This window comes from Cellvibrio sp. OA-2007 (genome assembly GCF_000953825.1).
Lineage (GTDB): Bacteria > Pseudomonadota > Gammaproteobacteria > Pseudomonadales > Cellvibrionaceae > Cellvibrio.
This window is the reverse complement of the sequence record NZ_BBUL01000096.1, coordinates 1-57671: the sequence shown is the minus strand read 5'-3', so window position 1 is coordinate 57671 and position 57671 is coordinate 1. Positions and strand designations below refer to the sequence as shown.

Genomic DNA, 57671 nt, shown 5'->3' with positions numbered 1-57671 from the left:
AATGATCGCTACGAAGAATTGCGTATCGAGCTATACGATAAAATCAATCGCTTGGGTATTGGTGCGCAGGGTCTGGGTGGTTTGACCACCGTAGTGGATGTCAAAATCAAAGACTACCCCACCCATGCGGCGAACAAAGCTATTGCCATCATCCCCAACTGCGCGGCAACTCGCCATGCACATTTTGTGCTGGATGGTTCTGGCGCATCATTCCAAACGCCACCTGCCTTGGAAGATTACCCTGAGATTAGTTGGGATGTAGGTGACAGTGTTCGCCGTGTAAACCTCGACACCTTAAAACCAGAAGATGTATTGGATTGGAAAACCGGTGAAACCGTATTGCTGTCAGGCAAAATGCTCACCGGTCGCGATGCCGCGCATAAAAAGATGATTGATATGCTCGCCAAAGGCGAAGAGTTGCCAGTGAGCATGAAAGGCCGCTTCATTTATTACGTTGGCCCGGTTGACCCAATCCGCGATGAAGTGGTTGGCCCGGCTGGCCCAACCACTGCAACACGCATGGATAAATTCACCCGCACCATGCTGGAGCAAACCGGTCTGCTTGGGATGATCGGTAAATCCGAACGCGGCCCGGCTGCAATTGAAGCGATTCGCGATAATAAATCTGTGTATTTGATGGCCGTCGGTGGAGCAGCTTATTTGGTTGCACAGGCAATTAAATCTGCCAAGGTATTGGGCTTCCCGGAATTGGGAATGGAAGCGATTTATGAATTTGACGTCAAAGATATGCCTGTTACCGTCGCGGTAGATTCGCGTGGCGAGTCCGTGCACACCACCGGCCCGCAAATCTGGAAAGCAAAAATAGAAGAGGGTGTCGTGCAGGTGCAATAAATATTTGGCGTTTAATATTGCATTGTTTTATGCGCAATAAAAAACCGGCTGCTAACAACAGTCGGTTTTTTATTGTCAGAAAAATATAAAAATTGGAAATAAGAAAAAAGTTTATAAGTTGTTTTGTTTTAAATTTAATTGTCTTGCATCAATTGTTGCGCCGCTTTTCCATAATAAGTTGAATAAAATCATTGCCTGCGAAGCAAACTAAAATAAACCTGCTACTTTTACAAAAAGCTTGTTTAAATGCTGAGTGCTCTTCTATCTGTGCACATACAAGCTAAATGGGTTCGCTATGGAGTTAATGGAGTTGGATGCTTTATGCAGTTGAAACCACTGTGGCTTCTCGTGCTGGCTTTTTGTGCAGGTTCGATATTAGGAGTGTATGTACATCCAATTGTTGGCGTGATGTTGGTGTCTGCATTACTCGCCTATAGTCTTTATTCCTCTACAAATCCAGTGCGGGAAGCAGGTGCTACCCGGCCTGCGACGTCATTGTCGGTTGCTGTTGTTTCTTCGATAACAAAGAGCTCGCTTAGCCAAACCAGCGCGATCATGACCGAGGTCGTGCATGAGAGCATGGAGAATTTAACTGCGCAAATTGGCATTCAAACTGATGCCGTGGGAACGCTGACATTGGCGTTTGAAAAAATTGAAGCCCTGTTGCAACAGCAGCAACAGGGAATGCAGCAATTACTCTATGAGACTGACGCGAGTGAAACTAATGAGAGTATCTCGCAACGAATGAGCTCATTTGCAGAAAATACTTATAACTTACTAAATAAATTTGTCGACACCACTGTAAACATGAGTGCTTCTTCTGTAGAGCTGGCGGAGAAGGTCGGTGCTATTGCCAGTCAAATGCCAGAAGTGCTCAAAGCCTTGAAAGATATAGATCAAATAGCCGCGCAAACTAATTTACTTGCGCTTAACGCTGCGATAGAAGCTGCGCGTGCCGGTGAGGCTGGGCGAGGCTTTGCCGTAGTGGCTGATGAAGTGCGGGCGCTGTCGAATCGCTCGGCGGGTTTTAGTTTAGAAATTCAGCAGCGTTTAAAAGATATCGCGGCTGCAATTGACGATTTGACCAAATCAGTAGATGAAGTTGCCTCACAGGATATGACATATGTGTTAAAGGCAAAAGCAGAAATGCAGCGTGTCAGTGATAAATTAATAAATAAAGCGGACAGAAATCAGCGCATTAATCAGGAGATGGAAGCCTTGGTTGGAGATTTGGTTGAAGCACTTCACAATGCGATGCGCGCTATGCAATTTGAAGATATGTCCACTCAAAATATGCGTCACATTATTCGGCGCCTGGAAGAGTTAGTGCCTATCGCTTCTTCCCTAGAGGATGCGGTAGAAGATTTTTCCTGCCTCAATAATGAATTGGAAAAGTATAAAGCATCATCTTACCGTCAAAAAAATAATCCTGTGTCGGCGAGCTCAGTCGAGAGTGGATCGGTTGATTTTTTCTAAATGATGGAGAAAAGAATGTCGGGTTCAACTGTAATAAAGATGCCAAAACGATTTGACTATTCTTCCAGTGCTACCTTTAACCGGGATGTGCTGTCAGCTTTGGAGTGTGCGGGTACTGTGACATTGGATTGCGCCGAGATGGAGTATATCGATAGTGCAGGAATAGGCCTGTTAGTAATGTCGCAAAAAAAAGCCCAGTCCAGAGAATCAAAGATTGTAATGACAAATCTTCTATCCGCGCCTAAAGAAATTTTACAGCTAGCAAATTTACAAAAAATAATTGAAATGAGCTAGTGAATGCCGCCATGAACGATTTCTCATTTGGTCCAGCATATTCAATCTTGGTTGTGGATGATGATGAATACCTAAATGAGTTGATGTGTCAATTTTTGCGTAGTAAAGGATTTGTTACTCATTCTATATGCAGTTATTTGAAATCGTTTGAGTTGCTAAAAACAAATTCCACGTTTGATTTAATTGTGTTGGACTATCAGCTGGGAGATGGTACCGGGTTAGAGTTTTTAGCTGATCTGGATTTTAATAATAAAATTAATAAGCCTCCTGTGATAATGATTAGTTCAAATCAGGATTCTGTATTGCTTGAAAATTGTTTTGCGAAAGGTGTTACAGACTATTTGATCAAGCCGGTTAATCTTTCGCTGCTTGCATTGAAAGCGAGTGCATTAATAAATACTGTCGCAATGCAAAAAATAATTGCGCTGCAAACGGCGGAGCTGGAGCGATTTAAGTCTGAGGCGGAGCGTGAAGAATCCATTGCAAAAGCTACTTACGAATATCTATTGCAGCAAAATAGTCAGGTGGTGGATGGCGTCACTGCATGGTTACAGCCGTCCGCTTCATTTAGCGGTGATATTGCCTTAACTAAAATCTCTCCTTCCGGCGATTTCTATTTCTTATTGGCTGATGCAACGGGTCATGGGTTGTCTGCAGCTATTACCTTAATGCCAATGGTATCAATTTTTAGCAGTATGGTAGACAAAAATTTTAACCTTAACTCAATAGTCACTGAGATCAATAAAAAATTAATCCATGACACGCCTGGTGATCGCTTTGTTGCGGCGGTAATAGTTCACTGGCGTCGTGAACAAAATGAAATTGATGTGTGGAATGGCGGTATGCCTCCAGTGTATTGGATGCATAAAGGAAAATTACTGCATCAATTTGATTCGCAACACATGGCGTTGGGTATTTTAGAAGAGGGAATGTTTGATGCCAGTGTTGTTAGTTGTCCTGCGCAAAGTCTTGGGCTAATTGTTGCTTATAGTGATGGTTTAATTGAAGAAACAAATGAAGATGGAGTTTCATTTTCAATTGATCGAGTCGCCAATATCGCGCTGACTAATCCTGCAGAAATATTGGCATCACTCGTTGTGGCGTTGGAGCAATACACTGGGCGTAAAAAATACCGCGATGATATTTCCATTTGCATTCTGGATATGGCTCGTATTTTGGCTGGACATACATCGGGTAATTCTGTTAGCTAAAACGAGCTTGTGAATAGTTATTAATGGTGAAACAAGAGGTTGATGGTATGAGTAAGCAAGTGTTAATTGTGGACGATTCGGTATCTGTCCGGCAGATGGTGGAGGCAACCCTTAAGTCTGCTGGGTATGCGGTTACTGCTGCAAAAGATGGTTTGGAAGCTTTTAATTTTTGCAAAACCAAAAGTTACGATTTTATTTTGACTGATCAAAATATGCCAAACATGGACGGTCTAACCTTTATTAAATCAGCGCGTGCGTTGCCCGCTCATGTGCGTACGCCAATTGTCATGCTGACAACAGAGGCAAGTGATGCGATGAAGGCACAAGGACGAGCAGCAGGTGCAACGGGATGGATGGTTAAACCATTTGATCCGGCGAAGTTATTAGAGATTGCCAAAAAAGTAATGGGCTAGTGCAAGGTGTTATTGGCGCCACTGAGTAACTGTGGCTAGTGCAGAAAGATGGATTTGAAGGGTTTGTGCTATGTCGTCTATTGACATGAAGCAGTTTCACGCTGTTTTTTTTGAGGAGAGCCAAGAGCACCTTGAAGAAATGGAACAGCATTTGTTGGAGGTTGATCTACAGCATCCCGATGCTGAATTACTCAACAGTATCTTCCGCGCCGCGCATTCTATTAAAGGTGGGAGTGGTATTTTTGGCTTCGATGCGCTGGCGAGTGTTACTCATATCATGGAGAGTTTGCTTGATAAAATTCGCCAAGGAAAACTGCCAGTAACAGCAGAATATATTGATTTATTTCTATCCTCTGTCGATCAATTGAAAGCCATACTGCATTGCTACCGAGTGGGTTCCGATCTGGATTGGGCTGGTGTTCATACAATAACTAAAAAATTAGAGCTGGTTACCGCAGGGCAAAATTCGCAGCCTGAAGAAACAGATGGAAGCTATGGTTTTTTCACTGAGGTGGAGGCGGTTACACAAAGTGAAGATTATGGCTTTTTTGATACAGAAGTAGATGATGGTTTTGGTTTTTTTGATGAGGTCGTACCTGCGGAGTCCATTGGTGCCGCCCCAGCGAGTGCTGTCAACTCAGATTTGCATAATTTTATTGATGATCTGTTACCCGGTGATTCAAATGCGCAATCGCCTGTTGAAACACCACTGATCCCTGTTTCTGCCAAGAGTAATGAGGCTGCCAGTGAAAATAAAATAAAATCTAAAGCAAGCGAAGCCATTAGCGTTGAAAGCTCATCCATTCGCGTTGATGTTGCCAAGGTCGATCAGTTGATTAATCTGGTCGGAGAAATTGTTATAACGCAATCCATGATGAATTTACTAGGAAAAAGTTTTGATGGCGCCTTGGGTGAAAAATTTCAAGCAGTAGCGAATGAATTGGAACGTAATACCCGTGAAATACAAGAGGCAGTAATGTCCATCCGCATGCTACCTGTTTCGTTTGTGTTTAATCGTTTTCCTCGGGTTGTGCGTGATTTATCGGCAAAGCTAGGAAAAAAAATAGATCTAATTATAGAGGGCGGTGAAACCGAATTAGACAAAGGGCTTACCGAAAAACTAGTTGATCCTCTAACTCATTTAGTACGCAACTCCATTGATCACGGTATTGAACCTGCAGATGTGCGTCAAGCCTGTGGAAAAAATCCAACAGGAACCGTCACGCTTAAAGCTGCACAACAAGGCGGCAGTATTGTAATTAGTATTAGCGATGACGGCGGAGGTCTTAGTCGCGAACGAATTTTGAGAAAAGCCCGCGAAAAATCTATTCCAATCAGTGATAACCCGTCTGATGCCGAAGTGTGGCAATTAATTTTTGCACCTGGCTTCTCTACGGCAGATCAAGTAACAGATGTGTCTGGGCGTGGTGTAGGCATGGATGTCGTGCGCCGGAATGTGCAGGCATTGGGTGGGCGAATTGACATTGAATCGGAGGCGGGAAAGGGATCGGTAATTACTATTCGTTTGCCGCTGACATTAGCAATCGTTGATGGTATGTGCGTCTCTGTAGGTGATCAAACGTTCATTATTCCTCTGGTAAATATTGTGGAATCAATGCAGCCGAAGGAATGCGAAATAAAAACCTTGGCCGGAGATGATCAACTGTTATTGGTGCGAGATGAATATTGGCCCATTTTACCTTTGTATAAAGCGATGCAGTTGGAACCACAATTTACCGAGGCGCATAAAGGAATTGCGGTATTAATTGAAGCGAACAAACATCATTTTGCGTTGTTTGTTGACGCACTGGTGGGGCAGCAACAAGTTGTTATTAAAAGTTTGGAGCATCACTACAAGCGAGTACAGGGAGTAGCAGGTGCAACCATTATGGGAGATGGCAGCGTGGCATTGATTCTTGATGTTGAATCGCTTGCGGCCAAGACTCCTGAAATTCCATTGTCCCTGGCAAGTTAGTCATTACAGTAGAGGTGCATGATGATTGAGCCCGCAGGCGTGCTGCAAGATAACCAGGAGTTTTTAACATTTACGCTAGGTGAAGAAAATTATGCTTTGGATATTTTGACGGTAAAAGAAATTAGAGGTTATGAGCGGCCGACTAAAATTGCGAATGCACCGCCGTTTATTAAGGGCGTCATTAATTTGCGCGGTGATATTGTGCCGATTGTCGATTTACGAATTAAATTTTCAGTAGGGCAAGCTACCTATGATGAATTTACTATCGTAATAGTTCTGCATATACACAATCGTATCGTCGGCATGGTGGTGGACGGTGTATCAGATGTTGTGAGCTTGGCTAAAGAGCAGTTGCGCCCGCCGCCTGATTTTGGTGTTGCATTTAATAGTCGCTATCTATTAGGACTTGCGACTATAAATGAACAGATGATTATTTTGGTTGATATTAATGAATTGATATCGAGCGATGAGCTTGGTCTATTTGATAAGCCGTCAGAAGCTGATGCTAGCGTATAAGGAGAAGTGTAAATGAATCTAAGTAATTTATTTAATGCAAGTGCCGCTAAAAAAATGATTAAAGTAGATGCGCTTGAGTATGACGGTATGCGCGGACAACTTGCGGCAATCAATCGAGTACAAGCTGTTATTGAATTTAACCTGGATGGCAGAATCCTCGATGCCAATCAAAATTTTCTAGATGTGATGGGGTATAGACTTGATGAAATTAAAGGTAAACACCACAGCATTTTTGTAGACCCTGTCTATCGTGCGAGTTCTGAATATCGTTCATTTTGGGAGAAGTTGGGGCGAGGTGACTTTGAGGCTGGTCAGTATAAACGGATTGGAAATGGCGGCAAGGAAGTCTGGATTCAGGCTAGTTATAACCCTATTTTAGATGGCGAAGGTCGGCCATTTAAGGTGGTAAAATATGCAACTGATATTACTGAAGATGCAATTAAAAAACTTAAATCTGCAAGTGCGCTGCAGCAAATTGTGGGCGCGTTGGATTCAACCTCATCGAACGTGATGGTGGCTGATCCTGAGCGTAATATCGTCTATATGAATAAAGCAGTTGAAAAAATGCTGCGTTTAGTCGAGCCGGACTTACGGAAAGCTTTGCCGCACTTTTCGGTAGATAAAGTAATGGGTAGTAACATAGATATTTTCCATCGAAACCCATCCCATCAAATGCAGCTGTTATCCAATCTGCGCGATACCTATACCAGTCAGATTACGGTGGCAGGTATAGTCTTTCGTTTGATCGTCAATCCAATTTTTTCAGAATCTGGCGAACGTTTGGGGACGGTGGTTGAGTGGGTTGATCGCACCAAAGAAGTGGCTACAGAACATGAAATGAGCCGAATTTTGGGAGCGCTAGAAACGACTACAACAAATGTGATGATTGCTGATCCTGAGCGAAAAATTATCTACATGAACCAGTCGGTTGAAAAAATGTTACGCGTAGCAGAAGCTGATATTCGTACAGTGCTGCCGCATTTTTCGGTAGATAAAATTGTTGGCAGTAATATGGATATATTCCATAAAAACCCCGCGCATCAAATGAAGTTGCTGGAGAATCTCACGACTACTTATACTTCTAATATCGTGGTGGGTAAACGTCATTTTCGCTTGGTCGCAAATCCTATTTTCTCCAAAGATGGAACTCGTTTAGGGTCGGTTGTTGAGTGGCTGGATAGAACTGCGGAAGTTGCTGTGGAGACCGAAGTCAATAATATTGTTAATTCTGCCGCAGCGGGTAATTTTAGCGAGCGTATTCGCACCGAAGGTAAGAGCGGATTTTTCCTGAGTTTGGCTGAAGGTTTGAATACATTGGTGGCGACTGCGGAAAGAGGCTTGAACGATGTTGCTCGCGTATTGGGTGCTGTAGCTAAAGGTGATCTTACTGAACGAATTGATGTTGAGTATACCGGTACGTTTGGCGATCTAAAAAATTATTGCAATGAAACTACAGAAAATCTCACCAAAATGCTTAGCGATATTCGCAGTGCTGCAGATATGATTTTTACAGCATCAAGTGAAATTGCACAAGGCAATGCGGATCTCTCAAGCCGTACCGAACAGCAGGCGGCAAATCTTGAAGAGACCGCATCTTCAATGGAGGAGTTGACCTCTACGGTGAAGCTTAATGCTGATAATGCAAAACAAGCCAATGTGTTGGCTGAACAGGCGTCGACGGTCGCAATTGACGGCGGTGCCTTAATTCAGCAAGTGGTGACGACTATGAATGCCATTAATGAATCGGCCAGAAAAATATCCGACATTATTGGTGTCATTGATGGCATTGCCTTCCAGACGAATATTCTTGCACTTAATGCTGCTGTAGAGGCGGCTCGTGCCGGTGATCAGGGGCGCGGTTTTGCTGTAGTAGCTTCCGAGGTGCGCACCTTGGCACAGCGCTCAGCAAATGCGGCAAAAGATATTAAATCGTTAATTTCTGATTCGGTGCAAAAAATTGATAATGGCAATAGCCTGGTAGGAAAATCTGGCGACACCATGAAAGAAATTGTGAGTGCTATCAAGCGAGTCAACGATATTATGGCGGAAATTGCCGCTGCTTCCGCTGAGCAGTCCACCGGAATTGAGGAGGTGTCCACTGCAGTCTCGCAAATGGATGAGATGACTCAGCAAAATGCCGCGTTGGTTGAAGAGGCAGCAGCAGCAGCGGAAAGTTTACAGTCGCAAGCTGATGAACTAAATCGTAATGTTGAGCAATTTCGATTAGATGAGCGAAGCGATCAATTGGGTGCGGCAAATGGTTTAACTGTATCCAGAAGAAATACTCAAAAAATTGTTAAACCGGCACAGAAACTGGTCACACCTAAAGTAAAAGTCAATAAAAAGTTAACCCCCCCCAGCAGTTCAGCTGAAGATGAATGGGAACAATTTTAAGTAATGTAGATACCTCACAAACCAGTGGCTGCTTATTTGCCACTGGTGTGAACTATTAGGCGAGGAATCTGCATGTGACTGATCATTCGATGCGGGAATTTCATTATGCTGATGCTGATTTTATTCGGGTGAAGGCGGTTATTTATCAAAAAGCTGGAATAAATCTTGGTGCAAGTAAAAAACAGTTAGTGTATAGCCGCTTAGCTCGGCGTTTGCGTTTGTTGAATATTGATAGCTTTAATGAATATTTAAATTATCTGGATCATACACCGGAAGAATTGCAGGAGTTTATCAATGCTTTGACTACTAATCTCACGGCGTTTTTCCGTGAGGAGCATCACTTTGACATACTCAGCAATTTTATAAAAAAGCATAGATATAATAAGCCTTGCCGAATTTGGTGTGCTGCCTCAAGCACGGGTGAAGAGCCTTATTCAATTGCAATGGCTCTAGTGCAGGCTTATGGCACTTATAGACCGCCGGTAGAAATTATTGCCTCTGATATTGATAGCCAGGTTTTGCAATCTGCTGCCTTGGGTATTTATGCTATTGATCGGTTAGATGTTTTTAGTCATGAACAAAAAAAACAATTCTTTCTGCGCGGAAAGGGTGCCAATACCGGGAAAGCCAAGGTAGTAGATGAATTGCGCGAGTTGATCAGTTTTCGCCAGATTAATTTGCTCGATAAGCATTGGCATCTAAGTGGATTTTTTGATGTTATTTTTTGCCGCAATGTAATGATCTATTTTGATAAATCTACCCAATTGGAAATACTGGGGCGTATGGTGCGGTTGCTAGTACCAGATGGGTTGTATATTGCCGGACACTCGGAAAGTTTTTCTCATGCAAATCATTTGGTACGTTTAGTTGGAAAAACAACTTATATTCCGGTCGGCGTGGATAATCTGGGGGGCGTTGATGGTAGATGAGAATAATGTACATCTCGCTCCCACGGTTTATTACGATCGCCACTTTATGCGGCAAGCCGTAAAAATATTACCTGGTGAATATTATGTCACTGCGGGCGATAAATTAATTGTGACTGTGTTGGGTTCGTGCGTGGCAGTTTGTTTGCGCGATAAATTTTCGGGTATTGGGGGAATGAATCATTTTTTGTTGCCTAGTGATAATTCTGAAAATACAGATTTTTTTACTGAATCGGCTCGCTACGGAGTATATGCCATGGAGCTATTGGTGAATCATCTGTTAAAGATGGGAGCGAATCGTGGGCGCTTTGAGGCTAAAGATTTTGGTGGTGGTAATGTGCTGCGCGGATTAACCCATTGTAATGTTGGGCAGCGCAATGTGGAATTTGTACTGGATTATTTACAAATAGAGCAGATTCCTGTGGTCGCACAAGACTTGCTGGGTGACTTTCCGCGGAAAGTATATTTTTTTCCTGACTCGGGTCAGGTATTGGTTAAAAAAATTAAATCCTTACATAACACAACTATTTCAGATCGTGAAAGTGAGTATCGTATGCGAATGAAATACACGCCTAAAAGTGGGGGCGTTGAGTTATTCGATTAAGTAATGATTTAAAGATTTTGTTGGAATTGAATGCTTATGCCGATAAAAGTGTTGGTGGTTGATGATTCTGCCTTGGTTCGCAGTTTGCTGGCGGAGATTGTTCGCAATGCGCCAGATATGGTGTTGGTAGGTGCTGCCCCCGATGCTTATGTGGCCCGTGATATGGTGAATCAATTTACGCCTGATGTAATTACGCTGGATATTGAGATGCCCCGTATGGATGGTTTGGCTTTTTTACAAAAGTTGATGGCGGCACGTCCTACGCCGGTTGTCATGATTTCTACATTAACGGAAGCTGGTGCCGAGGCCACATTGCGCGCCTTAGAGTTTGGGGCGGTAGATTTTATTCCCAAACCTAAGTTGGGAGTCAGCAGTGGGATTAAGGAATACGCAGAAATTATTCTAGAAAAAATTCGTTCTGCAGCAAGTGTTCGTGTGAAACCCTTGCAGAAAAAAGAGCGCGTTGAAGTTCGTATGGATCAAAAGATTCAACCGGCCAATGCGTTGGCGAGTACAGAAAAAATTATTGCTATAGGCGCTTCAACTGGAGGGACTGAAGCAATAAAAGATCTGCTAATACAATTACCTGCCGTAGTGCCGGGGATTGTCATCACCCAGCATATGCCACCCGGGTTTACTCGCACTTATGCTGAGCGACTTAATAAAATTACTCGTCTACATGTAGTAGAGGCAAAAGGCGGTGAGCGTATTTTACCGGGGCATGCTTTTTTGGCGCCAGGAGGGCACCATTTAATAGTGGTTCGTTCCGGTGCCGACTATGTGGTTAAACTTTCTGATGCGGAGCCAGTTCATCGCCATAGACCTGCAGTAGATGTGATGATGGAGTCGGTTGCAAAAGTGGGTGGAAAAAATGTAATTGGTGTTTTGTTGACGGGGATGGGGAAGGATGGCGCAAAAGGAATGCTGAATATCCGCAATGGTGGAGGCTACACTTTTGCACAAGATGAGGCGAGCTGTGTTGTGTATGGGATGCCTAAGGAGGCGGTGCTTTGTGGGGGCATCGATCAGTCCATTGAGTTGGATCGAATGGGGGCTGCCTTATTAGATAGAGTCAAGCAAATGGGGAGCGGCAACCGACTCTAATATCAAAACTCCTTGGCGGCTTGTAGAAACTCGACGATAAAATAATCTTCCTCTGCTTTATTTTCTATGTGTATTTTACCATGCATTTTTTCTATGATTTCTTTGGCTATCGCCAACCCTAGATCTCCCTCTGCATATTGTTCTTGATTGATAGATTTATTGTTCGTGCCAAAATATAACAGTAAATTCTTATGTGCATCATCATTGAGTTTTTTTCCTGCGATAGCAATGGCAATTTTCACCCGGTTGCGATCTTCGCTAATGCGTATGCCTAATTTGGCATTCGGAGATGAGAGCTTTAGTGAGTACTGCAGTAGGTGTGTTAGTGCTTGGTGCAGGCGTGCGCTATCTATGTGTACGGTGAGATTCTTTTCTGTTGCTGAGATTGTCACATGACATTGATATATATCAATGTAGGCTTCATTTCGTCTTAGAGTTTCTTCAATTAAAGGGTGGATCAGTTGTGTTTTTAATTTATAGGGCGCATCACCTTTAGATAAATTGTGCACTTCGATTAAATCACTCATGAGCTTTTGTAATTTGACGCTGTTATTTTGTGCTACGCCGACTGCGTGATGTAAGGGCTCTGGAAGGTGGGTAGATGCATCGTTTTGTATCAGGCTAATGGCTTCAGTTATGACATTAAGCGGCCCCAGAATTTCTTTGCTGGCGGCGGTAATAAATTGACTGTGAAGCCCATCAATGCGTCGCTTTTCAGTTATGTCACGTACTATGCCTATAAATAGTGGTTCACCGTGTTGAAAAACACGGGACACCATAAGATCCATAGGAAACTCATCACCGTTGCGGCGTAAACCAATTACTTCGCGCCCGATTCCGAGGATGTTTTTCTTGCCTGTTTTAAGGTGTGATTTTATGTATTCATCGTGCAATGATTTGTGCGGTTCAGGCATTAGTGTACTGATGTTGCTGCCGATAATGTGTTTGGCTCTATATCCAAAAATGGTTTCCGCTGCGTGGTTAAAACTTTGAATTTTCCCGTCTTTTGAGATTGTGATGATACCGTCGGCAATATCATTAAGAATGGTTTGTGTCTGTTGGCTGCTGGCCTCAAGTTCTGCTTTGTCCTTCTCGTGCTGTTGTTCATGATTCATGGTTTGAATAAATTGAGCAATGCTTTTCAGAATCGGCTCTAGCTCTTCTGCAGTTTGATTGGTGTAGCCAAGGGGAGAGTTGGCTAGCCCGAGGATAGCTATTTTTTCCTGGCCATTGTAAATAGGAATTCCAATAAAGTTGTTTATAGGCGGGTGGCCGGGCGGCAGTGTGCTTGCGCGCATGTCGCGAGCCAGATTGGGGCTGATAATGGGTTTTTCTGAGCGCAGAATCATCCCGAATAGATTATCCAAATTCCGGTATTCACCATTCTCTGGCAGGTTGGTTACACGGAAATTTTCTAGAGTTCGATCTTCTTTTTTATGACTCCCAAATACCAGTGCACACATGAGCGGGTTTTGTTCGGCATCTTTTTTTACCTGCGCAATAAAACCTAGCTCGCTGTTGCAAAGTGGCAAAGTTTCTTTGAGTAGTGCGCTGAGTGCAGACTTTATGTCGCTATCGCCAATGTAAATAGACTGGGCATTGTTAATTATTTTTTCCAGTTTCTGTTTTTGATTTAATTTATTAGTGATTTTCAGCAGATGAAAATTTTTATTGAGTTGGTCTTCCATGTTGTGCCGCGCGCGCGTGGTGCTGGCGATCACAAAAAAAATAAACAGCAGCGTCATGCTGGTCATGGCGATAGCGGTGGGCCCATCCCCAATAAAAATAATAATGCTGAGTGGGGTGATTGCGAGAATTACAAAACCAACGGATGAATATTTGTCTACGGTGAGGGAGGTCATTGAACCACTTGCTACACCCGCAAGTGAAAAAGCGAGTAGCGCTTGGTAAACCGTATCGTCTGGCGCAAATAATAAAAATGCAGTGGCGCCCCAAGCCGATCCGGTTAGCCAAACGCCTATACGAAAGCAGTTCAGCCAAAAACCGGCGGAGTACAGTTGGTGCGCGTTATGCCAAAAGATCCATAAAATCAGGCGTGCAAGCAGGGTGCAACCCAACAGTAAATTCCACAAAATGATTTCTGCTTGGCCTATTATTTGCCAATGGGAGATGCTGAGAATCAATGCAATGATAATTGATGAGAGGAGTGACACCGGAAGGCTGTGGTAGAGCGAGCGCATTTGTTCGGTAGCCAATGTCGATTGGTTGAGTGACTCGTCGTCAATTGGCTGCTGCAATAGCGATTTCTCAGGCATTCAGTGTTCCGTTCGTCAGCAGATGGAGCTAGTAAAGGGATTTTGTTGTGGTGGCAGCAATAAAATTGATTTTAAGCTGATGTGAGTATAGGACAGTCTGCGCGGCTTTCTAGTTTAGTGGAATGATATGGCTCAAGGCTCGCAACCCCACCCGGCGCTATTGGCTGAGTGGGGGCAGGGGGGGCAATTATTGTACTGGCGAAGCTTAATAGAGACGATATTGCTCGGGGATCTGCTCGACTGCATCAATCGGCGGCATGAGTTTGCGCAAAATACCGTCGTGAATATCGTAAATCCAGCCATGAATCGTTAATTCTTGTCCGCGTGCCCACGCGTTTTGCACTATGTTGCTGCGCGCCACATTTTCTACTTGCTGCACTACATTTAATTCGCAGAGGCGGTTAACACGATCGTTGGGGTCGGTGAGCTCATCCATAATGTCTTTGTTTTTGTAGTAGACATCGCGGATATTGCGCAGCCAGTAGTCAATCAAACCTAATTTATGGTTTTCCATTGCCGCTTTTACCCCGCCGCAGCCGTAGTGGCCGGTTACCATCACATGTTTTACTTTGAGGAATTCAACAGCGTAGTTGAGTACGGTCATGCAGTTGAGGTCGGTGTGAATCACCACGTTGGCAACATTGCGGTGTACAAATAATTCGCCTGGCGCCAAGTCGACAATCTGGTTGGCGGGAACGCGGCTATCGGAGCAGCCAATCCATAAGTATTCAGGCGCTTGCTGTTCGGCCAACTTGGAAAAAAAGTTAGGCTCTTTGCGTTTAATGTCTTCGGCCCACTTAACGTTGCTGGCAAATAGGCTTTCTAAATCACTCATTATGTTTCTCCGGGTGGACACCTACACAGGTCAGATTTGTCGTGCGAGATTGAGTCGCAAAATCAGCCCGCAGTATAGGGGAAAGCGAACTGAGAGTGTTACATTGCACTTTTTCTGATGCTTGGCTTGGATCGTTTGAAAGGATAAAAACAATGAAATCCGCTGCTCAAAATACCCTCTATTGGCACGACTATGAGACTTGGGGTGAGGTTCCTGCGTTGGATAGACCCTCCCAGTTTGCCGGTATTCGCACCGATGAAGAGTTAAATATTATCGGCGAGCCGCTGATGATCTACTGCCAGCCTGCGGCAGATTTATTGCCCAAACCGGAAGCGTGTTTGGTCACCGGTTTGTTGCCCCAGCTAGCCGCGGAGCGTGGGTTGCCGGAGTACAAATTCATTGCGGCGATCCACGCGGAATTATCCCGCCCTGGCACCTGCGGTGTCGGCTATAACTCCATCCGTTTTGATGATGAGGTGACGCGTTATGCGCTGTATCGCAACTTTTATGATCCCTACGAGCGCGAGTGGCGCAATGGCAATTCGCGCTGGGATATCATCGATATGGTGCGCATGACCCGTGCGCTGCGCCCCGATGGTATAGAGTGGCCTAACTACGAAGACGGCCGCCCCTGCTTTAAGTTGGAGATGTTGAGCAAGGCCAATAACCTCGAACACGAGGCAGCGCACGATGCGCTCTCGGATGTTTATGCCACTATCGCGGTGGCCAAGCTGATCAAGGCAAAACAGCCCAAGCTTTACGATTATGCCTATCGTTTGCGCGATAAACGCTTTGTCGCTAGTTTGATCGATATCGACAGCCATAAGCCGCTGCTGCATATTTCATCGCGATTTCCCGCTGAAAATGGCAATGCGGCATTAGTGTTGCCGCTGGCGATGCATCCCACCAACAAAAATTCGGTTATCGCCTTTAATCTCGGTACTGATCCGCAGGCATTGCTGAGTTTGCGGGTAGATGAACTGAAGTTGCGCCTGTTTACCCGCACGGAGGATTTGCCCGAAGGGGTGGAGCGTTTGGCGCTTAAGGAAATTCATTTCAATAAAACGCCGATGGTGTTGCCTCCATCAATGTTGGATGACGCTACTGCACGGCGTTTGGCGATCGATAAACAAGCCTGTGAGCGACATTGGCAGACCCTGTGTAACCTCAGCAGATCTGAACAGCAGCAGTTGCAGCAGAAACTTTACCAGCTATACAGCAGTCAGGAATTTGCTGAAAAAACCGATCCTGAGCAAATGCTCTATAGCGGCTTTTTTGAGGCACACGACAAACGCTTAATGGATCGTGTACGTCAGGCAACGCCTGAAGCGCTGGCCAGTGAGGTGTTTGATTTCCACGATTCGCGCTTGGCGGAAATGCTATTTCGCTATCGCGCGCGCAATTTCCCGGCCAGCCTTAGTTCTGATGAGTTGCAGCGCTGGCAGCAGTTTTGTCGTTGGCGATTGACTGACAAAGCGGCGCAGGCCAGCCTGACCCTGGCGGAGTTTGAACAGCGGCTGCAGTTGCTGATAGCGGATGTGAATACCACTGAGGTGCAGCAAAATCTGTTGCAGCAATTGGCTGTCTATGCCGATCAACTTAAACAAAGTCTGTAATAATCTCTTGTTTTACTCGTCCAATTAAACCGGTCATTAGTACTGCTGTTATTTTGGCTTTAACGGGGTGACTAGTGGCTGAGATCCATTTTCATTTAGCGTTAAAAGCCACACTTTAACCCTTGTAAGTGTGGGAATTTGCGCGGCTTGCGAGTACAATCCCGCGCCCAAGTAGGTACTGGTCTGTGGCTTGTGCCCGGTGAATTGTCAACGAGTTATAGCGGGAGCTTCCCATGTCATCTATCAAAAAAGTCGTGTTGGCCTATTCCGGCGGCCTCGATACTTCAGTAATCGTCAAATGGCTGCAAGAAAACTACAACTGTGAAGTTATCACCTTCACCGCTGACATTGGTCAGGGCGAAGAAGTAGAGCCAGCGCGCGCCAAAGCCCAAGCGCTCGGCGTTAAACAAATTTATATCGATGATCTGCGCGAAGAGTTCGTGCGTGATTTCGTCTTCCCGATGTTCCGCGCCAACACCATCTATGAAGGTGAATACCTGCTCGGCACGTCTATTGCGCGTCCATTGATCGCCAAGCGTTTGATTGAGATCGCCAACGAAGTGGGTGCCGATGCAATTTCCCATGGCGCTACCGGTAAAGGTAATGACCAAGTGCGCTTTGAGCTGGGTGCCTATGCACTTAAGCCGGGCATCAAGGTAATCGCGCCCTGGCGTGAGTGGGATCTGACTTCCCGCGAAACCCTCATGGCCTATTGTGAGCAGCACAATATTCCTGTTGATTTCAACAAAAAGAAAAAATCGCCTTACTCTATGGATGCCAACCTGCTGCATATCTCTTATGAAGGTGGTGTGTTGGAGAATCCGTGGACTGAAGCAGAAGACGATATGTGGCGCTGGAGTGTTTCGCCTGAAGCCGCCCCTGATCAACCAACCTATCTCGACCTGACCTATGAGAAGGGTGATGTGGTCGCGATTAACGGTGAGCGCATGTCGCCGGCTACCGTATTGACCTACTTGAACAAAGTAGGTGGCGAGAACGGTGTCGGTCGTTTGGACATAGTTGAAAACCGCTTTGTAGGCATGAAGTCTCGCGGCTGTTACGAAACTCCTGGTGGCACCATTATGCTGCGCGCACACCGTGCAATTGAATCCATCACCTTGGATCGTGAAGTCGCGCACTTGAAAGATAGCCTGATGCCCAAGTATGCCGAGATGATTTACAACGGCTTCTGGTGGAGTCCTGAACGCAAGATGATGCAAACCATGATCGATGAATCGCAAGAGTACGTGAACGGTGAAGTTCGCGTGAAACTCTACAAAGGTGCGGTGCATGTGGTTGGTCGTCGCTCAGCTGACAGTCTGTTCGATGAGAAAGTTGCAACCTTTGAGGATGATGCTGGCGCATACAACCAAAAAGATGCAGAAGGCTTTATTAAACTAAATGCCCTGCGTATGCGTATTGCTGCCAATAAAGGTCGCGTGCTGAAGTAATTGGTAAAAGTCCGTCTCTGTTCGGGGGGCGGATTGTCGATTAATAGCCTATTGTTGCTCTATTGATCAAAAGCGCTGCGTTCGCGGTTAAAAGCGCATAAATAATTTGATAAATATCAATCCTATACCGACGAGGGTGAGACAAATTGCCGCTCATAAGGCAAAATGCCGCACCTAAAGTAGGGTTATAGGCTTGGGTTAAATTTACGAGTGCCGTGTAGCTCAGGCGATAAGTAGCGCTGACAGAGACAAAAAGTTTTCATTTTCTTTTAAGTAATAGGAAAGTCCTATGGGTAGTCATGCGACAGTAGCTGGAGATCCTCCAGTATACGACTTCGATATAGTGCGCAAATTCTCCATTATGACCATTGTTTGGGGCATATTTGGAATGGGGGTTGGCGTTCTTATCGCTTCTCAATTGGTTTGGCCTGGTCTCAATGATCTGCTTCAACCATACACCAGCTTCGGTCGCTTGCGCCCGTTGCACACTAACGCAGTTATTTTTGCATTCGGTGGCTGCGCACTGTTTGCTACTTCTTATTATGTGGTGCAACGCACCTGTCAGACCACATTGTTTGGTGGCTGGTTAGTTCCCTTCACCTTCTGGGGCTGGCAGGCTGTTATCGTTTTGGCAGCAATCACCTTGCCTCAGGGCATGACCTCGGCGAAAGAGTACGCCGAGTTGGAGTGGCCAATTGATATTCTGTTGGCGCTCGTATGGATCTCTTACGCGATTGTTTTCTTCGGTACTATCGTTAAGCGCCGCACCTCACATATTTATGTGGCTAACTGGTTCTACGGTGGCTTCATTGTGACCGTGGCAGTACTGCACATTGTTAACAGTGCCGCAATCCCAGTGACCTTGACCAAATCCTATTCTGCGTATGCGGGTGCTGCCGATGCCATGGTGCAGTGGTGGTATGGTCACAATGCGGTAGGTTTCTTCTTAACCGCAGGCTTCCTCGGCATGATGTACTACTTTGTACCCAAGCAAGCTGGCCGCCCGGTTTACTCTTATCAATTATCTATCGTCCACTTCTGGGCGTTGATCTCCCTGTATATCTGGGCAGGCTCGCACCACTTGCACTATTCTGCATTGCCGGATTGGACCCAGTCGCTGGGTATGGTGATGTCTCTGATTCTGCTGGCGCCAAGCTGGGGCGGTATGATCAACGGGATTATGACTTTGTCAGGTGCATGGCATAAATTGCGCACCGATCCTACCTTGCGCTTCCTGGTTGTTGCTCTTTCTTTCTACGGTATGTCTACTTTTGAAGGCCCGATGATGGCCATCAAAAACGTAAACGCTTTATCGCACAACACCGACTGGACTGTAGGCCATGTGCACTCGGGTGCTCTGGGTTGGGTGGCGATGATTTCTATCGGCGCGCTCTACCATATGCTGCCAAAACTGTTTAACCGCGAAGAAATGTACAGTGTGAAATTGATCAATTTGCACTTCTGGTTAGCAACTGTGGGTACCGTATTATACGTAGTCGCTATGTGGATCAATGGTATTGGTCAGGGCTTGATGTGGCGTGCATTTAATCCAGACGGCTCGCTGACCTACAGCTTTATCGAGACAGTTGTATTCAGTAAGGGTGGTTATGTAATGCGTGCGATTGGCGGTGCCTTCTTCCTGACCGGCATGCTGATCATGGCGTACAACACATACCGCACCGTAAACGCAGCTAAAAAAGCGGCCGAAAGTGTTAATCAGCCTGTTCAGGCGCCAGCTGTTTAAGGGGAATGCCATGAAAGGTCATGAAATAGTAGAAAAGAATATCGGCTTGATGACTGTGTTTATGGTCATTGCTATCAGTTTCGGTGGTTTGGTGGAAATTGTTCCGCAATTCTTTCTTAAGCAAACCACGACACCTATTGAGGGTTTGAAGCCGCTGAATGCAGTGCAACTGGAAGGGCGTGACGTTTATATTCGCGAAGGCTGCCATGTGTGCCACACCCAAATGGTGCGTCCACTACGTGCTGAAGTTGAGCGCTATGGTCACTACTCAGTAGCGGGTGAATCAGTGTATGAACATCCTTTTCTGTGGGGTTCAAAGCGTACCGGCCCTGATTTGGCCCGTGTTGGTGGCCGTTACTCGGATGACTGGCACAAAGTGCATTTGTTTAATCCACGTATCGTAGTGCCTGAGTCCATCATGCCTGCGTATCCGCATTTGTATGACAACAAGTTGGATGGCAAACACACTGGCGACAAAATGCGCGCACTGGCTAAGGTCGGTGTTCCATACACCGAAGAAGATGCAGCAGGTGCTGAGCGGGCAGTTAAAGGTGTGACTGAAATGGATGCACTAGTGGCTTACCTGCAAAATCTGGGCGTGTTGCTCAAAGAGAAGCGCTAATGGACGTAGGTACAATCGGCGCAATCTCTACGGTACTGGTGACTATTGCGTTCTTCGGCGTTTGTTTTTGGGCATTTTCCCCTAAACTCAAAAAACGTTTTGAAGAAGATGCCAAGTTGCCATTTGCCGATGAACCTCAAGACAAGCACACAGATGATCATAAGTAATCATCGATTAGGGCGGATTTAACTATGAGTACTTTTTGGAGCCTTTGGATCATTATCCTGACAACCACTAATTTGGTGCTGTTGTTATGGATTCTCTTAGCTACCCGTAAAAAAGTGGTAGTGGGCGAAGCAAGCACGGAAGCGCAAACGACTGGCCACGAATACGATGGTATTGAGGAGTATGACAATCCTCTGCCGCGCTGGTGGTTTTATATGTTTTTACTGACTTTTGTTTTTGCTGTCGGCTATTTGATTATTTATCCCGGTTACGGTTCTTATGAAGGTATCAAGGGTAAAGATGGCAAGGCATGGACATCGGTTAACGAACTGCGCGGTCATCAAGCCGAGGCAGAAAAAATCTACGCTGAAACCTATGGTGTCTATTCCAAGATGCCAATCGAAGAAGTTGCCAAAAATCCGGATGCTTTGAAAATGGGTTTCCGCTTGTTCTCCAACAACTGCGCCGTATGCCATGGTGCGGATGGCGGTGGTAACCCCGGCTTTCCGAATTTGACTGACAAAGATTGGCTTTATGGCGGTACACCAGAAAAAATTCATGAAACTATAGTGAATGGTCGCAAAGCTGCTATGCCTGCCTGGGGTTCAATCTTGGGTGAAGAGGGTGTAGCTAATGTCGCTGAATATGTATTGCAGATTTCAGGTGGCGAGCACGATAAAGCTAAAGCTGAAGCCGGCGCTAAACTCTTTGCCGCTAACTGCGTTGCTTGTCATGGCGTTGATGGCAAGGGTAACCAAATGGTTGGTGCACCTAACTTGACTGACAAAATTTGGCTTTATGGTGGCGAACCCGCCACCATCCGTCAAACGTTGCGTGATGGCCGCAATGGTGTAATGCCAGCGCAGCAAGAGCTACTGAAGGAAGATCGTATACATTTGCTGGCTGCTTACGTTTACAGCCTGTCTTTGGAAGAATCTAACTAATTCTTCCTGCAAAGGAGGCAGGCTCAGGCCTGCCGTAAGTAACGTTGTTGATTTGTCATAACAACGGCAGTAATGAGGTAGTTCCCTTGAGTGAAAAGCCTTCGTCAAAACAAGCTCCATCGTCTACAGATACTGGCATCCGCTATGTGAACCTCTACGAGGCGGATGACAAGATCTACACTCGTCGTATTACCGGCTTTTATCAGCGCTTGCGCCGTTACACTGGCTTACCCTTAATGTTGGGTTTTCTGTTAATGCCTTGGCTGATGATTGACGGTCGCCCAGCGATTCTGTTTGATCTTCCCGAGCGTAAATTCCATATCCTTTGGCTCACCTTCTGGCCGCAAGATGCAATGTATCTCGCTTGGTTATTGGTGATAGCTGCTTTTCTTTTATTTACCGTAACCGTGTTGGTGGGGCGTGTCTGGTGCGGTTTCACTTGCCCGCAAACGGTCTGGACGCAAATGTTTATTTGGGCTGAACACCTGTGCGAAGGGGATCGCAACAAGCGTATGAAGTTGGATGCTCAGCCTTGGGGATTTGAAAAGCTGTGGCGTAAAGGTGCTACACAATCAATCTGGATCGGCATCTCACTGGTGACCTCGCTTACCTTTGTTGGCTATTTCACGCCTATTCGCGAATTGATCACCGGTTTTTTCACCTTTCATCTGGATCTGGTCACTGCTTTTTGGGTGCTGTTCTATGTGGCGGCGACTTATATGAATGCCGGGTTTATGCGTGAGCAATTCTGTAAATACATTTGCCCCTACGCACGTTTTCAGGCGGTCATGTATGACCATGATACATTGACAGTTTCTTACAACAATATCCGCGGCGAAAAACGTGGTCCGCGTAAATCGGGTGACGACTACAAAGCACAGGGCTTGGGCGATTGCATTGATTGTTCCTGGTGTGTGCAGGTGTGTCCGGTGGATATAGATATTCGCGATGGTTTGCAGGCTGAGTGTATCGACTGCGGGCTCTGTGTTGATGCTTGTAATAGCGTGATGGATAAAATGGATTATCCGCGCGGATTGATCAGTTTTACTACTGAGGATGCCATCCAAACTGGCACTACTAAAGTATTTCGTCCGCGCTTACTGGGCTATGGCTTGATGCTGACGATTATGATTTCCCTGTTCGTTTACTCCATCGCCACCCGTGTACCCGTGGGGCTTGAAGCCCAGCGTGATCGCGGGGTGCGAATGTATCGCGTGGTGGAAGACAATATACAAAATGTATATACCTTGAAGATCAGCAATATGGATCGCAACACCCATATCTACGATATAGAAGTAGACGGCGACTATGACTTTGATATTCAGGGGTATAAAGCCATTCCCGCGGTTGAGGGTGAGGTGTTGACGATTCCAGTGCGGGTATCAGTCAAGCAGGCAGAGTTAAAGAGTAAAAAGTCGGAGATTCATTTCCTCGTTCGCGCCCGTGAAAACCCTGCAATTACCGCGACTAACACCACCACTTTTATTGGCCCTTAATTTTGCCCTTCAATTATTTTCCCAAGGTGTTTGCATGAGTATTGCGCAGAAAGTTGCCTCCGAGAGAGATGTGATGAGCGAGACAGATGACGAAAGTGTTAAGCCCTGGTACCGCCAGTTTTGGTTCTGGTTTGTATTCAGTCCATTGATTTACATCATCATCATGTGCTCTGTTACGGTGACCATTGCGCTCAAGGGTGCCGATGATGTGATTATCGATAACTATTACAAAGAAGGGCGCATGATTAATCAAGCGCTGGAACAGGATAAGCGTGCCCAGGCGCTGGGCTTAAGTGGCAACCTAAGCTTTGATCGCACTAGCGGCGAGGTCTCCCTGACAATCGCCAATCCGCCAGCGGAGACGGCCTTGATGCCTGAAAAACTGTTGTTGCTGATGGGGCACCCAGTCAAAGCGGCAAAAGATCAGTTGATCACACTGATTGCTATTGCACCGGGCAAGTACCGTGGCGAATTATTGGTTGAGCCGGATTACTCCTGGTACCTAACCCTATATCCCATTGACGACTTAGCCCTGCGCAAAGATGCCCCCTGGACTTTGAGCGGTGAAATAGATTTCCGTGCGGCCGAAAATACGCTACTAGCGCCGCGCGTCCACTAGTCGAGCATTAAATGGCGACCCCAACGCCCTCCGCGAGCATTTCCGGGCAGGCCTGTTATCACTGCGGCCTGCCAGTACCTCCCGCTTGCGATTACTCTGTCAATATTCAAGGGCAAACACGGCTAATGTGCTGCCCCGGCTGCCAAGCGGTGGCTATGGCGATTGTCGATGGTGGTTTGGAAAGCTTTTACCAATTTCGTACTGCCAGCAATGAGCGCCCCGAGGCGGCAGGGCAGGCATCCCAGCGCTGGGATATTTACGATTTGGAAGAAGTGCAATCCGAGTTTGTCGTTCCCTTTGACGATAGGTTTAAACAAGCCAATTTACTGCTGGAGGGCATTAGCTGTGCCGCCTGCAGTTGGCTGATCGAAACTCACCTCAAAAAAAATCTTGCGATCCAATCGGTTACTGTCAGTCTCAGCACCCATCGCTGCGCGATTGTGTGGGATTCGAAATTCCCGCTCAGTGAGATATTTCAATCCCTTGCGGCAATTGGCTACCTGCCACGCCCGGCAACGGATGACCAGCAGCAACAATTAATCAAAAAAGAAAACCGTATCGCCTTGTTTCGCATCGGTGTCGCCGGTTTCGGCACTATGCAGGCGATGATGGTGGCGGTGGGTATGTATACCGGCGCGACCGACTTCTGGTTGGATTTTTTGCGCTGGCTGTCGATGCTGGTGGCTACGCCTGTCGTCTTTTTTTCCGCCTGGCCATTTTTTCAAGCCGCTTGGCGCAGTATTCAAATGCGCCATTTGGTGATGGATGTACCGGTCGCGTTGGCGATAGGTTTGGCCTATTGCGCCAGTGTTTGGGCGACAGTTTCGGGCGCCGGTGACGTCTATTTTGAATCTGTCTCCATGTTCACTCTGTTCCTGTTGGTGGGGCGCTACGTGGAGCTGCGTGCGCGCCATCGCAACCGGTTGGCGTTTGGCAATCTCGCGCAACTAATGCCGCTCACTGCCTGCTGCTTGCGTGAAGAAAATGGCTGCGAAATTGAGCAGCCCATGCCCATTAAAACCCTACAGTTAGGTGATGTGATTTTAGTCAAAGCAGGCGAAACTTTTCCTTGCGATGGACGTGTTTTGGCGGGAGAGAGCGCGGTAGTAGAGGCGCTGCTGACCGGTGAGTCCCGCCCCATCAGCAAGCAACCGGGCGATATGGTGATTGCCGGTACGCTGAATAATCACAGCCCACTTAAAGTGGAAGTCACCGCTTTGGGCGCGGCAACCCAACTCTCGGCCATTGAACGGTTGGCAACCCAGGCGGCAGAGGAAAAGCCGCAGCAAGTCTTGGCTGCTGATCGCATGGCGCGCTTTTTTATCGCTCGCTTGTTAATTGTATGCAGTGCCGTGTTTGCTTTCTGGCTCTGGTATCGCCCTGAGCAGGCGCTCTGGGTAACCTTGTCGGTATTAGTCGTGACTTGCCCCTGTGCTTTGGCTTTGGCTATGCCAGCGGCGCTATCGGCGGCAACGGCCAACTTGCGTAAACGCGGTTTTTTGGTGGCGCGCGGCCATGTCATCGAGGCGCTCAATGGTGTTAACCGGGTGATTTTTGATAAAACCGGTACTCTCACCAAAGGCAAGTTTGTTGTGCAGCAGGTGCAAGCGTTTGCAGGCGTTGATCTATCGCGCGATCAATTATTAGGCTTGGCTGCGGCACTTGAGGCTGGCTCGAACCACCCGCTAGCCGTTGCTTTTCAACAGTGGCAAGGTCTGTATCAAGCACAGGATATTAAACAAATCACTGCCGCCGGAGTGGCAGGGCGGATTGCCAATCAGGTCTACCGCTTAGGTACCGCCGAGTTTGCGGCTGAGCTTTTGCCTGATCCGAACGTGCCACTTGTATTACCTGATTCTGTTCACACCTGGTTGTTGCTGGCCAATGAGGCGGAACCCTTGGCCTGGATTGCCCTGGTGGATGAAGTGCGCCCCGATGCGGCGGCTTTAATTCAGCGGCTTAAAGGGCAGGGGATCGCCGTTGAGTTGTTAAGTGGCGATCAATCCGGCGCCGTTGCACAACTCGCACAGCAACTGGGTATTGATGACTATGTTGCCGGCGCCAAACCGGGCGACAAATTGTCGCATCTGAGCCAGCGCCAAGCAGCGGGTGATAAAGTGCTGATGATTGGCGACGGCATTAACGATGTGCCCGTATTGGCCGGTGCCGATGTGTCGGTCGCTATGGCTTCAGCATCGGACTTGGCGCAAACTCGCGCTGACTCAGTGCTGCTGAATGATCGCCTCGACGTGATTGCCGATGCATTGGCAATCGCCCAGCGCACCAAAGGCATCATCAGCCAAAATCTGCGTTTTTCGCTGGCCTACAATCTGCTCGCTTTACCACTTGCTGCGGCTGGTATGATTCCACCTTGGCTGGCGGCAATCGGTATGACTGCCAGCTCCTTGATCGTCATTTTTAACGCGCTGCGTTTAACCAAATAAGTTCATCACCGTGAGTAGTTAATGGAAAGTTTGTATTTTCTTGTCCCTTGCGCACTGATTTTTATCGGTCTGGCGATCAAAGTGATGTTTTGGGCGATCAACAATGGCCAGTACGATAACCTCGATACCGAGGCGCATCGCATCTTGTTTGATGCGGACAAAAAACAACAAGATCCTGCCTCTGCAGCCACCGATATACCTGAAAACACCTCTGACGATAAGAACGCCCGCCCATGATAATTGACTGGTCTGCTCTCACTGCCGCGTTTTTGCTCGGCCTTTTTAGCAGTGCCCACTGTGTGGGCATGTGCGGCGGGATTATGGGCGCACTGAGCATGGCAGTACCGGCTCATGCCAAGGCGCGGCGCTGGTTTATCCTGCTCAGTTACAACCTCGGGCGCATTGCTAGCTATGCCTTGATGGGGGCGATAGTCGGCCTCTTCGCCTCGCAGATTACCGAAGCGGGCGGAGCAGTCTGGTTGCGTTGGCTGGCAGGTGTGCTGCTGATTGCGATGGGCTTGTATCTTGCCAACTGGTGGCGGGGGCTGACCTATCTGGAAAGTGGTGGGCGCTATTTGTGGGCCTACTTGCAGCCGCTGGGTAAAGCCTTAATGCCGGTCGATACTGTGCCGAAGGCGGTTGCGCTCGGCGCTATCTGGGGTTGGTTGCCCTGTGGTTTGGTCTATTCAGCGCTGGCTTATGCCATGGCACAAGGTCATGCTGTTGGCGGCGGTTTGGTGATGCTCGCCTTTGGTTTGGGCACCTTGCCCGCCGTGCTCGCAACCGGTTTTATTGCACAGCAATTGGGGCGTTTGTTACAGCGCCCGCGCATCCGGTGGAGTTTTGCGCTAGCGGTGATGCTGTTTGGTCTGTGGACTATTTGGGGTGGCGGTTACGGCAGCCATCAGCACCATCACGATAGTAGTCATTCAGCTATGCACGAAGGTATGGATCACTCAGGCATGGATCACTCGCAAATGAATCATGCAGATATGAAGCACATCATGATGAATCATGCCGCAATGGATCATTCGGAAAGCCATGATGCCGCCGTGCAACAAGCGCCCGCAGAGCAAGGTTCTGTGCTCGAGCAGACAGACGTCCATCAGCACCATTCATTAAAATCCTCAGCTGCAGCACATGAGTAACCTGATTAAACAGTCTTAACAGTGGGCGCTAGGCGAACGAAATTCACCATGCTAAGGTGCGTGGCTGCTAAGCTTGCAACTGAACAAAGACTTTCTTGTCTAATTATTCGCCATTAGCTTGTTCATCTGTTTTTAAGTGAGCGTTTGAGATATCACTATGACTAAAACCCCGTGTCTTGGGTTCTTCTGCGCTTTGGTTTTGTTATCAGCGATTTTGGCTGCACTGCCAGTGAAGGCAGAAAACCAAACTGAGCCAGTCATTGAGACTGATGCTACTTGTGAGAGCTTTGAAGGGCGGCGCATTAAAATTGCTGACGCCAATAAAACCCGTATCGACATGCATCTGTTTGATGACTTGCAAGGCAAACAAATTCGCAATATTCAATTTAATAGTTTATCGGTATTTGATAAAAACGATCCAGGCGAAAACAATAGTCTTTATTTGTTTCTAAATAAGCTTCATATCAACACTCGCTCCAGCGTTGTACGCGCGCAATTATTATTTAAAGAAGGCGAGTCACTGAGTATCGATAAAATTCAAGAGAGCGAGCGTATTCTGCGCAAACGCCCCTATCTTACCAACGCGTATATTGTTCCTGTCACCGTCTGTGCCGAGCAACTCGACATAATGGTAGTCACTCAGGATGCATGGGCACTTGAGCCGCAACTTTCTCTGAGTAAAGAATCGGAAGGAACAAAATCCGGCTTTGCCATTTCCGATGGAAATATATTGGGTACGGGCAATAGTTTAACCATTGGTTATGAGCAAAATACCCAGCGCAATTTGATCAGTTATGATTTCAGCAATCCGCATATTTTCAATTCACAAATCGCCACCAAAATTTACTACGCCGATACCAGTGATGGTCGCGATACAATTGTGGATATTTCTCACCCTTTCTATTCGTTACAAACTCCTTGGGCCGCCGGTTTTTATACGCAAGACGTAACTTTGGAAGAACCCATCCGCCATATGGACGAACAAATAAATGAATTTCGCCATCAAACTATGCACAATCGAATTTATTTTGGCGTGGCGACTGATGTTACTTCAACACATACCCAGCGCTGGTTGGTGGGCCTCTCTAACGAAGAAGACAATTTTTTTGTATCGAAAGATACATTGCAAGCTATTCCTGAACAGCGCAAAGCGGTTTATCCCTGGATTGAATATCAATACCTTGAAAATCGTTACGGCGTATTTAAAAACATCAACCAAATTCAGCGCCCGGAAGATATAGCACTGGGGCAGAATTTAAGTTTTCGTTTGGGATATGCCGGAACCCAATTTGATAATCCCGATGATGTGATCCGCTACATAGGGAATTACTCGAATATCGTTGATTTTGATAAGCAGCATATTTTTGAAACCACGCTGGAGTTAGATGGGCGTCATCATTCCAGCGTCAATGGTATTGATAGCGCTGTTGCGGGAATTAATCTTACCTACAACTATTTTCAAGATGCAAAACGCCGCTGGTATCTGGGGTTTCGTTATGACATAGGGCAGGATTTGGCGCAGTATGAAGAGCTAACCGTGGGCGATATTACCGGCTTGCGCGGCTACCCTACAGATTATCAGCGTGGTGATGAGCGCTATGTGTTAACTATAGAGCGTCGCTATTTTACAGACATGCATATTTTTAATTTAATGCGCGTTGGCGCAGTGATGTTTTTTGACATGGGCAAAGCCTGGGGCATAGATCAATATGGTTACAGTCCATTATTGAGTAATGTGGGCGTTGGCTTGCGTTTTAGCTCCAGTAAAGTGCGCATCGGCAACGTAGTGCATATCGATGTTGCAATGCCAACATCTGCGCGTAATGCTGAAGGTGTCAGTGGGTATCAACTGACGGTCGGCGCTGAATCAAAATTTTAACTTGAGTTGCACATCACCAAGCACTCGCGCAGGTTAATCTATTTTTATTGATCGTAGCTACGGCGACATTTCCCGTGATAGTTACGGCAATGGTTACAACGATTAATGTTCGGAAAAATATCTATGCGAATTCTTCATACCATGTTGCGTGTTGGCAATTTACCCAAGTCAATAGAGTTTTACACTCAGACGCTGGGAATGAAACTTTTGCGGCAGCAGGATTATCCCGAGGGAAGGTTTACTCTCGCATTCGTGGGTTATGGGGATGAAGACAGCAACAGCGTTATTGAGTTAACGTACAATTACGGTGTTGAGTCATACGATTTGGGCAAGGGCTACGGGCATATTGCTTTGGGGTGTGACGATGTTTATGCCACCTGCGAAAAAATTCGTGCAGCCGGTGGAAAGATTGTGCGTGAGCCTGGTCCCATGCTGCATGGCACCACCATATTGGCGTTTGTTGAAGATCCAGACGGCTACAAAATTGAATTGCTGGGTGTTAAATAATTCACGCAGCAATATCATCATCAGCTTTACAATCAGTTTGTTTTTTTTCGCCCTACCGAGATGAGCGTTTTGTCGCTCCTTATTTATGATCACACACCTGTCTCAACTGCAATTTGATAATCGCTTGGTGCGTGAATTGCCAGCTGATCCTGAAACGGAAAATTATCGTCGTCAGGTGACCGGCGCAATTTATTCGCGCGTAAATCCCACCCCAGTTAAAAACCCTCAGTTAGTTGCTGGCGTCAAAGAAGTGGCTGCACTATTGGATTTACCTGAGGCCATTTTTCAGCAAGCTGAATTTGTGCAGGTATTTGGCGGCAATCAATTACTTGTTGGTATGGAGCCTCATGCCTGCTGTTATGGTGGTCATCAATTTGGTAATTGGGCGGGGCAGTTGGGCGATGGCCGCGCTATTAACCTGGGCGAAGTACGCAATCAACAGGGCGAGCACTGGACTCTGCAATTAAAAGGCGCCGGTCCCACACCCTATTCACGCACGGCCGATGGTCTGGCGGTGTTGCGTTCTTCGGTGCGCGAATTTTTGTGCAGTGAAGCCATGTTTCATTTGGGCGTTCCCACTACCCGCGCGTTGAGTTTGATTAGCACCGGTGAGTGGGTGCGGCGCGATATGTTTTACGATGGCAATCCGCAACTGGAAGCCGGTGCGGTAGTTTGCCGCGTCGCCCCTAGTTTTACCCGCTTCGGCAATTTTGAAATATTGTCCGCGCGCGGTGATATCGATTTGCTGAAACAATTGGCTGATTTCACTATCCGCAGCGATTTTTCACATCTGTTAGAAGGTGAAACTGATGAAATTACTACCGCTACCTATGTGCAATGGTTTACTGAAATTTGTATTAGCACCGCGCAGTTAATGGCGCATTGGATGCGTGTTGGTTTTGTGCACGGAGTGATGAATACCGACAATATGTCGATCCTGGGTTTAACGATTGACTATGGCCCCTATGGTTGGTTGGAAGGCTACGAGCCGGATTGGACGCCGAATACAACAGACGCTCAAGGGCGCCGCTATCGCTACATCAATCAGCCGCGTATTGCATTGTGGAATCTGGCACAGCTCGCCAATGCGCTCTACCCATTAATCAATAGCGTTGAGCCATTGCAGCAGGCGTTAGAAAAATATCGCGCGGAATATGAACGCTGTGCACAGCACGATATGGCCAATAAATTAGGCTTAAGTCAATTTGATCCAGTGCAAGATCAAGCGCTTACGGACAACTTATTGCAAACGTTGCAAACAGCAGAAATCGATATGACGATTTTTTATCGTCTACTTGCGCGCTTATCACTCGATGACATTGATCAATATACGGAGCAGCAGTGGGTTGATATTGTGCGTACTGCTTATTATTCCGCACCAGATGCCAACGCGGAAACGGCGATGGCAACTTGGCTGCGCAGTTACGCGCAGCGGTTGCAACAAGATTATATTTTGACGGGCAACAACGATGCACAGCGACGGGCGCGCATGAATGCGGTTAATCCAAAACATGTATTGCGTAACTATCTTGCGCAGCAAGCGATTGATAAAGCCACCGAAGGTGATAACTCTGAAGTAGAAAAGTTGTTGCAAATATTGCGCAACCCTTACGACGAACAGCCTGAGTATGAAGCCTATTTTGCCAAACGCCCTGAATGGGCGCGGCATAAGGCAGGTTGTTCGATGTTGTCGTGTAGTTCGTAATAAGCAGTATCAAACCGCTGGTGGTGTGGTTGTAATCCTTAATTTTTAGCCAGAGACAAATATGATCGGAAAAATTTTAGGTTTTATCGCAGGTATTTTTGCTGGCGGTCCTTTTGGTGCAATTGTGGGGGCACTGCTGGGGCATTTTCTAATTGATCGCAAAAAAAATGCGACACCTAAAATGTCGCATGAACAATTGCATGCGGTGCAGGTAAACTTTTTCACCACCGTGTTTTTATTGTTAGGGCATTTGGCAAAAGCCGATGGCCGTGTCAGTGAAACAGAAATTCAACTGACCGAGTCGCTGATGAGCAAAATGGGGCTAACCCCGGAGCATCGCCGCGAAGCCATACGCTTATTTAAACTGGGCAGCACGGATGAGTTTGAACTTGATGCAGTGATGAACGAATTTAAACAACACTGTGGTGCCAGCCCTAATTTGATTAATATGTTATTGGTCAATCTGGTTAACTTGGCGATGGCCGATGGTGTATTGGATAATCAAGAGGCACAGGTGTTGCGCGTGGTTGCGGAGCGTTTGGGCTTTTCCCGTTTTGCCTTTGAACAGTTGTTGCGTATGCTCAATGCACAAAATAGTTTCAAGCATGAGCAGGGATACCATCAGGCTGGGCAACAACAGGTGCCGCGTGCTGATGAGTTGGCTTTGGCTTATGAGGCTTTGGGTGTAGAAAAAACCGTCAGTGATGCTGAACTAAAAAAAGCTTATCGCAGATTAATGAGTGAATATCACCCGGATAAACTCATCGGCCAGGGCATGCCGGAAGACATGATTAAAGCTGCTACCGAGCGCGCTCAGGAAATTCAAGCCGCTTATGATTTGATAAAAAAATCTCGTTAATACTTTCCCTCAGCGAGGCGTTTTATTCGCTGAGGAATTCTTTTTCTAGTGTTGTTCTTATAGCTGTTTCTATTTCGTATTGCTTCAAAATCCCCTCTATTACGACAAATAAGAATAAAGCGCGTTTGCGCTATTAGCATTTGTCGGCTGCAGTATTTCTCGGACATGTGTGAATTATTGTGACGCCTAAAACATTTTTAGGTAAATTATTGACAACGTTGTCCAGTTGGGTGTAATTTCATCATGTCTGTTGCGTTTACACATTTTCACAATAATAAAAACAGTGTGATAAGCCAAGGAGCGATAGTGAAGACTAATTTCCCTCGCTGGAAATAATCATGGTTTTCATGGATTTTTCTTTATCAGGACATTGATTCCACCTTGTTTTTTCGCAAGGTGCGTGTGGTTGTTTTCTCAATTTCAAATTATGAATTTTTATTGGGTGATCACTCAGGGCTAACTCTTGCCTGAAGGTTGCTATTACCCGAAAAAATGCGGAGATATGTTTGGCAGGAGGCTTGTTTGACGGACGAAAAATAACAAATGGAATAGGGGTGTTGAACGGGTTGCAAGACCTGAATGTGCAAGTCCGGGAGATTCTGTGTTGCCCAAATGCGCAACAAGAATGTGATGAAAACAAAAAGTATACCGAGGAAAACCAATGAGATCCTTCAAACCATTTACTCTGTTATCAAGTCTGGGGCTGCTATCAGTCGCAGCATTCGCCAGTGTTCAAGCGCAGGCCTACAATTGCAGTAATGTAGCTGCATACAAACAAGGTACCTATGCCAACGGCGCCGTAGTACAAAATGCAGGTAGCGCTTATTCATGTACCGTCGGTGGCTGGTGTACGGTGGGCGGCCCTTATGAGCCTGGCGTAGGTTGGGCTTGGGCAAACGCGTGGAGCAGCTTGGGCGCATGTGATGGTGTTACTACCAGCAGCGCAGCATCGAGTGTTGCTTCGGTGGCATCCTCCAGTAAAAGTTCTGTGCAAAGTTCGGTAGTTGTTTCCTCTATCGCTGCTTCTTCAGTCGCTTCTGTTGCCGGATGTGGTGGAGTTGCTGCATGGGATAGTGCGGCAGTTTATAACGGCGGTAATCAGGCGAGCCGCAATGGCGCTCTCTATCAAGCAAAATGGTGGACTCAGGGTAATGACCCGGTTACCAATTCAGGTACTGATGGTGTTTGGGTCAACAAAGGTGCTTGTGGAACTGCGTCATCCTCTGTTGTTTCTTCCGTTGTTGCCAGCTCTACTCCAAGTTCTGTAGCGCCAAGTTCCAGCTCTGCACCGAGCTCAGTCGTGCCTAGCTCTAGTTCCAAGTCATCTGTAGCTAGTTCGGTTAGCTCAAGCGCGAGTTCAGTACCACCTGTTGGTGGCAAAAAAGTGGTTGGTTATTTTGCCGAGTGGGGTATTTATGGCCGCAATTATCATGTGAAAAATATTGCGACCAGTGGTTCAGCAGCGCAATTGACTCACATTCTTTATTCGTTTGGTAACGTGCAAAATGGTAAGTGCACCATTGGGGATTCTTACGCAGCTTACGATAAAGCCTATGATGCAGCCGGCAGTGTCGATGGTGTGGCGGATACCTGGGATCAACCATTGCGCGGTAACTTCAACCAATTGCGCAAACTAAAAGCGATGAATCCTAACCTTAAAGTGATTTGGTCGTTTGGTGGTTGGACCTGGTCAGACGGCTTCCCGCAAGCTGCACAAAATCCAACTGCGTTTGCCGACTCTTGTTATGCATTAGTAGAAGATCCACGTTGGGCTGATGTGTTTGATGGTATCGATATCGATTGGGAATATCCGAACGAATGTGGTTTGAAATGCGATACCACCAGCGGTTTCTCAGGTTATAAAAATCTGATGCAAGCACTGCGTGCCCGTTTTGGTAGTAATGCGTTGATTACGTCTGCCATTGGTGCAGGCACTGCAAAAATTAATGCAGCAGATTACGCCGGCGCAGCTCAGTATGTGGATTTTTACATGCCGATGACCTATGACTTCTTCGGTGCTTGGGATAAAACTGGCCCAACATCTCCGCACTCTGCTTTGTACGATTACGCCGGTATTCCAAAAGCGGGCTACAACTCGGACAACGCGATTCAATTGATGAAGTCTAAAGGTATTCCTGCGAGCAAAATTCTCTTGGGAGTTGGCTTCTACGGTCGCGGTTGGACTGGCGTTACTCAAGCGGCACCTGGCGGATCGGCAACCGGTGCAGCAGCAGGTACTTATGAAGCGGGTATTGATGATTACAAAGTATTGAAATCAAAATGTCCGGCGACTGGAACTGTAGGCGGCACAGCTTATGCGTTCTGCGGCGGCAATTGGTGGAGCTACGACACACCACAAACCCTGGTGGGTAAAATGGATTATGTTCATCAACAAGGTTTGGCTGGCACTTTCTTCTGGGAGTTAAGCGGCGACACCAACGACGGTGAATTGATTCGTGTAATCGGCAACGCTATGCGTTAATTACCTCGAGGATGACTAACAAAATCCGGCAGTCTCAGATTGCCGGATTTTTTGCGTTTAGGGGGCTCCAAAATAGTATGGATAAAATAAAATAGGCATAAAAAAACCGGCGGTGAAATCACAGCCGGTTTTTTTAATAAAGCGCGGTAAAAATTATTCGTGATTCAATATCATCACATCGGTATCAACTGCGGCAATCAAACGCTCGGCAGTGTTGCCGCGACGAGTCTTAGTCATACCGTTCTGACCCAAGGTTCCCATTACAATCAAATCTGCACCGATCTTTTCTGCCAGCGCAGACACTACGTCAGAGGTGTAGCCATTTTCGACGTGAATTTTGTCATTTGGTAAGCCGGTTGCATTGACCAATTTGCCGCGATCGGGATAGTTCATTGAATCCAGATAGCCATTGATTACATGCAGGTCTGCACCATAGGTTTCTGCATAAAATTTGGCGGCGTCGATAATCTTTTTATTCAGCTCTACTTGCACATCGCGTTGTGCTTGCACATTCACTGCAGCAAGAATCACTTTGCGCTGCGCTTTGGCGCCCGGGCGAATCAAAACCACTGGGCAGTAAGCGCCTTTCAGCAATTCCCATTTTGATTCAGTGAAGAAGAAACGGCTGTTGTTATTGCTGGCATGTACTGGCAAGTAAATCAGATCTGCATCAAAACGCTTGGCCGATTCCATAATGGATTTTTGCCACTCGGAAGACCAGGAGATCTCCATAGTGTATTCAATACCAGCGTTAGCTAATGGGGATTTGATGTTTTGTTCAAACCAGGTCAGGTCGCGAAATAAATGATCGTTGACTGAGCGGGTGTCCACTGCATCGCCATCCACCGCCACAAATGCATGAACTTTTGGTTTGTCTTGCATCAGCGAGGAAACAATAATCGCGCGTTCAAGCGCTATGTGGTGGGTATCATTGGGGTCAACAACAACGAATAGCTTTTGTGACTTGGACATACTGGCTCCTACTGGTTCCCTAAATAAAGAGAGTGGGTTGTTATTTTCTGGTTGGGGCTAGCATAGCAACCCCTTTGTGGTTTTTACAGCGACAAAGCCGCTTGTGGTGCTCTATAGCGCTTAAATAAGGTTGATATAGATTAAACTGTACGCCTTTTTTACAGACCCTCAGGGATAACACTATGAATTTGCTTGAAAATTATCCAATCGCCGAGCTTGTGGTCGGGCAGCGGGCCAACTACAGCAAAACGCTGACAGAGCGGGATGTCATCCTGTTTGCCGCCTGTTCCGGCGATGTCAATCCGGTGCATCTCGATAAAACCTACGCAGCGACTACACCTTTTGGTGAACCTATCGGCCACGGTATGTGGACTGGCGCTTTGGTGTCGGCAGCGATTGCGACCTGCCTGCCTGGCCCCGGGTCTGTCTACCGCAGCCAAAGCCTCAGTTTTAAGCATCCAGTAAAAATAGGCGATACAGTGACTATCACGCTGATTATCAGCGAGATTAAAGAGCGGGTGAAATTGGTGACAATTGAGTGCGAAGCGCACAATCAGGACGGCAAATTAATTGCCAAGGGTGTGGCAGAAGTGATTGCACCGGCGGAGAAATTAAATATTAACGCTGGTGAAATACCAGAAATAACAATCGGTTGATTTTGGTATTCACAAATCCATAAAAACTCGGGACGAAAGTGAGTTTTTATGGATTGTATTGTCGCTCTTGGTGGCGATTAGTTATTCCGTTTCTTCATCGCTATATTCATCGCCAACCCAGCCGCCTAGTTCTTTCCAGCGATTTACAATCACACAAAATAATTCGGCGGTTTTTTCTGCATCGTAAGCGGCGGAGTGGGCGGCGCTATTGCTAAATTCAATACCGGCAACCTGGCAGGTTTTGGCGAGTACGGTTTGGCCGTAAGCCAGACCGGCGAGTGTGGCTGTATCAAATACCGAAAACGGATGAAATGGGCTGCGTTTAATATTGCAGCGAGCGATGGCCGCGTTAACGAAATTCAAATCAAAATGGGCGTTATGGCCGACGATCACCGCGCGAGTGCAGCCATTTTCTTTTACGGCGCGGCGCACGGCGCTGAGCAAATCGGTCATGACCATTAATTCCGGTTCGGCCATGCGCTCAGGGCAATCGAGATCAATGCCGGTGAAATCCAGCGCGGCCTGTTCAATGTTGGCGCCTTCAAATGGATCGACATGAAACGAAAAAGTCTCGTGGCGATGCAAATAGCCCTCTTGATCCATACGGATGGTGACTGCAGCAATCTCTAGCAGTGCATCAGTCTGCGCGTTAAAACCGCCGGTTTCCACATCGACAATCACGGGTAAAAAGCCGCGAAAGCGCTGCGCCATAGGTGAATCGGGATCGCGGGAATTTTCAGGAGGATTCACAGGGTCGCCTTAAGCAGTTTGTAACTGCCAACGAAGGGTTTCACCAGCGCGCAACGGCACCAGCGGTTGGTCGCCCATGCTCAGGGTGTCTGGCACTTGCCAGTCTTGTTTGAGCAGGGTGATGGTATCGGTATTGCGTGGCAGGCCATAAAAATCAGCACCGAAATGGCTGGCGAAAGCTTCGAGTTTATCGAGCGCGCCGGCATCTTCAAAGGCTTCGGCATAAAGCTCGATCGCGGCATAGGCGGTATAGCTACCGGCGCAACCGCAGGCGGCTTCTTTTTTATCTTTGGTGTGGGGCGCGGAATCGGTGCCTAAAAAGAATTTCGGGCTGCCGCTGGTTGCCGCGTTGATCAAAGCGTGCTGATGTGTACTGCGCTTTAAAATCGGCAGGCAGTAGTAGTGGGGGCGAATCCCGCCAGCGAGCATATGGTTGCGGTTGTACAACAAATGGTGGGCAGTAATGGTTGCCGCGATATTGGCGGGCGCATCGGCGACAAACTGGGTGGCATCGGCAGTGGTAATGTGCTCCAACACCATTTTTAGCGCTGGAAAATCTTTTACTACCTTGCTGAAGGTGCGCTCCAGAAAGACTTTTTCGCGATCAAAAATATCGATGGCGCTGTCAGTCACTTCCCCGTGCAACAAAAACGGCATACCTGTATTTTGCATCGCCTCTAGCACTGGGTAGATTTTGTTCAGATCAGTTACACCCGAAGCTGAGTTAGTGGTCGCGCCCGCTGGGTAGAGTTTGCAGGCGGTAACACCCGCCGCTTTGGCGATGGCGATGTCGGCGGGATTGGTATTGTCGGTGAGGTACAACACCATTAACGGCTCAAACTGGCTACCTGCCGGGCGCGCCGTGAGGATGCGCTCTTTATAGGCCAGCGCTTGCTCGGCATTCATCACGGGTGGCACCAGATTGGGCATGACTATCGCACGGGCAAATTGTTGTGCTGCATCGCCCACGGTGCGGGTGAGTGCTGCGCCGTCGCGCAGGTGGATATGCCAATCGTCGGGGCGGGTAAGAGTTAGCTGTTGAGTCATGGGGTAAGCATGTCCAAAAAAATAGAGGGGAGTAACAGTCAAAAGTGGCCGCATCCTACCAAAATTGGCTCTTCTTCGCAGCCTTAATTCCTCGGCAGCGGCTGGGCGCATTCGCCAGCATTCTGCGCTGAGCTGGCTATACTCGAAAGTATCCTTGTTTTTATGCCGTTGGAATTGTTCATGTATTTGGCTGCTGCTTATCGTTTGTGCCCTGCAATCTTATTGGTATTTGGCCTTGCGCACAGCGTATCGCTTTGCGCCCAGACTTACACTGCCGGTTTTAATGATGCCCAATGGACCGCCAAAAGCGGGTCATTTGCCTGCAGTCTGCACCATGAAATTCCCGGTTTTGGCAGTGCGCAGTTGGTGCGCAAAACCGGCGGCAGTGAGTTTCTTGAGTTGAAACCCAGTGGTCATCTTGCCTTTAGCGATTTGGTCAGAATTGAGGCGGTGCCACCCATGTGGCGCAGCGATGCAGCAGCCAGCCCTCTGGGGCAGTTGCAAGCCAATGGCAAACAGCCGCTACGGGCAACGGCCGCGCAGATCAAAGCGATCAGCGCCACCTTGCTACAGGGCACCAATGTGGTATTCAGCAGCGCACAAATGGATCTCAACGGCCTTAATCTGCGTGTGGTTCTGGAGGCGCGCAACTTTAATCCCGCCTATGGGCGCTATCAGACCTGTATCGGCGCATTAATTCCCTACACCTTCAATCAGATCGCACGCATGCTGGTGAATTATGCCCCCGATGCCAGTGAGTTGAGTGCTTCCACCAAAACCCAGCTCGATAAAATCGTGCGCTACAGCAAAGCCGATCCCAATGTATTGGGGATTTTGGTTGATGCCCACAGCGACAAATTGCCCACACCGGAAGAGGGCGATGCGGCATCACAGCGGCAGGCGGAATTGGTGACGGCTTATCTGGTCGCTAAAGGCCTGCGTGCCGATATGATTACTACCCGTTGGCATGGCGATAAGTTTCCTATCGCCAACAATTACACCAAGGCGGGGCAGGCTAAAAATCGGCGTGTTACGGTGCGTATGGAAAGTGAAACCACACGCAAACAAATGGAAAAGAAAATCGCGGCCATTATCGCGGCCGAAGAAAAAGCGGCTGAGCAAAAAGCCGCAGAAGAAAAAGCGGCGCAGGAAAAAGCATCACAGTTGCCCGCTGCATTACCAGCTAGCCTGCAGCAACTTGAACAGATGGTTGAACAGCAAGATCTCACCAGTGGCAGACAGCCCACACCGCAAGCCAGGTAAGGTCAATCGCAAAACTCGATTGATTGCACTTGCATTTTTTTAACACAATTCCCAAATCATTCTTAACCCGGATTTTACGCCCGGGTTGGAATTATTTTTAAACTCATCAGTCTGAACTTGCGCACCAGAGGCAATTGCATCCTGAGATGCGAATTGTCTGTTGTTATTCATTGAGGAGCCTTGTATGTACAAAATGACTGCCAAATGGGCGAGTCTTATCGCAGTAGTGACCTTAATTTTATTGCCTGTCACCAGCTTTGCAGCACAGTTGCCGGATTTCACCGAGCTTATCGAGCAGCATTCGCCTGCTGTAGTAAAAATCACCGCTGTGTCCAAAGGCGCAATGGCGCAAGCACCACAACAACTGCCGCCGAATATGGAAGGTCTGCCGGATATTTTCCGCGAATTGTTAGAGCGCCGCCAAATGCCGCGCGATAGAGGTTCGCTGGGTTCAGGTTTTATTATTTCCAGCGATGGATATGTGTTAACCAATAATCATGTGATCGATCAGATGGATACCATCACCGTTATCCTCAATGATCAGCGTGAGTACACAGCAAAATTAATTGGCAGCGATGAGCGCTCGGATTTGGCCTTGCTAAAAGTCGATGCCAAAAATTTACCCACGCTGACGCTCGCAAAAGATGAAAAATTAAAAGTTGGCCAATGGGTTATCGCAATCGGTTCGCCGTTTGGCTTGGATTACTCAGCGAGTGCCGGCATTGTCAGTGCTATAGGGCGCAGCATTCCTTCAGCGCGCAATGAAAGCACTTACGTTCCCTTCATCCAAACTGATGTGGCAATTAACCCGGGTAATTCAGGTGGGCCGCTCTTTAATATGGATGGCGAAGTAGTCGGCATTAACTCACAAATTTATTCGCCCAGTGGTGGCTCGGTTGGCTTGTCATTTGCGATTCCCTCATCGCTGGCGCTGGATGTGGTTGCGCAATTAAAAGATAAAGGCCGTGTTGATCGCGGTTGGTTGGGCGTGATGATTCAGGACGTAGATAAAAATCTCGCCAGTTCATTGGGTATGGATAAACCCATGGGCGCGTTGATTAGTGAAGTTGATGGTGAAGGTCCTGCAGCAAAATCCGGTTTAAAAGCAGGCGATTTGATTATTAAATTTAACGGCAGCGATGTGCATAGCTCAAGCGATTTGCCTTATTTGGTTGGTCGCACGCCACCAAAATCCAAAGTGCCGGTGGTGATTATGCGCAAAGGCAAAGAACAAAATTTAAATGTCACGGTTGGTATTTTGCCGGTATCACCCGCAGAAGCGGCTGCACGCCCGGCGTCGGGGCCGATTGATAATTCCGTTGATGTGCTGGGCTTGGTGGTAAGCCCGTTAGAGCAAACCCAGCGCGGTGGCGCAGACTCTGGTGTTGTGGTGCGCGAGGTAAAACCGGGCAGCCCGGCAGCGGAAACAGGAATACAAGTGGGTGATGTAATTACCCAGCTCGCGTTTAGCGATATTAAATCGCCTGGGGATTACGCCAAAATTGTCAAAAAATTACCCAAAAATGAGCCGCAAGCGATTCGCTTTTACAGTCAGGGTCGTCCGGTATTTCGCTCGATTGTTATCAAGTAGTCGTTAAAAACGTTTATCTTTTCTGTCCATTAAAAACGCCAGCATCGCTGGCGTTTTTAATGACTCTACGTTGGCGAGATATTTATCTTTATTTGCGCAAGAAAAAACAATCTGTTGACAATGAAAAAACACCTGCGGTATCTGGCATCGATATCCTTTTAAGATTCTGGTTTAAAAGGCCGCAGGTGAAAGCTGAAAGTAATGTGTACGGAAGAGCCAAAAGCAGGCCGTCATGATGTGCCAGCACCTGATGCGAGTCTGTAAAAAATTGTGCAACAGCTCACCTTTGTCGGCCTGTTTTAACCTGTTTCTGACCCATGCGCTGCTCATAGCACGCACTTATCAAATAGGCTAGAATGCCGCCCACTATTTCCGCCCCCCATTCCGGGGACATATTCCAACATCTAAAGTAGTTAAGCGCCTGTGACTGACCTGAGCCATATCCGTAACTTTTCCATCATCGCCCACATTGACCACGGTAAATCCACCATCGCCGACCGCTTTATCCAGATGTGCGGTGGCCTGAGCGACCGTGAAATGGAAGCGCAAGTGCTTGATTCCATGGATTTGGAGCGCGAGCGTGGCATTACCATCAAGGCGCACAGCGTGACCCTGTACTACAAGGCGCGCGATGGCAAAACCTACCAGCTCAACTTTATTGATACCCCCGGCCACGTGGATTTCACCTATGAAGTATCCCGCTCCTTGGCGGCCTGCGAAGGTGCGCTGTTGGTGGTGGATGCCGGTCAGGGCGTAGAAGCCCAGTCAGTCGCCAACTGCTATACCGCAATCGAACAGGGGCTGGAAGTGATTCCAGTACTGAATAAGATGGACTTGCCGCAGGCAGAACCAGATCGTGTCGCGCAGGAAATTGAAGAAATCATCGGCATCGATGCTACCGAAGCCGTGCGCTGTTCGGCCAAGTCTGGTATGGGCATGGAAGAGGTGCTGGAAGAGTTAGTACGCCTTGTCCCCGCACCGGTTGGTGATGTAGATGCTCCCTTGCAGGCGCTGATTATTGACTCCTGGTTCGACAACTATCTGGGCGTAGTCTCGCTGGTGCGGGTAAAACAAGGCACTCTGCGTTTAAAAGACAAAATCATCACCAAAACCATCGGTAAAGCACAAATCGTCGATGGCGTGGGTGTATTTAGCCCTAAACCCACGCAATTAAAAGAACTCAAAGCCGGTGAAGTAGGCTTTGTTGTTGCCGGTATTAAAGATATTCACGGCGCACCCGTAGGCGATACCATCACCCATGCACAAACGCCGGATGTGGAAGCCTTGGCCGGTTTCCAGAAGATCAAGCCGCAAGTTTATGCCGGTATGTTTCCCATCAGCTCCGATGACTTTGAAGATTTCCGTGAAGCATTGGCCAAACTGACCCTGAATGATGCCTCCCTGTTCTATGAGCCAGAAAGTTCCGATGCACTGGGTTTTGGTTTTCGTGTGGGTTTCCTTGGCATGTTGCACATGGAGATCATTCAGGAGCGTCTTGAGCGCGAATACGATCTCGACCTGATCACTACCGCTCCTACCGTAGTGTTTGAAGTGGTTAAACGCGGCGGTGAAGTTATCTTTGTTGATAACCCATCCAAATTGCCGGACCCGGGCGCAATCGAAGAGATGCGTGAGCCAATCGTAGAAGCCAACATCCTTGTGCCACAAGAGCACTTGGGTAATGTGATTACCCTGTGTATCGAAAAGCGCGGCGTGCAGAAAGATTTGCAATTTACCGGTTCGCAAGTGTCGGTTAAGTACGAGTTGCCGATGAACGAAGTGGTGACCGACTTCTTTGACCGCCTCAAGTCTGTGAGCCGCGGGTTTGCATCGCTTGATTACAGCTTTGTGCGCTTTCAGGCAGCGAATCTTGTCCGTTTGGATGTGTTGATTAACAGTGAGAAAGTCGATGCATTGGCCATTATTGTGCATCGCGATAAAGCGCACGGCATGGGGCGCTCGCTTACTGAAAAGATGAAAGAATTAATTCCTCGCCAGATGTATGACGTTGCAATTCAGGCTGCAATTGGTGGTCAAATTGTGGCGCGTTCTACGGTTAAAGCACTGCGTAAAGATGTAACCGCAAAATGTTACGGTGGTGATGCAACCCGTAAGAAAAAGCTATTGGAAAAACAAAAAGCTGGTAAAAAGCGCATGAAACAAGTGGGTAGTGTTGAGATCCCGCAGGCTGCGTTCTTTGCTGTATTGAAAATTGACAGCTAATAAATAGCTAACAATAACCATTAAGGAAACTCGATGAGCAGTATTAACCTTCCTCTGATCCTCACACTCGCGGTAATGATTACTGGCTTGGTGTGGTTGTTTGATGCTTTAGTATTGTCTCGTCCTCGCAAAGCTAAAGTAGCTGCGGTGGAAAAACAGTTTTCGGGCATGGCTCTGGACACTGAACAGCAGAAAAACGCGTTTGATGAAGCCAAATCTGTTGCGGCAAAAGAGCCACTTTTGGTTGAGTATTCCAAATCGTTTTTTCCGGTTTTGTTTATTGTCTTCTTTTTGCGGTCATTTCTAGTCGAACCCTTTCAGATACCATCGGGTTCAATGATCCCAACCTTGGAAGTAGGCGATTTTATTTTGGTTAACAAGTTTGCTTATGGGGTGCGTGCGCCGGTACTGAATAATGAAATTATTCCGATTGGCCAACCTGAGCGCGGTGATGTGATGGTATTTTTTCCGCCGCACCAACCTGAGACTTATTACATCAAGCGCGTTATTGGTTTGCCGGGCGATCATATTTCTTACAATAATCACGTATTGACCATTAATGGCAAAGTGATTGAAGAAAAACTGGTTGCCGAACTACCAGCCGGTGCGCCGATGCTACGCATGGTGAAAGAGACTATTGACGGTAAAGAATTCACCGCCTATAAACACATACAACCCAGTCGTTTAAGTGTACATGGTTCATGGGTGGTGCCTGCGGGTCATTACTTTATGATGGGCGATAACCGCGACAACAGTCTCGACAGTCGCGAGTGGGGGTTTGCCTCCGAAGATATGATTGTAGGCAAAGCCTTTGCAGTGTGGATGCACTGGGAGAAGTTCCTGAGCATTCCATCTTTTGATCATGTTGGCGTTATTAAATAAGTGCTTGTGTTAGGTTAAACCTCAATCATTCTTACCGAGCGGAGCTAGTTACGATGAAAGCGAATAACCTTAAGTTGATTAAACATCAGCGCGGTTTGGGTATGTTGCAGTGGCTGCTAGTTATTATTGTTGTTGCTATTATCGGTAAGTTCGCCTTTACGGTTGTACCTATGTATTCAGAAAATATGTATGTTCAAACTGCACTTAAGTCTTTAGACAACGATGTAGATAAACTTGAAAACATGACGGATGCAGAAATAAAAAAGAAACTCACTAATTTTTACATGATTAATAACGTACGCAGTGATGGGCCAACTAAAAATATTAAAATTGAGCGTGAAGCTGATAAGGTGCTTGTTAAAATCGATTACGAGATTCGTGATGTATACATGTTTAATATAGATGTTGTAATGAGCTTTCAGAACCACCTCGATAGCACCCGCCCTGGGCAATGCTGTAAACCACCTGCCACGTTAAAGACCAAATAATTTGTGCTAACCCTTAAATATCAACGCCTTGAGCAACGTCTTGGCTATCACTTTGAAGATCAGCGCCAGTTGCAACTGGCGCTAACTCACCGTAGTCATGGTGCGACCAATAATGAGCGGCTTGAATTTCTCGGCGATTCGATTTTAAATTTTATTGTCGGTGAAGAGCTGTTCAAGCGTTTCCCCGAAGTCCGTGAAGGCCAGTTGAGTCGTTTGCGTTCGCAAATGGTGAAGGGCGATACGCTAGCTGAAATTGCGCGCGAATTTGAGTTGGGTGAATGCTTGGTGTTAGGCGAAGGGGAAATGAAATCCGGTGGTAACAAACGCGATTCCATTTTAGCGGACAGTGTTGAAGCGATTATCGGTGCTATGTATTTGTCCAGCGGTTTAGATGTTTGCCGCGAGCGGGTGCTCACTTGGTTTGCGCCGCGCTTGAATACGTTAGGGCTCAATACCAGCGCCAAAGACTCCAAATCACGTTTGCAAGAATACATGCAAGCCCAGCGTCAACCCTTGCCTGACTATGTGGTAGTTGATGTGGGTGGCGAAGGCCATGCGCAAATGTTTACCATCGAATGCCGTGTTGCTGTAACCAAGCAGCCGACTCGTGCGATTGCATCCAGTCGCCGCGAGGCCGAAAAACAAGCGGCAACCTTAATGCTGGCGCAGTTAAATATCGACTAATTTCTATAAGCCAACGCTGTTCAGTGCTAGCGCCTAATTCCCACACTTTCTCTCAGTATTATTTATGACTTTTGCATCCGATACAGATCAGCCTGACTCTACCGCTAGCCGCTGTGGTTATGTCGCCATCGTTGGTCGCCCCAATGTGGGTAAGTCCACCTTACTTAATCATATTCTTGGGCAAAAAATCAGCATTACTTCGCGCAAGCCGCAAACCACACGTAATGCGGTGGTGGGTATTAAAACTGAAGGCGATGTACAGATCATTTTTGTTGATACTCCCGGTATGCATCTGGGCCAACAAAAGGCGATTAATCGCTATATGAATAAAGCGGCCACCAGCGCAATGAAAGATGTTGATGTGGTGGTGTTTGTGATCGATCGTTTTATTTGGACTGAAGAAGACGAAGCGGTTGCTGAAAAATTGCAGTATGTAGGTTGCCCAATTATTTTGGCAGTTAACAAAGTAGATCAAATCGACGATAAAGAATCCCTATTGCCTCATTTACAGGCTTTGTCAGAAAAATTAAATGTCGCTGAAATTGTACCTATGTCAGCGCTGCGTAATACCAATCTGGATCGCTTGGAACAGTTGATTACAGAGCGATTGCCGCAGGGTATTCATATGTATCCGGAAGATCAGATTACCGATCGCAGTTCGCGGTTTATGGCGGCCGAAATTGTGCGCGAAAAAATCACTCGTCAATTGGGTGATGAGTTGCCCTACGAGATGGCGGTGGAAATTGAAGAGTTCAAACAGGAGGGCAATTTACTCAATATTTCTGCGTTGATTCTGGTAGAGCGCGATGGCCAGAAAAAAATCCTGATTGGCGATAAAGGCAGCCGGATTAAATTGATTGGTACTGAAGCCCGCACCGATATGGAAAAATTGTTTGAGATGAAAATCATGCTCAAGCTTTGGGTGAAAGTAAAGTCCGGTTGGTCTGATGATGAGCGTGCCCTACGCAGTCTCGGCTACAACGAGTTTTAATTCACCGTTATGCGTGTTGATCTCCAGCCCGCGTATATTCTGCACACCCGCCCGTATCGCGACACCAGTTTGTTGATCGATTTTCTCACGCCCGACTATGGGCGTGTCACTGCGGTGGCGCGTGGCGTCCGCAAAAACAAAACCCCCAAACGCCAATTATTAAATCCGTTTAGCCGCTTACTGCTTTGTTGGCAGGGTAAAACGGATATGAAACTACTGACCAGTTTTGAATCAGATAATCATTTCCTCACCCTGACCGCTAACCATCTGTATTCCGGTTTTTACCTCAATGAATTGTTGGTGCGGCTTTTGCCGGAAATGGATAGGCACAACGGTTTATATTATGCCTATGAGCAGACGCTAGATGCCCTGCAAAACAAGAGTGATATTGAGCCACTGCTGCGCGAATTTGAATTTCGTTTATTGGATGAGCTCGGCTACGGTTTGGATTTTAGTGCGGATGCGCGCAGCGGTTGCGCGATAGATACAGAAACAATGTATGAGTGTCACGTACAAGAAGGTTTTTTTAGTGCTGGCATCGATGTGCCTGCGCAATTTCTATTAAAAGGTGAATGGCTATTGGCGATTGCAGCGGGGGATTACTCTGACCCGGCCACTCGCCTTGCGGCTAAGCACTTGTCTCGCCGCATGTTAAAACCCCTATTGGGCAGTCGTCCACTTAACAGTCGGCAGTTATTTGTATCTGCAAAATAAGGCTGATCTTATGCTGAAATATTTGGTGTTAAGTTGTCATTGTTTCCAAGCCAAATAATGGGTCTAGCTCTTTATCGCGCCCCCAGTTAATTAAATCATCGAGTGCGTGATTAAGGGCGGGAATGGCATCGCGCGCTTGTTCATATTGTTTACTTTGAAACAGTTTGTCGAGTAAGCCACTGATGTGTTTTAAGCGTGGCACACCGCAATAACAACTGCTGCCGTACAGCCGGTGTATTAACTCTTCCAATTCGTCAAAATTGTTAGTCGCTAATGCGTTATTAATTTGTTGCTTTTCTGCGGCCAAACCGTTCAATAACATTCTCAACATGTCGCGGGCGAGGGCGGGTTTATTGTTGGCTAGTTTTAAACACAAATTGATATCCACCGAGCCGGTGAGGTCTTGAGTGGGTAGTGGTTCCCGCACTGGAAGATTCTGTGGCCTTTCCTCTGTTTGAATAACAACTTCTTTTTTGCCAGACAAACTGGCCCAGCGATTAATGATGTGTGCGAGCTGTGTCTCGTTAACCGGTTTGCTAATGCAATCGTCCATGCCCGCGAGTAATAGCTCTGCCTTTTGTTCCGTAATTGTATGTGCAGTGAGCGCAATAATAGGTGTGCGGCGTTTACCTTGTTCCAGTGCGCGAATATGGCGCGTGGTTTCCATGCCGTCCATGCCCGGCATTTGAATATCCATAAAAATCACATCAAATTCATTTTCGTTACAGATATCAATAGCCTGTTTGCCATTGTTGGCTTGTGTGACCTGAGTGTTCAAACCACGCAATAATTCCGAGGCGAGTTGCAAGTTGGCAAGATTGTCATCCACCAACAGGACTGACACGCTGGGGCGCGATGCTTCTTCCTCATCTTGTTCGCGCATATCTTTAATGTGTAGATCTAGCTGACGCCCCAACACTTGCAGTAGAGAATCGTAGGCAATTGGTTTGTTGATAAACAAGATTGGCGATTTATCTAGATGTGCGCGAAATAAACGTTGGTGTGCAGGTGTGCAGCAGGCGATAAGCGTGCAGTTAAATTCAATATTTAATTGCTCGGCGAGATTGTTGAGTAGCACGGGCGGAATTTTACGTTCGCTGGGCGCAATATCCAGAATCAATAAATCAAAACTGTTGTTGTTATTGCGTGCATCGCGCAAAATTGGGAAACAATCGTGGATGGCAGGAATGCTTTGTGTGTTGCTGTTCCATTCGTGTAATAAATTATCAATCTGGCGCAATGATGCTGGATTTTCCCCGCACAACAAAATCCGGTATTCACTTAGGTTAACTAATTGACTCGCCGGTGGCTGACGTTTATCGATCCCCAAGCGTGCGGTAAACCAAAAGGTAGAGCCTTTCTCTGGTTCGCTGACAACGCCGATTTCACCGTGCATGCGCTCGACCAATCCTTTGCAGATTGCCAGGCCGAGGCCAGTGCCCTCATGTTCACGGGTGTTGGATGAATCGGCTTGGTTAAACGGGCTAAATAATTCATCTTGCTCTTCGCGTGTGAGGCCTATGCCCTCATCGCTCACACACTTTGAGTGTGATTTGCGTTTCCTGCTGCTGCAATATACTCACGTCAACCAGAATGTTGCCGGTATTACTGTATTTGATTGCATTGCTGATCAAATTGGACAGTACTTGTTTAAAGCGCAGCGCATCCCCTAATAAATTTTTAGGTATTTTTGTTTCAATATAGTTAATTAATTCTACATTTTTTTCATGGGCATCCGGTGCAAAAATATGTAGCACTTCATCAATGCAATTGCGAATTGGTAATGGCGCGTAATCGAGGGTGAGTTTGCCTGATTCAATTTTGGAAAAATCCAGAATACCGTTAATGACGGTGAGCAGATTTTGTGCGGAGTCGCGAATGGTTTCCATATATTCGCGTTGTTGTTCATTAAGTTCAGTTTTGAGTGCAAGGTTAATAAACCCGAGAATACCATTTAACGGTGTGCGAATTTCATGGCTGGTATTGGCGAGAAATTCAGATTTAATGCGGCTGGCTTCCAGTGCTTCTTTGCGCGCTAAATCTAATTCCACGTTTTGAATTTCAATGGTTTCCAGTGTCTCGCGCAAATCTTCAATAGCATGGTCGATGTGTGATTGCATATCGGCTTGAGCGGCTTCCATGTAATCCGCCATAGTGTTAATGGATTCTGCTAAATCTAAAAATTCACTGGAGCGTTGTGGCTCGACCCGTTCATTTAAACGGCCGCGTGCTAATGCATGCACAATGTTTTTAATGTGATCAAGCGGATCGGTAATTCGGTAATAAAGAGAAATTGCAAAATAGGCCCCAATAATTAAACACAGCACGGTGAGTGCGATAGTGAGAACAATCGCCTCATAGCGCACCACGGCATAGGGTGCCGCCATTAATTCAAGCTCTACCCATCCGATGGGATTTTTATTGTCGAGATTAACCAGTGGATGCGCGAAACGCAGAGTGCGATAAGTGCTGCGTTCCAACGGCTGTTGCAGATTAGGCTCGCCCGCATCATTGGTGCGCATAAATTGTGGGCCGCTGTGAAAGCTTTGATCTGTATCGCTGTAATAGGCGTGTGCGGCGCGAATATAGGGTTCTTCGAGTGACGCATCGAGGATGTATTGCACCAATTCGCGATTATTTTCCAGTAGGGGCTTGTGCAGTAAGTGTGCAGTTTTTTGAGCAAGTACTCCGCCGCGCAAATCGATAAATTTATTGATTTGTGAGATACACAAATAGGTGAGGCTGACGGCAATCAGAATAATAATGGTGATGGAGGGAATAAAAATCAGGCGCCAAACATCGGATTTAATACTGCTGCGTTTATTCTTCATGGAGTTCTGCCTTGATTTTTTATACCTGCTTGCGCTGTACCTGAGACAGTTTTGCCGCAGGGTGTTCGCAGGGTGGGTGATCGCAGGTAGAATAGCCGCCCCACGCGCGCTAGCGCAACCGGCGATTTACCGGAATTATCAGCTTTGAGGTCAGTATGGATTTTCCCACCATCGATGCATTTGTCGGCAATACACCATTGGTACGTTTGCAGCGCTTGCCCGGTGTATCGAGCAATACAATACTGGTGAAGCTGGAGGGTAATAATCCTGCCGGTTCAGTTAAAGATCGCCCGGCTTTATCCATGATCAGTCGCGCCGAATTGCGCGGGGATATTCAACCAGGCGATACATTGATCGAGGCTACTAGCGGTAATACCGGCATCGCCTTGGCGATGGTGGCGGCAATTAAAGGCTACCGCATGATATTGATCATGCCCGATAACGCCACTGCTGAGCGCAAAGCGTCGATGTTGGCTTATGGCGCTGAGTTGATTTTGGTGAGCAAAGAGGCGGGCATGGAAGGTGCGCGCGACCTTGCACTGAAGATGCAAGCTGACGGCAAAGGTAAGGTGTTGGATCAATTTGCCAATTCCGATAATCCGCTTGCGCATTACACCACCACCGGCCCTGAGTTGTGGCAGCAAACGGGTGGAGCTATCACCCATTTTGTCAGTTCCATGGGTACCACTGGGACTATCATGGGCACTTCGCGCTATCTAAAAGAAAAAAATCCTGCTATTCAAATTATTGGTTTGCAGCCATCCGAAGGTGCACAAATCCCCGGTATTCGCCGTTGGCCAGAAGCTTATCTTCCTAAAATATATGAGCGCGATCGCGTTGATGGCATTGTCAATATGCCGCAGGCGCTTGCCGAGCAGACCATGCGTGAGCTCGCGCGCAAAGAGGGAATTTTTTGTGGTGTGTCATCGGGCGGTGCAGTAGCTGCAGCGCTGGAGTTGAGTCAACAGGTCGAAAATGCGGTGATAGTGGCGATTATTTGCGATCGCGGCGATCGCTACTTATCGTCTGGTTTGTTTAATGAGTAACAGCTTGCAGCGCGTCAATTTATTTGCGTGATGCGCTTTTGGATCTAACAAACAATAACTAATCAGGATGTTTTTATGTTGGGAACTACAAAAGGTGCAATGGTTCGAGTCGCTATTATTCTGCTGGCGGTGTTGCTACAGGCGTGTGGCGGCGGCAGTTCAGGTTTAAAAGATCCTGTCGCGAAAAGTTCGATTCCGGCAAGTTCAGTTGCTGCTGTTTCATCAACAGCAGTAAGTGTCTCATCGCACAGTAGTTCAAGTTCGGCTGCGAGTATGCCGGCAGATTTTCCCGTGGGCACGATTGATGCCTTGCCGCTATTGGCTATTACCACAGACAGCGGCGCGCCGATTGTGTCAAAAGAAACCTATGTAAATGGCAGTTATTCGCTGGCGGTTGATGGTGGCGTGGTTGCTCAAGGTACATTGGAAATTCGCGGGCGCGGCAACTCAACCTGGAGTTGGGATAAAAAGCCCTATAGGTTAAAGCTGACGAAAGCGGCTGAAATATTAGATATGCCTTCCAGTAGGCATTGGGTGCTTTTGGCGAATTATGCAGATAAAACACTGATGCGCAATGATATCGCGTTTATGTTTAGCCGCAGTTTGGGTATGGAATACACCACCCGAAGCCAGCATGTTGAGGTGAGTTTTAATGGTGCTTATCAAGGAGTTTACCAGCTGGTTGAGCATCTGCGCGTAGCAAAAGACCGGGTGAATATCCCTGAAATGAAAGTTGGTGATACTGACCCCGAGAAAATCACCGGCGGTTATCTGATGGAAGTGGATTTCCGCATGCACAAGGATTATTGCAAAACAGCTTTTTGGGAAAGCTTTTGTGTGAATGGTGTCAATCTGGATCGCGAAGCGACTTTTTGTGTGGACTCAAGCCACGGCATGAATCCTTTTTGCATCGATACACCCGAGACGTTGTTAGAGGCAAGTTGGTCGGCACAGCGTGAGTACATCACCAAATACATTGCCGATACGGAAGCGGCATTGTTTGGCGATAAGTTTGCTGACCCGCAGCTGGGTTATGCGGCATATATCGATGTGGACTCGGCCATCAATTATTTTTTGATTAACGAATTATTTAAAAACCCCGATGGTGCAGTGGCGAGCTTTTATCTGTATAAAAAACGCAATGGCAAATTATTTTTTGGTCCGATTTGGGATTTCGATTTGGCGCTTGGGAATGCGGGTTACGATGATGTTGATAAAAGCTATGGTTGGCATGTACGTAAAGCGTCGTGGTTCGACCGGTTATTTCAGGATGCCGCATTTAAAGCCAAGGTAAAAACCCGTTGGAATAGCCTCAAAGCAGAGGGCAAGCTTGAGTATATTTTCCAATACGCAGAAGCCCGTGCGACTTGGTTGGATAAGCAACAAAAGAAAAACTACATGCTTTGGTCAGTCACCGATTTTGCTCCCTGGATTTTACACGGTAGCCATGGCGGCACTGGCAGTTATGAGGCAGAAGTAAAAGAGTTGGTTCGCTGGCAGCGCGAGCGTTATAACTGGTTGGATACTGAGCTAAACAAGTAAATATCATGGCGGCACAGGGTGAATTCACTTTTGTGCCGTCACTTTTTGTAATTCCGGGAATTTTGAATGTCCAATCGCAGCGGTAAAAATGGCAACTCGTCGAAAGGCGGTTCAGCAAAAATTAATGGACCCAAAAAAGGCGGTAGCTTATTAGGCCAAAAGCCGCGCGGTAAAAAAGCCGATGGCAAAGTCTATGTGCGCGATGATGCACCGCGCCGCAATCACGCGCGCGTTGAAGAAAAACAGTTACCGCAAACCAATAAGCGCCTCGGCGAATTTATTATTGATCGCCTAAGTCACGATGGCCGTGGTGTTGCCAGCCTCGAAGGCAAAACAGTGTTTATCGATGGTGCTTTGGTGGGCGAAAAAGTCACTGCGCGGTTGGTGGAAGATCACGCGCGTTTTATTGATGCGCGTATCGATCAATTGATCGATAGTTCCCCCGCGCGTGTTGCGCCACCTTGCGAACACTTTGCTCAATGCGGCGGATGTCAGTTGCAATATATGCAACCTTCGGCGCAAGTGGCGATGAAACAAAACGCAGTGCTGGAGCAGCTGCGGCGCTGGGGTGGAGTTGTACCTAAATATGTATTGCCCGCGATCAGTGCGGATGATCGCGCCTATCGCAGCCGTGCGCGTTTGGGCGTTTGGTATGAAGCCGATGGTAGTGTGACATTGGGTTTTCGTCAGCGTTACAGCAATGAAATTACTCCTATCAGTCAATGCATCGTATTAGTGCCTGAATTAAATGCGCTGCTTGCACCTTTGCATCTTTGGTTAACGGAGTTGCGTGCGAGTAAAGCGGTAACTCATATTGAATTAGTAAAAGGGCAAAGTGAGATTGCGATCATTTTGCGTCACACCAAAAAATTGGCCGATGCCGACCTTGCGGCACTGGCGCAATTAGTGGAACAGGCTGGCTGTAAGGTCTGGCTGGAGCCCAATGGCAATATAGGTTTAACCGATCTTGCCGGGCAGCCCTGCGATCCGCGTTTGGCATATCAGGTCAAAGGGGTGGAGCTTTTGTTTCATCCGCAGGATTTTACTCAGGTAAACCCGCAGGTGAATCAGCAAATGGTCGCGCAGGCATTAGCCTTGCTTGCGTTGAAGCCAACTGATCGAGTGCTGGATTTGTTTTGTGGTATCGGCAACTTTACGCTGCCCATCGCCCAACAGTGTGCGGAAGTAGTGGGTATAGAGGCGATTGAGTCGATGGTGTTGCGCGGGCGTGAAAATGCCGAGCGGTTACAGATCGGCAATGCAAAATTTATTGCCGCCAATCTGGCGGATATGACCCATACTCAATTACAGCGTTTGGGTGGAGCCAATAAAGAACAGGGGATCGATGCGATTTTGCTCGACCCGCCCCGCGATGGTGCAAAAGATATCATCGCCAGTATTTTGCGGTTGGGTGCGGGGATAGGTAAGCAACTTTCCCCCAAGCGGATTGTCTACGTCAGTTGCAATCCTGCGACCTTGGCGCGTGACTCAGCCTTACTGGCTGAGGCGGGTTATCAATTGGATAAGCTTGGTGTACTGGATATGTTTCCGCACACCAGCCATGTTGAATCTATGGCGCTTTTTTTGCGTTAGCAAAAGCTTTCATAACGAGTAGCGTTAGCAAATGCTTTCATAAAAAACTGCGTAAGCAGGGCGCCTATTTAGTTGAAGTAACGCGTATGGTTAAAGTTAGAGCAGATCATCCCATTGCGGCGGATGGTCAGGTTGATATAGATGCTTGGATTGATCGCCTTAATCAGGGTTATACCCAGTCCGAAGCGAGCCGTGCCGAGTTGCGTCGCGCTGCTGAATTAAGTTTGTCACTGGTTGATATTCACGCTGAAGACGATCACAACTGGGGTGAGGATTTCTCCTGCTTTCGTATCGGTTTGGAGATGGCTGAAATTCTTGCCGATTTGCAGCTCGATCAGGATGCACTGGTCGCTGCGATCCTCTACCGCGCTGTGCGCGAACATAAAATTACGCTGATCGATATTCAATCCCGTTTTGGCGATACGGTCAGTAAGCTGGTCAAAGGTGTGTTGCGCATGGCGGCGATCAGCTACCAGCGCAACGAAGAGGAGCGAGTGCTCGGCTCCCAAGCGACGGAGCAGGCGGAAAAGATCCGCAAAATGCTCGTATCAATGGTCGATGATGTGCGTGTCGCCTTGATTAAATTGGCCGAGCGCACCTGCGCTATCCGCTCGGTAAAAAATGCCGAGCCTGATCGTCGCCGGCAGGTATCCCGCGAAGTTGCCGATATCTATGCGCCGCTGGCGCATCGCCTCGGTATTGGCCACATTAAATGGGAACTGGAAGATCTCTCATTCCGCTATCTGCAACCTGATGATTACAAACGTATCGCCAAATTGCTGGATGAGCGCCGTCTGGCGCGGCAGGAATATATTGATAGTTTGCTCAACCTGATTCGCGACGAATTAAAAAAAGCGGGCATTGAAGGTTCCGTGGGTGGGCGTGCTAAACACATCTACAGTATCTGGCGCAAAATGCAGCGCAAAGGTATTCCATTTTCACAGGTATATGACATTCGTGCGGTACGCATTCTGGTGCCCAGCGTGCGGGATTGTTATGCCGTGCTCGGTATAGTTCACAGCCTGTGGCGCAATATTCCCCACGAGTTTGATGATTACATCGCTTCGCCCAAAGAGAATGGCTATCGCTCGCTGCACACCGCCGTTTGGGGGCCAGAAAATAAAGTGCTGGAAATTCAGATCCGCACTAATGCCATGCATGAAGAATCCGAGCTGGGCGTATGCGCCCATTGGCGCTACAAAGGCACCGATACCAAAGCAGTGCAAGATGGCTATGAGCAAAAAATTGCCTGGTTACGCCAAGTCCTCGAGTGGCATGAAGAACTGGGGGGCGACTCCGAACATCTGCAAGATGACCTGCGCTCGGTCAATCAAGATCGCATCTATGTGTTTACGCCGGAAGGCCATGTGGTGGATTTGCCGCGTACCGCCACGCCGCTGGATTTCGCTTATAAAATTCATACCGATGTCGGCCATCGCTGTCGCGGTGCCAAGGTTAACAACCGCATAGTGCCGCTCAATTACCAATTGACCAATGCGGATCAGGTAGAAATTCTCACTGGCAAAATGGAATCGCCTAGCCGCGATTGGCTCAATGCCGCGCTCGGTTATGTCAATACACCGCGCGCGCGCGCAAAAATTCAGCACTGGTACAAGCAGCAGGCGCGCGACAAAAATATCGCTGAAGGTCAGGCCCTATTGGATCGCGAATTCAAACGTCTTGCGCTGCTCGATTTAGACTTTGAAGAGCTAGCAAAAAAATTACACTTTAATAATCTCGATGATCTTTACGCGGCGGTGGGTGCGAGTGATGTAGGTGTTGGGCATGTATTAAATGCGGCGCAAAAACAATTGGATGATGCCAATCCGCAGCAGCCGTTGATTCCATTCAAAGTGAAATCGCCGCGGCAGAAAAAAGATTCGGATCTGTATATCGAAGGTGTGGGCAATTTGCTCACTCAAATCGCCAATTGCTGTAATCCTGTACCTGGCGATGCGATTACTGGCTACATCACGCTCGGCAAGGGCGTCTCTATTCACCGTCAGGATTGTACGAATATTTTGCAATTGCAAACCGACGAGCCGCAACGGGTTATCAAAGTAGAGTGGGGCGATACCCCGCAGAGTTTCTACTCGGTGGATGTAGTGATTGAGGCCTACGACCGCTACGGTTTGCTCAAAGATATTACCGCGCTGCTGGATACCGAGCGCATCAATATTGTTGCTATGCAAACCTTGTCGGACAAACGCAAAAACACCGTGGACATGCAGGTAACGTTGGAGATTCGCAGTTTTGATGAATTGAGCCGCATACTCACTAAGCTCAATCAGTTGCCGAATATTGCATCTGCGCGGCGTAAACATTAACCGAACTGTCACGAACATTATTGGAAGCACTTGTGAGCCATCAATACACTATCGACGATTTACTTTATTTGATGGCGCGCCTGCGCGATCCGCTAACCGGTTGCCCTTGGGATATCACCCAGGATTACGCCAGTATTGCGCCTTCAACCTTGGAGGAGGCCTACGAGGTTGTCGATGCGATTGAAAAGCAGGATTTTGCGCATCTCAAAGAAGAGCTGGGCGATTTATTATTTCAGGTGATTTTTTACAGCCAGCTCGGTAAAGAAGAACATCGCTTTGAATTTGCCGGTGTGGTCTCTGACTTGGTCGCGAAATTAGTACGCCGCCATCCCCATGTATTTCCCGATGGGACTTTGCATAGCCAAATCGAAAATCGTCACACCTTACCGGGTGATGTCAAAGCCCGCTGGGAGGCCATCAAACAACAAGAGCGAGCAGAAAAAGGCGCGCAAGGTTTATTGGCCGATGTTCCTTTAAATTTGCCATCGCTCAGCCGTGCAGCAAAATTGCAAAAACGTGCTGCCAGCGTCGGTTTTGATTGGGATGATGTCTACGGCCCTATCGCCAAAGTGCGCGAAGAGCTCATGGAAGTAGAGGCTGAGCTGGCGTCCGGTGACAGAGTTGCGCTGGAAGAGGAGCTGGGCGATCTGTTATTCGCCGTGGTGAATATAGCGCGCTACCAAAAGATCGACCCGGAACAAGCTTTACGTCGCGCCAATCACAAATTTGAACAGCGCTTTCATTTTATCGAGACTAATAGCCCTACGCCTTTAGTTGAAACCTCAATAGATGAGATGAATCGTCTTTGGGATGAAGCTAAAAAACAGTAAGTTAATGCCATCTATGAGCAGCTCTTCAGTGTAGTTTGCGCGCCCCGCGACTAATGGGCATTGGCACGCAAATTATCGTTATCTATCTAAGAAGAGTGCTTTCTCATAGCTTTTTGTTACATGTGACCGGTTTCAAAAGCAGCTATGATTTACCAGTAGCAAGCAAACGAAGCCCCCCAGTTGTAACAATAAAAACATCAAAAGTGAGGTTCCTTTGGATCGGCGAGAAGTAAAGCCGGGCTATGTGGATAAGACGCTCAGCACCATTAAAATCCACATCTCAGAGCTGAAAATAGGCATGTTCGTGTCCAAGCTTGACCGCGATTGGCAGGAAACCCCGTTTTTAATGCAGGGTTTTATGATCGAGAGTCTCGATGACATAGATACAGTGGCTGAGTACTCCCAACACGTCTGGATCGATGCGGTTCGTGAACAGTGGATTCCCCCGGAAGAGCGCGGCGTAGCTGGCCCTGCTATCGCAAAATCACAAACTTACATTAATAAAATTGAAGCCCAAAAAGAGCACCAAGCGGCTATCGGTATTTTTCGCGAAGCAAAAAAACTCACTAAAACCCTACTTGATGATGTGCGTCTGGGGGGGGGGGGGAACACTGAGCAGGCAAAGGCGACAGTTAAAGATTGCGTCGGTAGTATTTTGCGCAATGCCGATGCACTTATCTGGAT

Annotated in this window: 49 protein-coding genes (1 of these 49 running past the window's edge); 42 read left to right on the top strand and 7 right to left on the bottom strand. The window is 47.4% G+C overall.

What is annotated here, in order from left to right:
• The 11 genes from AWU77_RS17060 to AWU77_RS17010 form a co-directional block, all read left to right on the top strand.
• A protein-coding gene (locus AWU77_RS17060) for a fumarate hydratase (RefSeq protein WP_062066200.1) crosses the window boundary here: on the top strand, positions 1–852 show its 3' portion. Its footprint begins 669 nt before the window's first position; 852 of the gene's 1521 nt are visible here — the last part of the coding sequence; its start codon lies off the left edge, out of view; the stop codon is at positions 850–852.
• Positions 853–1098: 246 nt separating this feature from the next.
• Positions 1099–2328: a methyl-accepting chemotaxis protein gene (locus AWU77_RS17055; RefSeq protein ID WP_084618525.1), complete on the top strand. Its 1230-nt coding sequence runs from the start codon at positions 1099–1101 to the stop codon at positions 2326–2328.
• Positions 2329–2343: 15 nt separating this feature from the next.
• Positions 2344–2622 (top strand): STAS domain-containing protein, encoded by a 279-nt coding sequence (locus AWU77_RS17050; RefSeq protein WP_062066193.1) that lies wholly within the window; start codon positions 2344–2346, stop codon positions 2620–2622.
• A gap of 11 nt (positions 2623–2633) precedes the next feature.
• On the top strand, positions 2634–3833 hold the full coding sequence (locus AWU77_RS17045; RefSeq protein WP_152625392.1) for a fused response regulator/phosphatase: 1200 nt from the start codon (positions 2634–2636) through the stop codon (positions 3831–3833).
• A gap of 47 nt (positions 3834–3880) precedes the next feature.
• On the top strand, positions 3881–4246 hold the full coding sequence (locus AWU77_RS17040; RefSeq protein ID WP_062066854.1) for a response regulator: 366 nt from the start codon (positions 3881–3883) through the stop codon (positions 4244–4246).
• Between the two features lie 70 nt (positions 4247–4316).
• Positions 4317–6221, top strand: coding sequence for a chemotaxis protein CheA (locus AWU77_RS17035; RefSeq protein WP_062066185.1), 1905 nt, complete (start codon positions 4317–4319; stop codon positions 6219–6221).
• A gap of 18 nt (positions 6222–6239) precedes the next feature.
• Complete coding sequence (locus AWU77_RS17030) at positions 6240–6737, top strand: chemotaxis protein CheW (protein WP_062066182.1); 498 nt, start codon at positions 6240–6242, stop codon at positions 6735–6737.
• Between the two features lie 12 nt (positions 6738–6749).
• Positions 6750–9131, top strand: a complete 2382-nt coding sequence (locus AWU77_RS17025) for a methyl-accepting chemotaxis protein (RefSeq protein ID WP_062066179.1) — start codon at positions 6750–6752, stop codon at positions 9129–9131.
• A 74-nt stretch (positions 9132–9205) separates the two neighbouring features.
• A complete protein-coding gene (locus tag AWU77_RS17020) occupies positions 9206–10060 on the top strand; it encodes a CheR family methyltransferase (protein WP_238582507.1) in 855 nt (284 codons plus the stop codon).
• Positions 10050–10661, top strand: coding sequence for a chemoreceptor glutamine deamidase CheD (gene cheD, locus AWU77_RS17015; RefSeq protein WP_062066176.1), 612 nt, complete (start codon positions 10050–10052; stop codon positions 10659–10661). The genes AWU77_RS17020 and cheD overlap by 11 nt, the downstream gene beginning before the upstream one ends.
• A gap of 30 nt (positions 10662–10691) precedes the next feature.
• Positions 10692–11765 carry a chemotaxis response regulator protein-glutamate methylesterase gene (locus AWU77_RS17010; protein WP_202966670.1) on the top strand — a complete coding sequence of 358 codons (1074 nt, stop codon included), beginning with the start codon at positions 10692–10694 and terminating at the stop codon, positions 11763–11765.
• 2 nt (positions 11766–11767) lie between these two features.
• Here the strand turns inward: AWU77_RS17010 and AWU77_RS17005 are convergent, their stop codons facing one another.
• Both AWU77_RS17005 and can read right to left on the bottom strand, forming a co-directional pair.
• A complete protein-coding gene (locus tag AWU77_RS17005; RefSeq protein ID WP_062066173.1) occupies positions 11768–14041 on the bottom strand; it encodes a PAS domain S-box protein in 2274 nt (757 codons plus the stop codon).
• 205 nt (positions 14042–14246) lie between these two features.
• Entirely contained in the window at positions 14247–14876 is a 630-nt protein-coding gene (gene can, locus AWU77_RS17000) for a carbonate dehydratase (RefSeq protein ID WP_062066169.1), read from the bottom strand.
• A gap of 152 nt (positions 14877–15028) precedes the next feature.
• On the opposite strand from can, the gene sbcB reads away from it, so the two are divergent.
• The 16 genes from sbcB to AWU77_RS16920 all read left to right on the top strand — a co-directional run bounded on the left by sbcB (position 15029) and on the right by AWU77_RS16920 (position 34557).
• Entirely contained in the window at positions 15029–16492 is a 1464-nt protein-coding gene (gene sbcB / locus AWU77_RS16995) for an exodeoxyribonuclease I (protein WP_062066166.1), read from the top strand.
• 233 nt (positions 16493–16725) lie between these two features.
• Positions 16726–17943 (top strand): argininosuccinate synthase, encoded by a 1218-nt coding sequence (locus tag AWU77_RS16990; protein WP_062066162.1) that lies wholly within the window; start codon positions 16726–16728, stop codon positions 17941–17943.
• Between the two features lie 289 nt (positions 17944–18232).
• Positions 18233–19687: a cytochrome-c oxidase, cbb3-type subunit I gene (gene ccoN, locus AWU77_RS16985; RefSeq protein WP_062066159.1), complete on the top strand. Its 1455-nt coding sequence runs from the start codon at positions 18233–18235 to the stop codon at positions 19685–19687.
• A gap of 10 nt (positions 19688–19697) precedes the next feature.
• On the top strand, positions 19698–20309 hold the full coding sequence (ccoO, locus tag AWU77_RS16980; RefSeq protein WP_062066150.1) for a cytochrome-c oxidase, cbb3-type subunit II: 612 nt from the start codon (positions 19698–19700) through the stop codon (positions 20307–20309).
• Positions 20309–20476: a CcoQ/FixQ family Cbb3-type cytochrome c oxidase assembly chaperone gene (locus AWU77_RS16975; RefSeq protein ID WP_062066141.1), complete on the top strand. Its 168-nt coding sequence runs from the start codon at positions 20309–20311 to the stop codon at positions 20474–20476. The genes ccoO and AWU77_RS16975 overlap by 1 nt, the downstream gene beginning before the upstream one ends.
• 24 nt (positions 20477–20500) lie before the next feature.
• Positions 20501–21418 carry a cytochrome-c oxidase, cbb3-type subunit III gene (gene ccoP, locus AWU77_RS16970; RefSeq protein ID WP_193747556.1) on the top strand — a complete coding sequence of 306 codons (918 nt, stop codon included), beginning with the start codon at positions 20501–20503 and terminating at the stop codon, positions 21416–21418.
• An 86-nt stretch (positions 21419–21504) separates the two neighbouring features.
• On the top strand, positions 21505–22914 hold the full coding sequence (gene ccoG / locus AWU77_RS16965) for a cytochrome c oxidase accessory protein CcoG (RefSeq protein ID WP_062066842.1): 1410 nt from the start codon (positions 21505–21507) through the stop codon (positions 22912–22914).
• 34 nt (positions 22915–22948) lie between these two features.
• Positions 22949–23533, top strand: coding sequence for a FixH family protein (locus tag AWU77_RS16960; RefSeq protein WP_238582506.1), 585 nt, complete (start codon positions 22949–22951; stop codon positions 23531–23533).
• 11 nt (positions 23534–23544) lie between these two features.
• Positions 23545–25977 carry a heavy metal translocating P-type ATPase gene (locus AWU77_RS16955; RefSeq protein ID WP_062066132.1) on the top strand — a complete coding sequence of 811 codons (2433 nt, stop codon included), beginning with the start codon at positions 23545–23547 and terminating at the stop codon, positions 25975–25977.
• Between the two features lie 21 nt (positions 25978–25998).
• Positions 25999–26214, top strand: a complete 216-nt coding sequence (ccoS, locus tag AWU77_RS16950; RefSeq protein WP_062066122.1) for a cbb3-type cytochrome oxidase assembly protein CcoS — start codon at positions 25999–26001, stop codon at positions 26212–26214.
• Entirely contained in the window at positions 26211–27125 is a 915-nt protein-coding gene (locus AWU77_RS20800) for a sulfite exporter TauE/SafE family protein (RefSeq protein ID WP_084618523.1), read from the top strand. Before ccoS ends, AWU77_RS20800 begins: the two co-directional genes overlap by 4 nt.
• A gap of 157 nt (positions 27126–27282) precedes the next feature.
• A complete protein-coding gene (locus AWU77_RS16940; RefSeq protein WP_062066114.1) occupies positions 27283–29004 on the top strand; it encodes a hypothetical protein in 1722 nt (573 codons plus the stop codon).
• Between the two features lie 123 nt (positions 29005–29127).
• Entirely contained in the window at positions 29128–29511 is a 384-nt protein-coding gene (gene gloA / locus AWU77_RS16935; RefSeq protein WP_062066105.1) for a lactoylglutathione lyase, read from the top strand.
• Between the two features lie 85 nt (positions 29512–29596).
• On the top strand, positions 29597–31216 hold the full coding sequence (locus AWU77_RS16930) for a YdiU family protein (protein WP_062066099.1): 1620 nt from the start codon (positions 29597–29599) through the stop codon (positions 31214–31216).
• A 61-nt stretch (positions 31217–31277) separates the two neighbouring features.
• On the top strand, positions 31278–32075 hold the full coding sequence (djlA, locus tag AWU77_RS16925) for a co-chaperone DjlA (RefSeq protein ID WP_062066089.1): 798 nt from the start codon (positions 31278–31280) through the stop codon (positions 32073–32075).
• Positions 32076–32736: 661 nt separating this feature from the next.
• Positions 32737–34557: a glycosyl hydrolase family 18 protein gene (locus AWU77_RS16920; RefSeq protein ID WP_062066082.1), complete on the top strand. Its 1821-nt coding sequence runs from the start codon at positions 32737–32739 to the stop codon at positions 34555–34557.
• 153 nt (positions 34558–34710) lie between these two features.
• Here AWU77_RS16920 and AWU77_RS16915 read toward each other — a convergent pair whose 3' ends face one another.
• Positions 34711–35529 carry a universal stress protein gene (locus AWU77_RS16915; protein WP_062066073.1) on the bottom strand — a complete coding sequence of 273 codons (819 nt, stop codon included), beginning with the start codon at positions 35527–35529 and terminating at the stop codon, positions 34711–34713.
• Positions 35530–35711: 182 nt separating this feature from the next.
• Between AWU77_RS16915 and AWU77_RS16910 the strand changes: the two genes are divergently transcribed.
• The gene (locus tag AWU77_RS16910; RefSeq protein ID WP_062066065.1) at positions 35712–36185 is read left to right on the top strand and encodes a MaoC/PaaZ C-terminal domain-containing protein; all 474 of its coding nucleotides are present in this window, start codon (positions 35712–35714) and stop codon (positions 36183–36185) included.
• Positions 36186–36266: 81 nt separating this feature from the next.
• Here the strand turns inward: AWU77_RS16910 and rnt are convergent, their stop codons facing one another.
• Together rnt and pyrC are read right to left on the bottom strand one after the other, a co-directional pair.
• A complete protein-coding gene (gene rnt, locus AWU77_RS16905; RefSeq protein ID WP_062066052.1) occupies positions 36267–36935 on the bottom strand; it encodes a ribonuclease T in 669 nt (222 codons plus the stop codon).
• A 9-nt stretch (positions 36936–36944) separates the two neighbouring features.
• On the bottom strand, positions 36945–37982 hold the full coding sequence (gene pyrC, locus AWU77_RS16900) for a dihydroorotase (protein ID WP_062066042.1): 1038 nt from the start codon (positions 37980–37982) through the stop codon (positions 36945–36947).
• A gap of 180 nt (positions 37983–38162) precedes the next feature.
• Between pyrC and AWU77_RS16895 the strand changes: the two genes are divergently transcribed.
• The 8 genes from AWU77_RS16895 to recO all read left to right on the top strand — a co-directional run bounded on the left by AWU77_RS16895 (position 38163) and on the right by recO (position 46818).
• Positions 38163–39245, top strand: coding sequence for an OmpA family protein (locus tag AWU77_RS16895; RefSeq protein WP_062066033.1), 1083 nt, complete (start codon positions 38163–38165; stop codon positions 39243–39245).
• Between the two features lie 184 nt (positions 39246–39429).
• Entirely contained in the window at positions 39430–40836 is a 1407-nt protein-coding gene (locus AWU77_RS16890; protein WP_084618521.1) for a DegQ family serine endoprotease, read from the top strand.
• 432 nt (positions 40837–41268) lie between these two features.
• Complete coding sequence (gene lepA / locus AWU77_RS16885; protein WP_202966673.1) at positions 41269–43059, top strand: translation elongation factor 4; 1791 nt, start codon at positions 41269–41271, stop codon at positions 43057–43059.
• Positions 43060–43092: 33 nt separating this feature from the next.
• Positions 43093–43941 carry a signal peptidase I gene (gene lepB, locus AWU77_RS16880; protein ID WP_062066018.1) on the top strand — a complete coding sequence of 283 codons (849 nt, stop codon included), beginning with the start codon at positions 43093–43095 and terminating at the stop codon, positions 43939–43941.
• Positions 43942–43994: 53 nt separating this feature from the next.
• The gene (locus tag AWU77_RS16875) at positions 43995–44429 is read left to right on the top strand and encodes a DUF4845 domain-containing protein (protein ID WP_062066015.1); all 435 of its coding nucleotides are present in this window, start codon (positions 43995–43997) and stop codon (positions 44427–44429) included.
• 3 nt (positions 44430–44432) lie between these two features.
• Positions 44433–45113, top strand: coding sequence for a ribonuclease III (gene rnc / locus AWU77_RS16870; RefSeq protein ID WP_062066012.1), 681 nt, complete (start codon positions 44433–44435; stop codon positions 45111–45113).
• Between the two features lie 64 nt (positions 45114–45177).
• A complete protein-coding gene (era, locus tag AWU77_RS16865) occupies positions 45178–46104 on the top strand; it encodes a GTPase Era (RefSeq protein WP_062066009.1) in 927 nt (308 codons plus the stop codon).
• A gap of 9 nt (positions 46105–46113) precedes the next feature.
• Complete coding sequence (recO, locus tag AWU77_RS16860; RefSeq protein ID WP_062066006.1) at positions 46114–46818, top strand: DNA repair protein RecO; 705 nt, start codon at positions 46114–46116, stop codon at positions 46816–46818.
• Positions 46819–46846: 28 nt separating this feature from the next.
• Here the strand turns inward: recO and AWU77_RS20795 are convergent, their stop codons facing one another.
• Together AWU77_RS20795 and AWU77_RS20790 are read right to left on the bottom strand one after the other, a co-directional pair.
• Entirely contained in the window at positions 46847–48355 is a 1509-nt protein-coding gene (locus AWU77_RS20795) for a response regulator (RefSeq protein WP_062066002.1), read from the bottom strand.
• Positions 48345–49649, bottom strand: a complete 1305-nt coding sequence (locus AWU77_RS20790) for a histidine kinase dimerization/phospho-acceptor domain-containing protein (RefSeq protein ID WP_062065999.1) — start codon at positions 49647–49649, stop codon at positions 48345–48347. Before AWU77_RS20790 ends, AWU77_RS20795 begins: the two co-directional genes overlap by 11 nt.
• 155 nt (positions 49650–49804) lie before the next feature.
• Here AWU77_RS20790 and cysM point away from each other — a divergent pair, with 155 nt between their 5' ends.
• The 6 genes from cysM to AWU77_RS16820 all read left to right on the top strand — a co-directional run.
• Positions 49805–50695 carry a cysteine synthase CysM gene (cysM, locus tag AWU77_RS16845; protein ID WP_062065996.1) on the top strand — a complete coding sequence of 297 codons (891 nt, stop codon included), beginning with the start codon at positions 49805–49807 and terminating at the stop codon, positions 50693–50695.
• Positions 50696–50770: 75 nt separating this feature from the next.
• Complete coding sequence (locus tag AWU77_RS16840; protein ID WP_062065993.1) at positions 50771–52237, top strand: CotH kinase family protein; 1467 nt, start codon at positions 50771–50773, stop codon at positions 52235–52237.
• Between the two features lie 66 nt (positions 52238–52303).
• Entirely contained in the window at positions 52304–53830 is a 1527-nt protein-coding gene (gene rlmD / locus AWU77_RS16835) for a 23S rRNA (uracil(1939)-C(5))-methyltransferase RlmD (RefSeq protein WP_084618520.1), read from the top strand.
• An 86-nt stretch (positions 53831–53916) separates the two neighbouring features.
• On the top strand, positions 53917–56157 hold the full coding sequence (gene relA, locus AWU77_RS16830) for a GTP diphosphokinase (RefSeq protein ID WP_062065990.1): 2241 nt from the start codon (positions 53917–53919) through the stop codon (positions 56155–56157).
• Positions 56158–56189: 32 nt separating this feature from the next.
• Positions 56190–56987: a nucleoside triphosphate pyrophosphohydrolase gene (mazG, locus tag AWU77_RS16825; protein ID WP_202966669.1), complete on the top strand. Its 798-nt coding sequence runs from the start codon at positions 56190–56192 to the stop codon at positions 56985–56987.
• Positions 56988–57285: 298 nt separating this feature from the next.
• Positions 57286–57671, top strand: a 386-nt coding sequence (locus tag AWU77_RS16820) for a DUF3391 domain-containing protein (protein ID WP_238582505.1), incomplete at its 3' end; no start/stop codon positions are given.

Bases quoted from the DNA above. Each gene is read 5' to 3' on its own strand.
- cheD (WP_062066176.1), top strand. From the start codon at position 10,050: ATGGTAGATGAGAATAATGTACATCTCGCTCCCACGGTTTATTACGAT.
- AWU77_RS16840 (WP_062065993.1), top strand. From the start codon at position 50,771: ATGTTGGGAACTACAAAAGGTGCAATGGTTCGAGTCGCTATTATTCTG.
- AWU77_RS17010 (WP_202966670.1), top strand. From the start codon at position 10,692: ATGCTTATGCCGATAAAAGTGTTGGTGGTTGATGATTCTGCCTTGGTT.
- ccoP (WP_193747556.1), top strand. From the start codon at position 20,501: ATGAGTACTTTTTGGAGCCTTTGGATCATTATCCTGACAACCACTAAT.
- era (WP_062066009.1), top strand. From the start codon at position 45,178: ATGACTTTTGCATCCGATACAGATCAGCCTGACTCTACCGCTAGCCGC.
- AWU77_RS16915 (WP_062066073.1), bottom strand. From the start codon at position 35,529: ATGTCCAAGTCACAAAAGCTATTCGTTGTTGTTGACCCCAATGATACC.
- ccoN (WP_062066159.1), top strand. From the start codon at position 18,233: ATGGGTAGTCATGCGACAGTAGCTGGAGATCCTCCAGTATACGACTTC.
- ccoO (WP_062066150.1), top strand. From the start codon at position 19,698: ATGAAAGGTCATGAAATAGTAGAAAAGAATATCGGCTTGATGACTGTG.
- AWU77_RS16975 (WP_062066141.1), top strand. From the start codon at position 20,309: ATGGACGTAGGTACAATCGGCGCAATCTCTACGGTACTGGTGACTATT.
- recO (WP_062066006.1), top strand. From the start codon at position 46,114: ATGCGTGTTGATCTCCAGCCCGCGTATATTCTGCACACCCGCCCGTAT.
- AWU77_RS17025 (WP_062066179.1), top strand. From the start codon at position 6,750: ATGAATCTAAGTAATTTATTTAATGCAAGTGCCGCTAAAAAAATGATT.
- AWU77_RS17040 (WP_062066854.1), top strand. From the start codon at position 3,881: ATGAGTAAGCAAGTGTTAATTGTGGACGATTCGGTATCTGTCCGGCAG.
- AWU77_RS17005 (WP_062066173.1), bottom strand. From the start codon at position 14,041: ATGCCTGAGAAATCGCTATTGCAGCAGCCAATTGACGACGAGTCACTC.
- AWU77_RS17050 (WP_062066193.1), top strand. From the start codon at position 2,344: ATGTCGGGTTCAACTGTAATAAAGATGCCAAAACGATTTGACTATTCT.
- AWU77_RS16940 (WP_062066114.1), top strand. From the start codon at position 27,283: ATGACTAAAACCCCGTGTCTTGGGTTCTTCTGCGCTTTGGTTTTGTTA.
- AWU77_RS20800 (WP_084618523.1), top strand. From the start codon at position 26,211: ATGATAATTGACTGGTCTGCTCTCACTGCCGCGTTTTTGCTCGGCCTT.
- gloA (WP_062066105.1), top strand. From the start codon at position 29,128: ATGCGAATTCTTCATACCATGTTGCGTGTTGGCAATTTACCCAAGTCA.
- AWU77_RS17045 (WP_152625392.1), top strand. From the start codon at position 2,634: ATGAACGATTTCTCATTTGGTCCAGCATATTCAATCTTGGTTGTGGAT.
- AWU77_RS16930 (WP_062066099.1), top strand. From the start codon at position 29,597: ATGATCACACACCTGTCTCAACTGCAATTTGATAATCGCTTGGTGCGT.
- AWU77_RS16895 (WP_062066033.1), top strand. From the start codon at position 38,163: ATGTATTTGGCTGCTGCTTATCGTTTGTGCCCTGCAATCTTATTGGTA.
- AWU77_RS17055 (WP_084618525.1), top strand. From the start codon at position 1,099: ATGCTGAGTGCTCTTCTATCTGTGCACATACAAGCTAAATGGGTTCGC.
- AWU77_RS16960 (WP_238582506.1), top strand. From the start codon at position 22,949: ATGAGTATTGCGCAGAAAGTTGCCTCCGAGAGAGATGTGATGAGCGAG.
- AWU77_RS16990 (WP_062066162.1), top strand. From the start codon at position 16,726: ATGTCATCTATCAAAAAAGTCGTGTTGGCCTATTCCGGCGGCCTCGAT.
- AWU77_RS17035 (WP_062066185.1), top strand. From the start codon at position 4,317: ATGTCGTCTATTGACATGAAGCAGTTTCACGCTGTTTTTTTTGAGGAG.
- AWU77_RS16920 (WP_062066082.1), top strand. From the start codon at position 32,737: ATGAGATCCTTCAAACCATTTACTCTGTTATCAAGTCTGGGGCTGCTA.
- ccoS (WP_062066122.1), top strand. From the start codon at position 25,999: ATGGAAAGTTTGTATTTTCTTGTCCCTTGCGCACTGATTTTTATCGGT.
- rlmD (WP_084618520.1), top strand. From the start codon at position 52,304: ATGTCCAATCGCAGCGGTAAAAATGGCAACTCGTCGAAAGGCGGTTCA.
- AWU77_RS16910 (WP_062066065.1), top strand. From the start codon at position 35,712: ATGAATTTGCTTGAAAATTATCCAATCGCCGAGCTTGTGGTCGGGCAG.
- AWU77_RS16955 (WP_062066132.1), top strand. From the start codon at position 23,545: ATGGCGACCCCAACGCCCTCCGCGAGCATTTCCGGGCAGGCCTGTTAT.
- AWU77_RS17030 (WP_062066182.1), top strand. From the start codon at position 6,240: ATGATGATTGAGCCCGCAGGCGTGCTGCAAGATAACCAGGAGTTTTTA.
- cysM (WP_062065996.1), top strand. From the start codon at position 49,805: ATGGATTTTCCCACCATCGATGCATTTGTCGGCAATACACCATTGGTA.
- AWU77_RS16875 (WP_062066015.1), top strand. From the start codon at position 43,995: ATGAAAGCGAATAACCTTAAGTTGATTAAACATCAGCGCGGTTTGGGT.
- sbcB (WP_062066166.1), top strand. From the start codon at position 15,029: ATGAAATCCGCTGCTCAAAATACCCTCTATTGGCACGACTATGAGACT.
- relA (WP_062065990.1), top strand. From the start codon at position 53,917: ATGGTTAAAGTTAGAGCAGATCATCCCATTGCGGCGGATGGTCAGGTT.
- djlA (WP_062066089.1), top strand. From the start codon at position 31,278: ATGATCGGAAAAATTTTAGGTTTTATCGCAGGTATTTTTGCTGGCGGT.
- AWU77_RS16890 (WP_084618521.1), top strand. From the start codon at position 39,430: ATGTACAAAATGACTGCCAAATGGGCGAGTCTTATCGCAGTAGTGACC.
- AWU77_RS20790 (WP_062065999.1), bottom strand. From the start codon at position 49,649: ATGAAGAATAAACGCAGCAGTATTAAATCCGATGTTTGGCGCCTGATT.
- can (WP_062066169.1), bottom strand. From the start codon at position 14,876: ATGAGTGATTTAGAAAGCCTATTTGCCAGCAACGTTAAGTGGGCCGAA.
- lepB (WP_062066018.1), top strand. From the start codon at position 43,093: ATGAGCAGTATTAACCTTCCTCTGATCCTCACACTCGCGGTAATGATT.
- pyrC (WP_062066042.1), bottom strand. From the start codon at position 37,982: ATGACTCAACAGCTAACTCTTACCCGCCCCGACGATTGGCATATCCAC.